This is a genomic window from Chryseobacterium sp. X308, assembly GCF_020733145.1.
GTDB classification, from domain to species: domain Bacteria; phylum Bacteroidota; class Bacteroidia; order Flavobacteriales; family Weeksellaceae; genus Chryseobacterium; species Chryseobacterium cupriresistens.
In genome coordinates this window covers 1-46,790 of sequence record NZ_JAJFZH010000026.1, presented here as the reverse complement: position 1 = coordinate 46,790, position 46,790 = coordinate 1, and the positions used below count along the sequence as shown (strand labels likewise).

Annotated in this window: 41 protein-coding genes; 29 read left to right on the top strand and 12 right to left on the bottom strand. The window is 36.7% G+C overall.

Annotation, left to right across the window (positions count from 1 at the left end):
• Positions 1-476, top strand: a 476-nt coding sequence (locus LIV57_RS20355) for a hypothetical protein (RefSeq protein WP_227944056.1), incomplete at its 5' end; no start/stop codon positions are given.
• 48 nt (positions 477-524) lie between these two features.
• Here LIV57_RS20355 and LIV57_RS20350 read toward each other — a convergent pair.
• Positions 525-1,163: a response regulator transcription factor gene (locus LIV57_RS20350; RefSeq protein ID WP_227944055.1), complete on the bottom strand. Its 639-nt coding sequence runs from the start codon at positions 1,161-1,163 to the stop codon at positions 525-527.
• Positions 1,153-3,126: a sensor histidine kinase gene (locus LIV57_RS20345; protein WP_227944054.1), complete on the bottom strand. Its 1,974-nt coding sequence runs from the start codon at positions 3,124-3,126 to the stop codon at positions 1,153-1,155. Before LIV57_RS20345 ends, LIV57_RS20350 begins: the two co-directional genes overlap by 11 nt.
• Before the next feature lie 199 nt (positions 3,127-3,325).
• On the opposite strand from LIV57_RS20345, the gene LIV57_RS20340 reads away from it, so the two are divergent.
• A complete protein-coding gene (locus tag LIV57_RS20340) occupies positions 3,326-3,745 on the top strand; it encodes a hypothetical protein (protein WP_227944053.1) in 420 nt (139 codons plus the stop codon).
• Positions 3,746-3,818: 73 nt separating this feature from the next.
• On the opposite strand, the gene tyrS is transcribed toward LIV57_RS20340, so the two are convergent.
• Entirely contained in the window at positions 3,819-5,114 is a 1,296-nt protein-coding gene (gene tyrS, locus LIV57_RS20335; RefSeq protein ID WP_227944052.1) for a tyrosine--tRNA ligase, read from the bottom strand.
• Positions 5,115-5,241: 127 nt separating this feature from the next.
• Between tyrS and LIV57_RS20330 the strand changes: the two genes are divergently transcribed.
• Entirely contained in the window at positions 5,242-5,802 is a 561-nt protein-coding gene (locus tag LIV57_RS20330) for an RNA polymerase sigma factor (RefSeq protein WP_110010746.1), read from the top strand.
• Positions 5,803-5,959: 157 nt separating this feature from the next.
• Here the strand turns inward: LIV57_RS20330 and LIV57_RS20325 are convergent, their stop codons facing one another.
• The gene (locus tag LIV57_RS20325; RefSeq protein ID WP_227944051.1) at positions 5,960-6,592 is read right to left on the bottom strand and encodes a hypothetical protein; all 633 of its coding nucleotides are present in this window, start codon (positions 6,590-6,592) and stop codon (positions 5,960-5,962) included.
• A gap of 116 nt (positions 6,593-6,708) precedes the next feature.
• Between LIV57_RS20325 and lipA the strand changes: the two genes are divergently transcribed.
• Entirely contained in the window at positions 6,709-7,575 is an 867-nt protein-coding gene (gene lipA / locus LIV57_RS20320) for a lipoyl synthase (protein WP_002981042.1), read from the top strand.
• Between the two features lie 198 nt (positions 7,576-7,773).
• Here lipA and LIV57_RS20315 read toward each other — a convergent pair whose 3' ends face one another.
• On the bottom strand, positions 7,774-8,673 hold the full coding sequence (locus LIV57_RS20315; RefSeq protein ID WP_227944050.1) for an AraC family transcriptional regulator: 900 nt from the start codon (positions 8,671-8,673) through the stop codon (positions 7,774-7,776).
• Between the two features lie 183 nt (positions 8,674-8,856).
• On the opposite strand from LIV57_RS20315, the gene LIV57_RS20310 reads away from it, so the two are divergent.
• Positions 8,857-10,056: an MFS transporter gene (locus tag LIV57_RS20310; protein WP_202839725.1), complete on the top strand. Its 1,200-nt coding sequence runs from the start codon at positions 8,857-8,859 to the stop codon at positions 10,054-10,056.
• A gap of 72 nt (positions 10,057-10,128) precedes the next feature.
• On the opposite strand, the gene LIV57_RS20305 is transcribed toward LIV57_RS20310, so the two are convergent.
• On the bottom strand, positions 10,129-10,509 hold the full coding sequence (locus tag LIV57_RS20305) for an STAS/SEC14 domain-containing protein (protein ID WP_110010742.1): 381 nt from the start codon (positions 10,507-10,509) through the stop codon (positions 10,129-10,131).
• A 115-nt stretch (positions 10,510-10,624) separates the two neighbouring features.
• On the opposite strand from LIV57_RS20305, the gene LIV57_RS20300 reads away from it, so the two are divergent.
• Positions 10,625-11,830 carry an NAD(P)/FAD-dependent oxidoreductase gene (locus tag LIV57_RS20300; protein WP_227944049.1) on the top strand — a complete coding sequence of 402 codons (1,206 nt, stop codon included), beginning with the start codon at positions 10,625-10,627 and terminating at the stop codon, positions 11,828-11,830.
• 233 nt (positions 11,831-12,063) lie between these two features.
• On the opposite strand, the gene LIV57_RS20295 is transcribed toward LIV57_RS20300, so the two are convergent.
• On the bottom strand, positions 12,064-13,254 hold the full coding sequence (locus LIV57_RS20295) for a VWA domain-containing protein (RefSeq protein WP_227944048.1): 1,191 nt from the start codon (positions 13,252-13,254) through the stop codon (positions 12,064-12,066).
• A gap of 342 nt (positions 13,255-13,596) precedes the next feature.
• The gene (locus LIV57_RS20290; protein WP_227944047.1) at positions 13,597-14,271 is read right to left on the bottom strand and encodes an SIMPL domain-containing protein; all 675 of its coding nucleotides are present in this window, start codon (positions 14,269-14,271) and stop codon (positions 13,597-13,599) included.
• 138 nt (positions 14,272-14,409) lie between these two features.
• Here LIV57_RS20290 and LIV57_RS20285 point away from each other — a divergent pair, with 138 nt between their 5' ends.
• From LIV57_RS20285 to LIV57_RS20275, 3 genes are all read left to right on the top strand, one after another.
• Positions 14,410-16,203, top strand: coding sequence for a histidine kinase (locus tag LIV57_RS20285; RefSeq protein ID WP_227944046.1), 1,794 nt, complete (start codon positions 14,410-14,412; stop codon positions 16,201-16,203).
• A gap of 102 nt (positions 16,204-16,305) precedes the next feature.
• Complete coding sequence (locus LIV57_RS20280; RefSeq protein WP_227944045.1) at positions 16,306-17,040, top strand: LytR/AlgR family response regulator transcription factor; 735 nt, start codon at positions 16,306-16,308, stop codon at positions 17,038-17,040.
• Between the two features lie 72 nt (positions 17,041-17,112).
• Positions 17,113-17,655, top strand: a complete 543-nt coding sequence (locus LIV57_RS20275) for a lipocalin family protein (protein WP_202839715.1) — start codon at positions 17,113-17,115, stop codon at positions 17,653-17,655.
• A 79-nt stretch (positions 17,656-17,734) separates the two neighbouring features.
• Here LIV57_RS20275 and LIV57_RS20270 read toward each other — a convergent pair whose 3' ends face one another.
• The gene (locus LIV57_RS20270) at positions 17,735-18,208 is read right to left on the bottom strand and encodes a hypothetical protein (protein WP_110010729.1); all 474 of its coding nucleotides are present in this window, start codon (positions 18,206-18,208) and stop codon (positions 17,735-17,737) included.
• Positions 18,209-18,322: 114 nt separating this feature from the next.
• Here LIV57_RS20270 and LIV57_RS20265 point away from each other — a divergent pair, with 114 nt between their 5' ends.
• The 4 genes from LIV57_RS20265 (at position 18,323) to LIV57_RS20250 (ending at position 27,878) form a co-directional block, all read left to right on the top strand.
• The gene (locus LIV57_RS20265; RefSeq protein ID WP_227944044.1) at positions 18,323-19,573 is read left to right on the top strand and encodes a CinA family nicotinamide mononucleotide deamidase-related protein; all 1,251 of its coding nucleotides are present in this window, start codon (positions 18,323-18,325) and stop codon (positions 19,571-19,573) included.
• 87 nt (positions 19,574-19,660) lie between these two features.
• Positions 19,661-23,059: a polysaccharide deacetylase family protein gene (locus LIV57_RS20260; protein ID WP_227944043.1), complete on the top strand. Its 3,399-nt coding sequence runs from the start codon at positions 19,661-19,663 to the stop codon at positions 23,057-23,059.
• Between the two features lie 294 nt (positions 23,060-23,353).
• Positions 23,354-25,411 (top strand): M13 family metallopeptidase, encoded by a 2,058-nt coding sequence (locus tag LIV57_RS20255; RefSeq protein ID WP_110010726.1) that lies wholly within the window; start codon positions 23,354-23,356, stop codon positions 25,409-25,411.
• A gap of 370 nt (positions 25,412-25,781) precedes the next feature.
• The gene (locus tag LIV57_RS20250) at positions 25,782-27,878 is read left to right on the top strand and encodes a M13 family metallopeptidase (RefSeq protein ID WP_227944042.1); all 2,097 of its coding nucleotides are present in this window, start codon (positions 25,782-25,784) and stop codon (positions 27,876-27,878) included.
• A 58-nt stretch (positions 27,879-27,936) separates the two neighbouring features.
• Here LIV57_RS20250 and LIV57_RS20245 read toward each other — a convergent pair whose 3' ends face one another.
• Positions 27,937-28,983 (bottom strand): hypothetical protein, encoded by a 1,047-nt coding sequence (locus LIV57_RS20245; RefSeq protein WP_227944041.1) that lies wholly within the window; start codon positions 28,981-28,983, stop codon positions 27,937-27,939.
• Positions 28,984-29,335: 352 nt separating this feature from the next.
• Between LIV57_RS20245 and LIV57_RS20240 the strand changes: the two genes are divergently transcribed.
• The 12 genes from LIV57_RS20240 to LIV57_RS20185 all read left to right on the top strand — a co-directional run bounded on the left by LIV57_RS20240 (position 29,336) and on the right by LIV57_RS20185 (position 42,293).
• The gene (locus LIV57_RS20240) at positions 29,336-29,782 is read left to right on the top strand and encodes a type VI secretion system contractile sheath small subunit (RefSeq protein ID WP_041461881.1); all 447 of its coding nucleotides are present in this window, start codon (positions 29,336-29,338) and stop codon (positions 29,780-29,782) included.
• A gap of 20 nt (positions 29,783-29,802) precedes the next feature.
• On the top strand, positions 29,803-31,164 hold the full coding sequence (locus LIV57_RS20235; RefSeq protein WP_062676366.1) for a DUF5458 family protein: 1,362 nt from the start codon (positions 29,803-29,805) through the stop codon (positions 31,162-31,164).
• 78 nt (positions 31,165-31,242) lie between these two features.
• The gene (locus tag LIV57_RS20230; protein WP_227944040.1) at positions 31,243-31,701 is read left to right on the top strand and encodes a hypothetical protein; all 459 of its coding nucleotides are present in this window, start codon (positions 31,243-31,245) and stop codon (positions 31,699-31,701) included.
• Positions 31,702-31,896: 195 nt separating this feature from the next.
• The gene (locus tag LIV57_RS20225) at positions 31,897-34,593 is read left to right on the top strand and encodes a hypothetical protein (RefSeq protein WP_227944039.1); all 2,697 of its coding nucleotides are present in this window, start codon (positions 31,897-31,899) and stop codon (positions 34,591-34,593) included.
• Complete coding sequence (locus LIV57_RS20220; protein WP_227944038.1) at positions 34,590-35,543, top strand: hypothetical protein; 954 nt, start codon at positions 34,590-34,592, stop codon at positions 35,541-35,543. The genes LIV57_RS20225 and LIV57_RS20220 overlap by 4 nt, the downstream gene beginning before the upstream one ends.
• 45 nt (positions 35,544-35,588) lie before the next feature.
• Positions 35,589-36,122, top strand: coding sequence for a hypothetical protein (locus LIV57_RS20215; RefSeq protein WP_227944037.1), 534 nt, complete (start codon positions 35,589-35,591; stop codon positions 36,120-36,122).
• Positions 36,123-36,353: 231 nt separating this feature from the next.
• Positions 36,354-37,388, top strand: a complete 1,035-nt coding sequence (gene mutY, locus LIV57_RS20210) for an A/G-specific adenine glycosylase (RefSeq protein ID WP_227944036.1) — start codon at positions 36,354-36,356, stop codon at positions 37,386-37,388.
• A gap of 44 nt (positions 37,389-37,432) precedes the next feature.
• Positions 37,433-37,990 (top strand): gliding motility lipoprotein GldD, encoded by a 558-nt coding sequence (gene gldD / locus LIV57_RS20205; RefSeq protein ID WP_110009162.1) that lies wholly within the window; start codon positions 37,433-37,435, stop codon positions 37,988-37,990.
• Positions 37,991-38,017: 27 nt separating this feature from the next.
• A complete protein-coding gene (locus LIV57_RS20200) occupies positions 38,018-38,941 on the top strand; it encodes a PfkB family carbohydrate kinase (protein WP_034692120.1) in 924 nt (307 codons plus the stop codon).
• An 86-nt stretch (positions 38,942-39,027) separates the two neighbouring features.
• The gene (locus LIV57_RS20195; protein WP_227944035.1) at positions 39,028-40,395 is read left to right on the top strand and encodes a peptidylprolyl isomerase; all 1,368 of its coding nucleotides are present in this window, start codon (positions 39,028-39,030) and stop codon (positions 40,393-40,395) included.
• A 168-nt stretch (positions 40,396-40,563) separates the two neighbouring features.
• Entirely contained in the window at positions 40,564-41,508 is a 945-nt protein-coding gene (locus LIV57_RS20190; RefSeq protein WP_227944058.1) for an NAD(P)H-dependent flavin oxidoreductase, read from the top strand.
• A gap of 14 nt (positions 41,509-41,522) precedes the next feature.
• Complete coding sequence (locus LIV57_RS20185; RefSeq protein ID WP_227944034.1) at positions 41,523-42,293, top strand: alpha/beta fold hydrolase; 771 nt, start codon at positions 41,523-41,525, stop codon at positions 42,291-42,293.
• Between the two features lie 69 nt (positions 42,294-42,362).
• Here LIV57_RS20185 and LIV57_RS20180 read toward each other — a convergent pair whose 3' ends face one another.
• Entirely contained in the window at positions 42,363-42,983 is a 621-nt protein-coding gene (locus LIV57_RS20180; protein WP_227944033.1) for a hypothetical protein, read from the bottom strand.
• A gap of 27 nt (positions 42,984-43,010) precedes the next feature.
• Entirely contained in the window at positions 43,011-43,310 is a 300-nt protein-coding gene (locus tag LIV57_RS20175) for a rhodanese-like domain-containing protein (RefSeq protein WP_047377132.1), read from the bottom strand.
• A gap of 164 nt (positions 43,311-43,474) precedes the next feature.
• Here LIV57_RS20175 and queG point away from each other — a divergent pair, with 164 nt between their 5' ends.
• The 4 genes from queG (at position 43,475) to LIV57_RS20155 (ending at position 46,612) form a co-directional block, all read left to right on the top strand.
• Complete coding sequence (queG, locus tag LIV57_RS20170) at positions 43,475-44,413, top strand: tRNA epoxyqueuosine(34) reductase QueG (RefSeq protein ID WP_227944057.1); 939 nt, start codon at positions 43,475-43,477, stop codon at positions 44,411-44,413.
• Between the two features lie 360 nt (positions 44,414-44,773).
• Positions 44,774-45,457, top strand: coding sequence for a TIGR02117 family protein (locus LIV57_RS20165; RefSeq protein ID WP_110009168.1), 684 nt, complete (start codon positions 44,774-44,776; stop codon positions 45,455-45,457).
• 3 nt (positions 45,458-45,460) lie between these two features.
• A complete protein-coding gene (locus LIV57_RS20160) occupies positions 45,461-46,108 on the top strand; it encodes a murein L,D-transpeptidase catalytic domain-containing protein (RefSeq protein WP_227944032.1) in 648 nt (215 codons plus the stop codon).
• A 51-nt stretch (positions 46,109-46,159) separates the two neighbouring features.
• The gene (locus LIV57_RS20155; RefSeq protein WP_227944031.1) at positions 46,160-46,612 is read left to right on the top strand and encodes an SRPBCC family protein; all 453 of its coding nucleotides are present in this window, start codon (positions 46,160-46,162) and stop codon (positions 46,610-46,612) included.
• Positions 46,613-46,790 lie beyond the last annotated feature (178 nt).

Sequence of the window (46,790 nt, the reverse complement as noted above, 5' to 3'; positions counted from 1 at the left end):
ATAAAAAACTTATATTTGAAACATTAAAAAATCTATTTGGAGAAATGAAGCAATTTTACAATTCAAAAAGTTTACTTAGACTTTCTTTTTTATTCGTTTTATTATTTTCTGTAATCACCGTTGTTAATTCTTGTAAAAAAGATGATGATGAAGAATTTCAGGATCATGTGGTTCAATTCGAAGTGAAGACAACTTCCGGAGGAGAAATAATAAGTGTTGTAACACAGGTAGGTACTGCTCAGAACACCATATACAATACTCCGCAGTCTCCGATCACTTCGCCCTGGACAAGTGGAGAGTTCTTTGTAAATTCCAGCCAGGCACAGCTGAACCTTGATGCCAACGCATCAATGCCGGATGATAACTCTGAATTAACAATCAATCTTTACATCGATGGAGAAGTAGTAAGAACTGTTAAGAAAAAAGGTAAAGGTGTATTGGTTGCTTCTATTGATTACAGCTTCTTAGAACCGTAAATTATTTTAAACATTATATAAAAGAAACCGCTTTCAAAGCGGTTTTTTTTATTCTTCAATCAGGCCTTGCTGTATAGCCAGGCTGATCAATTCTGTTGAGTTCTTTGCATGAAATTTCTGCAGCAGATTCTTGCGGTGGGTGTCTACGGTAAGAGGACTTAAGAAAAGTTCTTCAGCAATTACATTACTTGTTTTCCCCTGTGCTACCATCTGTAGAATTTGTTTCTCTCTTTTAGTGAGCCTCGGAACAGGAGGGATATTCTGAGAAGGAAGACTGATTATCTGCTTGGTTTCATTGCAGAAAACAATATCTCCGGAAAGCGCCCCTCTTATAGATACCACAAGATCATCAATGGAAGTATTTTTGAGAAGATAGCCGCTTGCTCCGTTTTGTATAGACTGCATAATAATACTTCTTTCCGAACGGTTGCTGAACATAATGACAGAGGTATTGGGTGATATTTTTTTTATTTCTCTGCAGAGATCTGTACCGTTGGAATCAGGGAGCGAAATGTCCAGAAGAACAATATCTGCCATTTCCGACCGGATAAAACCCAGTGTTTCCTCACCGGATGCAAAACTTCCTGCTACATGAAAGAAAGGCTGGCTTTTCAGCATCATTCTTAAGCCTTCAATGACAATAGGATGATCATCTACAATGACAATATTTATTTTTTCATTCTCCATGGATATTGAGTTCTATATTAATTGCTGTTCCCTGATAGTCAGAATTGATTTCCATTTTTCCTTTCAGATAATTGACTCTGTTTTTCAGATTACGAAGCCCCATACTTTTGGTAGTGTTTTCTATATTTTTATCAAATCCTTTTCCATTATCTTCAATCGTGATCAGAAAATTTTCGCCGGATTGTGAACATTGTAGCAGAATACTGCTGGCTTCAGCATGTTTTACAGCATTGGCCAGTAACTCCTGTACAATCCTGTAAATATTAAGCTGGATATTTAAAGGTAATGATTTGTCAATATCAATAGCCTGAAAGTCAATTTCAAGATTTTTTCTGCTGTAAAATTCACACAAATCATGTATGGCGGTTTCCAAACCAAAATTAAGCAATGATTCAGGCATTAAATTTCGGGCTACGTGGCGAAGTTCACTTACAGAACTATCAAGTTGTCCGAGAATTTTATAAAACTCCTCATCTTTTTCAGGGTTTAAATGACTGGAAGACCAGGTAGAAAAATTGATTTTCACACCGGCAAGCATTCCTCCAAGGCCATCATGAAGGTCTCTTGCAATACGTTCTCTTTCCCTTTCTTCACCATCAAGAATAGCTTTGGTTAATGATAATTCTTCCTTTTGCTTAATATCATTGAGTTTCTGCTCGTTTATTTTTTTATTTTTTCTGAAAATAATAAACAGAAAGATCAGAAGGCTTAAGGCCAGCAATAAAACCAGACCCATTCCCCATAAATAAGAATTTTTCTTGTTGACTTCCAGATCTTTTTGATTCTTTTCAGCATTTAAGGTTGCTATTTTTCTTTCTTTTTCAGCGGTATTGAATTTAGTTTCGAGTTTGTTGATTTCAAGCTTTACATTTTCTGTATTTAAACTATCATTGAGTTTGGAATATCTTTGTTCCCACAGGAGCGCTTCTTTAGTATCTCCCAGTTCTTCATTAAGCAGGGAAAGCTGCTTATAAAAAGTTTTTCTGTTATTAAGATCAATAGCCAGGGATTTTTCCGTTAAAACATCTTCCAGGGTAGTTTTAGCTTCCTTATATCTTTTAAGTTTCTTTAAAATGTCAAACTTGTTGAAATAAAACATTTGTGCCAGGAGATTCTGATTGTACTTTCTGGTATAAAAAATTCCTTTTTCTATTACAGGAAGAGCTTCCTCATTTTTCTGCCGGGTAATATACAACAGGGTTTTGCTGTAATAATAAAAAGCATTGGATGAAGATTCAGGATATGCCCTGATAAGCTTTTCGGCTTTATTCAAATACTTTTCTGCCTGGTCTCCATTGGCCTGATAACAGAAATTGTTGGCAGAATTGAGATAGGTAAAAAATAGCTCAGCAGAATTCGGATATTGTTTTTCAAGAATTTCCAGGGCTTTGTTATTATAACCTTCAGCTTTTTTAAACTGGGCATTATAAGTAAGAATCACTGCAAGCTGAGTATACAGGAACCCCAGGTTTCTGCTGTTCTTATATTTTTCAACCAACGGGATACTCTTTTCAAGCATGATTTTAACCAAAGGAATATAACCCTCTTTATCCTTTTGCGAAACTCCGTAGCTGTACCAGGCAAGAGCTTGGAGAAAATCGGATTCTTCATTTTTGAATTTTGATAAAGACCGAATAGCCTGCTGATAAGAAACAGCAGCTTTCTTCTTATTCCTGTCCAGATTATACTGTCCTTCGTAATAATAATATTTGGCTGAAATAAAAGGATGGCTTCGCGCCAGTATTTTTCCGTTGGAAAGATATTTCCTGCTCAAAACAGAATCATTGTTCCTGTAATAATTGGATAAAAGGAAAAAGGCCGTTGCTTTTGAAGTATCAGGATGATTTCCTTTTGTAATACTTTGTAAGCTGTCTATATAAGATTTCTCATTAAGCGGAATGATTTGCTGGGATTGTAACGCCAAAGACAAAAACAGGCTTAACAGGACAAGTAATCTCTTCATTATGGATCAATTCTGTAAAATATTTTTTTAAACGCTCAATTTAATTAAAAATTTTAGCATAAAAAATACCGGAATTTAGGTAGAAAAAATTACTGGTTTTTCAGGATTGATAGACGTAGGTGATGCTCATAGCTTTGCAGATATCAAATCATGGATCATAGAATATTCAATATAGTAACTAAAATTTAAACAAAAGATTATGAAAAAAATGAGTATGAATAAGCTGTTAAGAGGGGCATTCGTTGCAGTAATAGCAGCAATGCTTATTGGATTTACAGCGTCATGCAGTAACGATGATGACGACAACAATGTGAATGGAGCAGGGAAAAGTCATAAAGTGGTCTTTAAAGCAATCGCTTCTTCAGGCAGTAATATTGACGTAGCGGTATACGGAATTGATGGTAATCCTACCACTGCAACAAGTCTTAGCGGAACAACATGGAGCAGCCCTGAGGTAACATCAGAACCGGGAGCATACAATGCCACCGTTGGAGTAAACGCTGTCGGACCGGATGCTTCTGCAACTTTGAAAGTTCAGATCTGGGTAGACGGAGAACTGAAGAAAGAAGGAACTTCCAGTGGACAATATTTGTCGGCTACTACAAGCTATACATTTTAATATTAAATTTATTTAGGAAATGAAATCGGCGCTGAGATGAATCCCAGCGCCGATTTTTATATAGTGTTTCAGATTAGCTTACTTTGACAATAAAGTAGCTTTTCTTACCTTTTTGAAGCAATAAAAATTTACCATCAATAAGATCTGTTTCATTGGCTGTAAAAGTATCATTTACTTTTTGCTTGTTGACAGAAATTGAATTTCCTTTAATCTCTCTTTGTGCCTCACTTTTAGATTTCAAGAACCCTGATTTTTCAGAAAGAAGATCAACAATATTCACTCCCAGAACATCAGCTTTTGCAATTTCTTTCTGAGGAACACCATCAAAAACTTCCAGGAAAGTTTCCTCATCAAGGCTTACAAGATCTTCAGCAGTAGAACGTCCGAAAAGAATTTCAGAAGCTTTCAATGCTTTTTCATACTCTTCTCTTCCATGTACCCAAACGGTAACTTCTTCTGCAAGTTTCTTCTGTAGCTTTCTTTCGTGTGGGGCTGTTTTATGTTCTTCAATTAAAGCTTCAATTTCTTCTTTTCCTAAGAAAGTATAGAATTTGATGAATCTTTCAGCATCCTCATCCGTAGCATTCAGCCAGAACTGGTAGAACTTGTAAGGAGAAGTTTTCTTTTTATCCAGCCAGTAATTTTCCCCGCTTTCAGACTTTCCGAATTTGGAACCGTCTGCTTTCGTAATTAAAGGAACTGTTAAAGCAAAAGCTTCACCCTGAGCTTTTCTACGGATCAATTCTGTTCCTGTAGTGATGTTTCCCCACTGGTCAGAACCTCCCATTTGAAGCTTCACATTATTGTTTTGGTATAAATGAAGGAAATCATATCCCTGGATTAACTGGTATGTGAATTCTGTAAAGCTCATTCCGTCTGCACCGGATTCTCCTGAGAATCTTTTCTTTACGGAATCTTTTGCCATCATATAGTTGACCGTGATATTCTTTCCGACATTTTTAGCAAAATCAAGGAAAGAAATATTCTTCATCCAGTCGTAGTTATTTACCAGCTCAGCTTTGTTTGGCTCATTTCCTTCAAAATTAAGGAACTTTGAAAGCTGTTTCTTTAAACAGTCTACATAATGTAAAAGAGTTTCCTCATCCAGAAGATTTCTTTCAGCAGATTTCCCGGATGGATCTCCGATCATTCCTGTAGCACCTCCTACCAGAGCAATAGGTTTGTGGCCATGCAGCTGGAAGTGAGCCAGGATTTTTATCTGGATAAGACTTCCGATATGTAAAGAATCGGCGGTAGGATCAAAACCAATATATGCAGTAGTTACCTCTTTATTCAGTTGTTCGTCGGTTCCTGGCATCATATCGGCAAACAGACCACGCCATTTCAGTTCTTCTATAAAGGAATTCATTGATTTTTAACTTTAAAATTTTAAGATGCAAAGATAATAAATTCCGAAGTATTAAGGTAAAGCCTTTTTACCATTTTAGCTTTCCTATACTTTGTTTTTCAGCCCAAATAATCTATATTTGTTATTAATGAACGACGAACAGCTATTCCTGCTCATCCAGAAGGCCAAGGATAAAGACCAGAAGGCCCAGACTAAACTCATCAATGTTTTTTGGGTGGATGTTTTCTCCTTTGTTATGAAGAAAGTGAGAGATGAAAATGATGCCGATGAAATTACTGTCAATGTTTTTTCAAAAGTACTGTCAAAACTGGATATGTTCGATCCTCATTTTCAGTTTAAAACCTGGGTATTGACCATTGCCCAGAATACCGTTATTGATTTCTGGAGAAAGAAAAACCGCGACAACGAAGACGCTGTTGAAAATCTTGATGAGGTCAAAAACCAATACGCAAAATCACCGGAAGAACTGCTTATTTCTGAAGAAGAACAGAAGAAAATCATCAAAACCATAGAATCCCTGGATGCCAATTATCAGGACATTATCAGATTGAGATTTTTTGAAGAAAAAAGTATCAAAGAAATTGCTGATGAATTGGGAATTTCAGTCGCCAATACCAAAGTAAGGGTCATGCGGGCCAAAAAAGTCCTGGCAGAACTCCTGAAAAATAATGAGTTTGATGATCATTAAATTCAATAATATTATTCAATAGAAACGGACTTGTCATTCTGAACGAAATGAAATGTAGTGAAGAATCTCATAATTTGTTCATCAATAAGATTCTTCCTTCGCCAGAACAACAAGATTCACAATTGGCTTCAGCCAACTTAAATATTACGACTTTTATTTAAAAATAAACTTCCTCTTTTGTTTTGGGAAGAACTATTTTTTGCTGCTTTTCCTGGTTTCTGTTCTGCAGATTGATCTTTAGTCCTTTTTTAATATAAGTTTCCTTTAAGGATTTACCATATTCAGCTGTATTTTCTACTTCTTTGGAATAGTTCAGCTGTCCTGTTGAAAGGTTAAAATCTATATCTTTCCAGTAATCTCCCGGCCTTCCCGAAGTAGAGGAGGTTCCTATCAGTTCAAAATGTCCGTTCTGAAATCTGTATTTGTCTGTAACATCCCATTTCCAGCTGCTTCCGCCGTTTTGAGAAATGATCAGAATTCCTTTTTCTATTTTCGTTTCTCTGTAAGGGTCACCCATCATACCTCCGCCGTTGCTTTCCATAACAGCATTTCTGGATTTTTCAAGGATTGTCCATGCCCCGCCAACCTTTTTCAAGATCTGGATTTCACGGATATTTCCCATATCGGTTGTATCCTTTGTGTTGTAAATAATTACTTTTTCAGGAATTTTATCACCATCAAGATCTCCTTCTACAGTTTCAATAACCGTGGAACCTGCAGGCTGAAATTGTTTTTGGGCAAGAGAAAACGTTCCGCATATCGCGGATAAAAGGAAGAATATTTTTTTCATAAGAATATTTTGAAGAGATAAATATACAAATGATATTTTGAATGATCAGTTTCATCAATATTTCCGGTTGATGGTTTCCATTAAAAAATCCTTAACTTTGAACTTCAATTTTAGAAATGGAAAATTCAGTTCAAGACACTACCGTTCAAAAACCAAAATGGATCCGCGTAAAACTTCCTACCGGAAAGAATTACAGAGAGCTGAGAACTTTGGTTGATAAATATAAATTAAACACCATTTGCCAAAGCGGAAGCTGCCCGAACATGGGAGAATGTTGGGGTGAAGGTACAGCTACTTTCATGATTCTAGGAAATATCTGTACGAGAAGCTGTGGATTCTGTGGTGTAAAAACAGGAAAACCACTTGATGTAAACTGGGATGAGCCTGAAAAAGTAGCAAGATCCATCAAGTTAATGAAGATCAAACATGCCGTGCTTACTTCCGTAGACCGCGATGATCTGAAAGATATGGGATCTATTCTTTGGGGAGAAACAGTGAATGCCGTAAGAAGAATTTCTCCGGGAACCACAATGGAAACATTGATTCCTGACTTTCAGGGTATCACAAAACACCTTGACAGATTAGTAGAAGTAGCTCCTGAAGTAATCTCTCACAACATGGAAACGGTAAAACGTCTGACCAGAGAAGTAAGAATCCAGGCAAAATATGAAAGAAGCCTTGAAGTATTAAGATATCTGAAAGAAGCCGGACAAAGAAGAACCAAAACAGGAGTAATGCTTGGATTGGGAGAAACTAAAGATGAGGTTTTCCAGACCATCGAAGATATCAGGAATGCTAATGTAGATGTCATCACCCTTGGACAATATCTTCAGCCGACTAAAAAACATCTTCCGGTAAAGAAATTTATCACACCTGAAGAATTTGATGAGTTTGGGGATTTTGCAAGAAGCTTAGGTTTCAGACACGTTGAAAGTTCTCCTCTTGTAAGAAGTTCTTACCACGCAGAAAAACATATTCACTAAAATACAGACCGTTCAGCAATGAGCGGTTTTTTGTTTTTTTAGGTAGCAGGGATCAGATAGCAGATTATAGGTGATAGGTTGCAGATATTAGTGGTTACTAATGAAGGCGGCAATCGTTACAATAACGACTGTCATCATTCCCATCCTTTGGTAGGGTGGCAAAAATTCAAAGAATTTTTGACGGGGTGGTTTAAAAACCTACTTATTACAAACCGTTTCCCTCGTAATAGGAGCAATTCTTCCATTAATCTCAATCGGTCTGAAATGTTTCTTCTTAAACTCGGAAGGTGTTTCTCCCGTATGCTGCTTAAACAATTTATTAAAATAAGAAAGACTTTCAAAACCTACCTGAAAACAAACTTCCGTTACAGATTGATCTTTCAGCAGAAATATTTTAGCCTGATTGATCCTGTAATTGTTAACAAAATCCGTAAACGTCATATTCGTCTGCTTTTTAAAATACCGGCAGAAAGCAGGAGTACTCAAGCTGACAACTTCGGCCACTTCATTGACATTGGGCTTCCGGTCATAATTTTCGTGGATATAGTCGTAGATGGTTCCCATTCTGATTTTATCATTCAAAAACCATTTGATCCGGGTATCTTCCTTATTCAATTCTTTCACTTCTGTGGAATGGGCAAGAATTTGCAGAATTTCAATCAGTCCAACCAAAGATTCAAAAGAGTTTTTATCTTTAATAGCCTGTAGTTTTTCAACAACTGTATTTTTGGTTTCTCCGGAAAATGAAAGTCCGAGATAGGACCGTTCCAAAAGGTTCTTAATATTCTCAAATTCCGGAACAGGAAGAATAATGTCCTGAAGGAAGCTTTCCCGCATCTGTAATACAAGCTGCCTGCATTCGGTCTGAATACCATAGTCAAAATTAAGATGAGGAACGTTGGAACCAATCAGTAAAAGATCACTGTCTGTAAAGCCGGAAATGTTTTTTCCAACGTGACGGATTCCGTTCACAGCTTCTACATATACCAGCTCAATTTCCGGATGATAATGCCAGAAAAAACAGTTTTTCAGAGAAGGAGAAAATAGCTTGAATGATTTCCCTTTTTCAAACTCAATAATTTCTTTCTGGATCTTCATTTTGTTCTTATTTGATTGTTTCTGAATTTAAAATTAAGTAAAAAGGTTAATATGGAGCAAATTTTTATCATTCAAAGAGGAGTGAAATTCAAACTTTCTTGCGATTTTTGCACTTTCAAAATAAAGATACTCAGGTGATCCTTTAACTTGAAGGAAATTAATTCAGAAAAAGATTTAGAGACAATGAAGATTGATAAAAGAATAATACCACTGGCAATTGGTGGTTTAGGGATAGGAACAACGGAATTTACCGTTATGGGACTGCTGCCGGATATTGCCAAAACATTACAGATTACGATTCCGCAAGCCGGACATTTGATTTCAGCATATGCCATGGGCGTGGTTATCGGAGCTCCAATCCTGATTGGATATTCTGTAAAATTCCCTCCGAAAAAAGTCCTGATGGCTTTTATGATTCTTTTTACATTATTTAATGCGCTTTCTGCTATTGCTCCGGGATACAACAGTATGCTGGTTATCCGTTTTATGTCCGGACTTCCGCATGGAGCCTTCTTCGGTGTAGGAACAGTAGTGGCTTCAAGAATGGCAGGAAAAGGAAAAGAAGCATTTTATATATCGATGATGTTTACAGGGCTTACGGTTGCCAATCTCGCAATGGTGCCTCTGGTCACCTATATCGGGCATACCTTCCATTGGAGACTGTACTTTGCGATTGTAGCAGTGATTGGTCTTTTTGCCATTTTATTTTTAAAAATGTGGCTTCCCAATCTGGAATCCAACCAGAATACCCATTTCATGGAAGAACTGAAATTCCTTAAAAATAAACAGTCGTGGCTGGTATTGGCTATTACAGCCATTGGATTTGGAGGATTGTTCACATGGCTGAGCTATATTACTCCTTTAATGACTGTTGTTGCCGGGATCAAAAGCAGCCAGATGGCTTATGTAATGGTACTTGCCGGAGCCGGAATGGTAGTTGGAAATCTTGTGGGAGGAGTTGTTTCAGATAAATTAGGTCCTGAGAAAACCTGTGTACTCCTGATCTTCCTGATGATGATTTCTCTTGGGGGTGTTTTCTTCCTTGCAGAATATAAAAATATTGCTTTGGTACTGACGTTTATGTGTGGCGCGCTATCCATGTCTATTGCTTCACCTATCAATATTATGATGATGAAAGCAGCCCCGAAAAGTGAAATGATGGCCGCAGCTTTTATGCAGGCCGGTTTCAATATTGCCAATGCAATGGGAGCTTTCCTTGGAGGAATTCCTTTGGAATATGGGTACTCATTCAACTATCCATCGTTGGTGGGAGTGGGGATGACCTTTATCGGACTGGTTATAAGTGTAAGATATATGTACCTGTATGGTTCAAAAACTGAGAAAGAAGAAATGGCTGCAGAATGCGTATCATGTGATAAATAAAAAAGGGAGTCACCGTTAAAAATAACATCGCCTGTTTCAGTAAGAAACAGGCGATTTTTTATCAAATAAATGTTATGCCTCTACCTCATCTCCGTTTTTACACCAGTAGAGGGCATTGTATAAATTTTCTTTGGGGAAAGATTTAAACTCTCCCGGCATCAGAACACTGAAAACACTGGTGAAATTCCGTATCCCTTCTTTATCCGTAACAATGGCTGAGCGGTTCCAGTTGGTAAGATTTTTCAGTCCCAACAATAAATCTTCAAGCCATGCACCCATGGTAAAATTATCCAGATCGGTATCCAAATACAATAAATAATTCAGCTCACCGAACTGCTCTACCTTCTCTTTTACACGCGGAATTACCAGTTTTTCAAAATCCTCTTTCGTTACTTCACCCGTCGCATTGAATGCCGCAACATTCTCCGGGGCTTCTGGAATAATTGTTATCATAATAAATATTTTTATGGTGGTTCAGTTTAAAAGAATAACAATAATTACACCATAATTTAGTAGAAAATTGTTAAAAAAGGTATAAATGTTGTTAGTTTCAGTGTAAAATATTAATATGAATCTCAAATCAAATGAACCTTTCTGGCTTATAAAAAACGGATTGTTAGCATCTTATCCATCGTTAAAATCAAATGAAGAATGTGATGTTCTTGTTATAGGAGGTGGGATTACAGGAAGCGTGATTGCTCATCAGATGATAAAAGACGGGTACAAAACCATCCTGATTGATAAACGCGAACTTTGCAACGGAAGTACTTCCGCCACCACTTCAATGTTACAGTACGAAATAGATGTTCCTCTGTATGAGCTGATAGATCAGATAGGGAAAAAAGGAGCGGTCTTAAGCTATAAAGCCTGTAGCGATGCTATTGATACCCTGGAAAAAATGACAAAAACCATCAGATCCAAAGCAGGTTTCAAACGCAAAAAATCATTGTATTATGTCTCGAAAAAGAAAGATCTGGAATGGCTGACAAAAGAATATGAGGCGAGAAAGGCTGCCGGATTTGAAGTAAAGTGGCTGTCTTCAGATCGTGTTTTGAAACAGTTCGGCTTTGAAAATACGTATGGCGGAATCTTATCAAAACAAGGTGCAAGCATTGATGCTTTTCAATTCGCTCATGAGCTTTTCATGCATAATGTAAAGAAAGGATTGAAGGTATTTGATAAAACTGAAATGGTAAAAGTGGAGGAGCATAAAGGATTTAATCTGGTTACCACAGACAGCGGATATCAGATCAAAGCAAAAAAGATGATTTACTGTATAGGATATGAAAGCAAAAACCTGATCAAAGAAAACTTTGTCAACCTGAAAAGTACTTATGCAGCCGTCTCTGAAATTGATAAAGACAAGTTCAAAAACATCAGCAGCACATTAGTATGGAATACCGATACTCCTTATCTCTATATGCGGACTACCGATGACGGAAGGCTTTTGATAGGAGGCGAAGATGAGGATTTTTATAATGCAGAAAAGCGTGATGCTATTTTAGATCAAAAAGAACAAAAGATCATCAAAACATTAAAGAAAATAAAACCTGATTACCATTTCTATACAGACTTTGTCTGGGCAGGAACTTTTGGTGAAACAAAAGACGGTTTACCCTATATCAGTGAGCATAAAAAATTTAAAAATTCTTATTTTGTGTTGGGCTTCGGAGGAAACGGAATTACTTTTTCGGTAGCAGGAATGGAAATGGCCTCTTTGTTTATGAAAGGCAAAAAGCATCCTTTATCAAGGTATTTTAAATTTGGAAGATGATCTTACCACAAAAGTCACAAAGATTTTAAATCTTCTACATATTTTAAGCTTCAGGTTTGCGAATGCCAGGTGTAAAAAGGTTACTTGGATTCCTACGGAATGACATACTGACTGCATAAATCATTATTTCAATTGTGTCATTCCGTAAGAATCTAAGCTAAATTATTGTAAGATAAAGAGCACTTATCATAATGGTACCGAATAGCATAAAAGCGGGCCTTAACCCGCTTTAACTACAAACTATACCCATTCTTTTTCGCAAGTTCAAGAATTGAGCTCTCAATGGCTTTTCCCAAATCATCAGAATCATCATTTCCTCTTTTTTTCATTTCGGAATCAATATAAGCCTGGCGTTTTCTGGAAAGTTCTTCTATTTCCTTTTGAATTGTATCACGTGCTGCTGATTTGGCAGCAATCGTTTTTTGAATTTCTTCCTTACTTTTTCCTTTCAACGCTGGAGGAAGTTCACTTTCTTTTACTGTCGCAATAAATCCGGCATCTTTTTCAGCTTTATCTACCAGATCCCAGTGATCATTTTTGTAAGCGTTCTTTTTGGATTTGGCAACTGCTCTTTCCACGAGGTTGGATGCCGATTGGGCTTCTGCATTTTTATCCTGTGTGATCTGCTTAAGCCTGTATTCTGAACCATGATTTCCGTAGTAGATATAAGTATCATTTAACCTGGCATTGCATTCGGAAATTCTTTTGTCGTAAGGTGTTTCAATATACATCACTTTTCTGTCGCTGTCGATATTGAAATATTTTCCTCCTCCCAGGGATGCTCCGTTTTGCCAGAAGGTCTGGATTCCCTCTTCGCGGCTTCCACAGAAAATGGTGTTGGTGTAAATATTTTTAGCTTTTGCTTTTGAAACAACCTCTTTATAATTTATTTTTCCCTGATCAAATGCTTCATTACCGGCAATATAAATCAGTTTCATACTTTTTTCATTCCCATCCCAATTGAGGTTGGCAGAGGCATCACGGATCACTGCACCGCAATATTCACTGCCTCCATTGGTTCTTAAGGCAAATAATTTTTCAGAAACAAGATCCAGATCCTGAGTGAGAGGAGTGACCTGGCGGATGTAATTTTCATCACGGATTCCGTCGTTGCCATATTCATAAAGGGCAATTTCGATCTCGGGAGCCTTTCCGTTGTACTTAAGAGTGGTAAGTGTATTCACAATATTCCACAGCCTGGATTTTGCCTGGTCAATCAATCCGTCCATACTATTGGAAGTATCCAGCAGAAGAGCAACCTGAATTTTATTGTCTTTTACCGTTGAGGTTACCGGAATTAATGTTGTTTTTTGTACCGGTAAATGATTGTCAGTATTACTATTTGCAGAGCGGTTTTCCTGCATGTTTCCGGAGCTTAACAAAGCTGTACCGGCTGCAAGTGCTAAGATTTTTAACGTTGTCATATTGTTGTTGTTTATTGGTTATTTGTTGTAATCGAAAATTTTTAAATCCTATTATTTTAAATTCCTGAAGTAAAATTATCTTTATTTAAGGCTGGAAATCGGGAAACTTGGTGAACTGAAGGTTTCACTTGGTGGATGATAAAAACGGAAGGTTCTGATTATATGTGATCGTAAGAATCTAATGTGTCATTTCAATACTGTCAGGCTGAGCGGAGTCGAAGCCTTTACCATTCGAAAAACTTTAATAGATCGGCAGGTATTTTTCTTCAGTCAAAAACGCAATAACCCAATAGTAAAAAACAAAAAAACTGCCCAAAAGGCAGCTTTCTTACATCTGTTATTTTAAAGGATTTCGTATTTTGTTTTAATGCTGTATTTCAGCTTGATGTTTTCAATATTATCAAAAGAAAAATCGACCGGAGCATCAGCCATTTCCAACTGGATATTGCTTGCTCTTCCTTTGTAGGCTGCCGGCATAATCATATCGCTGGTGTAATCTTCTATCTCTACAATTTCAAGGGCATTTCCTGTCTTTTTACCCATACTTTCCAGTAAGTAGTCTGCTTTCTCTTTGGCTGCTTTCAAAGCGTTGATCTTCACTGCTTTTCTGAAATCTGCAATTTTGGTATTCTTTACCTCCGCGATATTCAGGCTGCTTACCCACTTTTGATTCAGGTCTTCAAAGATTTTGCTGAGGTTTGATTTTATACCTGCTTTAAAATGATAGTTTTTAGAAAACTTAGCGGTTTTAGAGTAGATATTCTGATACATGGATTTGAATTTGATATCCTCGTTCTTTACCCCTGCATTTTTTAAAATATCAAATAATTTCTTTTCATTATCTGCCAGATCGTTTTTATTATCAGCTTTTATCCCGATACTGAAGATAATTTCATCCGGTTCTACTTCCATTTCTGCCACTCCTGTTACTTCAATTGCGTTTTTCTTTACTTCCTGAGCGTTTACAAAACTACCAAGAGTTAAAATTCCGATTAATAAAAAATGTTTCAATTTCATAATTTCCTGTTTTTAAATTTTTAATTCTGATGTAAAATTACACAGATCAGTAACCGAAATCCGGGAGACTTGGTGAAATGGAACTTTCACTTGGTGAATAGTTTTTGAGCAGACTATATATATGTATATCTTTGTTTTATGAAAATGCTTAAACTCTTTACTCTATTCTTACTGGTGCTTTCGGGAAATACAATCTTTTCCCAAACCACCAATAACAGCAGTGCTGCTGTGGAAGAAGTGCAGGTAGAAACAAAGAAGCTGAAAAGAGCAATGGACACCAAAAACGAACCTGCCCAGGCAGATTCTTATTATAACATCGGTGAAACATTTTTCAATAGCGGAAACTTTCCCAAAAGTGAAGAGTATTATACAAAAGCAAAAAAACTGTATGAAAAGCTCAATGATAAACCCAATATTGAAAAAGCAACCAGAAGATTAGCCCAGTCACAGGAGAAACAGAATAAAATAACACCAGCCATCAGCAATTACAGCATGGCTGCACAGGTAAGTTACAGCGAAAAAAGTAAAGCTGTGAATTCTAATGATGCGGCAAGACTTTCTTCTCCTACACCCGAACTGAAAGCAGAAGCGATTCAGAATAATATCAATCTGACTAAAAAGGAAAATGATCAGGGAGACCTTGCAGAAAGCTACAGCCAGCTGGCAGATGTTAACCTGAAACAGAAAGATGTTTCCAGTGCTGAAGAAAACCTGAATACAGCCTATAAAATTTCTAAAAAAGAAGCTCCTCAACAGGCTCTTGCCATCAATCAGAAGCTGGCAGACCTGTATGTTGAAAACAAAAACTTCGAAAAAGCTATTGAAGCCAAGAAGAAAGTTTTGAAAGAAGACTTTGTAAAAGAAAACTCGCAGGAAAAAGTTAATCAGATTCAGGAACTGGCAGATATCTATATTAAAAAAAATGATCCGGAGGAAGCCGTAGATCTTTTAAAAAATGCCTATGGAATTGCGCTGGACAAAGGTCATACACTGGAAGCACAGAAAAGTGTAAAAAAGCTGGACAGCCTTTATGCGATCTCAGGAAATATTGATGCCTCCGTTCAGTTATACAGAGACTTTTTGGGAAAACTTCCAAATCTTGTTTCCAAAGACAGAAGCCTTGTTGATAATAAAATTCTGGAAGATACAGAACAGCGGATTTCACAGCTGGAAAAAGAAAAAGAGTTGAAAGATGAATTGATCAGAAAGAAAAATGTATTTAATTACGGTCTGATCGGAGCGTTGATTGTACTCACCGGACTTATTATTTTCATTTTCAGAATGCTGAAAAAAGTTCAGATTAAAAATAAGAAAATAGCTCTTCAGTCGCTGCGAAGAGAGATGAATCCTCATTTTATTTTTAACAGTTTAAATAGTGTCAACCATTTTATAGCCACCAATAATGAGCTTGAAGCGAATCAGTATCTTACAAAATTTTCGAAGCTGATGCGTGGTGTAATGGAAAATTCCACCGAAGATTTTATCCCTTTTCAACAGGAGCTTGACCTTTTGCAAAATTATCTGGCGCTTGAAAAGACCCGTTTTGCAGATAAATTCGATTACGAAATTGAAGTAGATGAAAATCTGAATATGCAAAACCTTCAGGTTCCGGGAATGCTGATACAGCCGTTTCTGGAAAATGCTGTCTGGCACGGACTCCGTTACAGAACCGAAAAAGGATTTTTAACAGTAAGCTTCGAAAAAAGTGACTCGCATCTTGAAATCCTTATTGAAGACAACGGAATAGGTATTGAGGAAAGTAAAAAGCAGAAAACAGAACATCAGAAAACAAGAGAGGGCAGGGGAATGAAAAATACGCTGGAAAGAATTCAGCTCCTGAACGATCTGTATAAAAAAGACATCACCTGCTCTATAAAGGATAAAGAAAATAACAGTGGAGTTTTGGTGACTATCCGGATGAATCTTGCTTAGCAGGATTAAGGCGGACTGTAAGTTTTGGACCAATTGTACGATTGGTTAAATATCACTAATTTGCATCTGCAATCTGTTACCTGCCACCTAAAATCTGCTCAAATGAAAATAAAAGCTGTCATTGTTGACGATGAACTTATAGCAAGAGAAGTTTTACGAAACTATCTTACCAAATACTGTCCGCAGGTGGAAATTCTGGGTGAAGCTGAAAATATCAAAGAAGCAGTTCCGTTAATTGCTGAAAAACAGCCTCAATTGGTCTTTCTGGATGTAGAAATGCCTTTCGGAAATGCTTTTGATGTGCTGGAAGCTACCAAAGATTTCTCCTATGAAACCATTTTCATTACTGCATTTTCACAATATTCTTTACAGGCTTTAAATAAATCAGCAAGCTATTATATTTTAAAACCTATTGATATTCAGGAACTGATTCTGGCAGTGAATAAAGTAGCGGAAAGTCTTGAGAAAAAAGAGGAACTCAACCGGAATAAGATCCTTCTTGAGAATCTGAAATTAAAACCTGAAAAACAGCAGCTGATTCTTCCTACCTTACAAGGATTCGATGTGGTAAAAACGGAAGATATTGTAAGACTCCAGGCGGATGGAAATTTTACTCAGGTATATCTTACAGATGGTTCAAAGAAGATGGTGTGCCGTTTTCTGAAACACTTTGATGATCTTCTGGAAAACCCGTTTGTCAGGGTTCACAGGTCTCATATCATTAATACAGGTTTTGTAAAATCCTATCATAAAAGCGGAACCGTGATGCTGGCGGATGATACGGAAATAGAGGTTTCAGGAAGCTTTAAAGATAATTTCCTGAAAGTATTTTCATAGAATTTATGGGTCATTAACAGACCAAAGGCATTATTTTTGACGTTCTATCATAACCACCAAAATATTCCTGTCATGAAAACCATTCATAAAATTATACTTCCCGTTTCATTGGGAGCACTGGGGCTTATTATTTTCAATTCCTGTTCTGTAAGAATTCCCAGGGGAGCATCTGCGGTAAAGAATTTTAATCTTAAAAAATATCTGGGCAAGTGGTATGAGGTCGCCCGTTTCGACTACAGGTTTGAGAAAAACATGGACAATGTTACTGCAGAGTATACAGAGAATCCGGATGGTACCATTCAGGTAAGAAATAAAGGCTATGATTACACTAAAAAAGTATGGAATGAATCTATCGGGGAAGCAAAATTCGTAAAAGATCCTGCGGAAGCCCGTTTGAAAGTTTCATTTTTTAAACCGATCTGGGCCGGTTACAACGTCATAGATATTGATGAAGACTATCAATATGCTCTTGTGGCAGGAAGCAGTTTAAAATATCTGTGGATCCTTTCCCGTACCACGAGCATTCCGGAAAGTATCCGTCAGCGTTTCCTCCAGAAAGCAAAAAAAATCGGCTATAATACCGATGAGCTGATCTGGGTAAGGCATAATCAATAAAGAATAGTCCAAATCGCAAAATTGCGAAAGGGCAAAAATGCAGATAAGTATATTATGTACAGTTTTGCCCTTTTATCTATTAGCTGTTAATATATTCTTTCCATTCTTCAAAACGGTGATCTATCACCTGTTTCATCAGATCATAATTTTCATAGGTATCCTCAATGTGATAGAAAGTTTCATATTCATAGTCATTTTCTTCTGCTTTAGCATCAAAAATATTCACGTAATCATCAGCGAATGAGCTGTATCTGTTTCCAAAATCGGTATCATCAGCATAATAATCCTTTGCAAAAAGATTTCCCAGTTCATTCAGGTCATATTCTGAGAATTTTCCGTCGCAGGAATCCATAATGAATTCAGCACCGGTTATTTCTCTTCGCTTTACTTTTTCTATTTCCTCTTCACCATCTTCCTTCAGTTCATCAGAGATCAGATCGTTATGGATACACCAGTTCAGGAACATTCCTGTGTGGGTAGCCCCGTTTTTCTGAGGAAGGCCTTCCGGAAAATCACCGCCATAATGCCATGAAGCATCATCATATTTAGACATAATTTGTATTGTAATTTTAGATAATTTCTTCAAAAATAGAAAAAATCAATTTATATTGCCGCTGCCACAGAATTTTCCGTCATTTGCATAGAATTTTTTTCAACAAAAAAATATATGGAAAAAGCTGTTCTGATTACTATCGGTGATGAAATCCTTTCTGGAAATACGGTAGATACCAATTCTAATTTTATTGCTGCTGAACTTAAAAATATAGGAATAAAAGTCATTCAGATTCTTACGATCTCAGACGAAATTGAAACCATTAAAAATGCATTGAACACCGCCTTTGAAACCGGCGATTTAGTCATTACAACAGGAGGCCTCGGGCCAACCCGTGATGATAAAACCAAAAAGGCCCTGGCTGAATATTTTGATGATAAAATTGCTTTGGATGAGGTGACATTCAATCATTTGAAAGGCTATATGGAACGACGTGGAAGAGCAGATATTCTCGAAAGAAACCGCGAACAGGCATTTGTCCCTACCAAATCCATCGTTTTTCAAAACCATTACGGAACGGCACCATGTATGATGATGGAACAGGACGGAAAATTATGCTATAGCCTTCCGGGGGTTCCTTATGAGGTGAAACCGCTTATTAAAAATCAGATTATTCCTTATTTACAGCAAAGATTCAGTCTTCATTATATCCATACCCGGATTGTTTCTGTGGTGGGAATTCCTGAAAGTATCCTGGCTGATAAAATTGAAGACTGGGAACTGGCACTTCCGGAAAATATAGTATTGTCTTATCTTCCGGTGGGAACCCGTGTAAAGCTTCGTCTGACAGCTTCCGGTGATAACGAAGAGCAGTTGAAACAAATAACAGAAGAAGAAATCCAGAAATTGCTTCCTTTGGTAGAAGGTCATGTCATTGCAGTATCTGAGGATAAAATTGAAAATATTCTGGCAGAAATGCTTACGGAAAGAAACATGACGATCTCCACAGCGGAGAGTTGTACCGGAGGTGAACTGGCAAAAATGATTACTTCAGTTTCCGGCAGCTCGAAATATTTCCTGGGTGGAGTGGTTGCCTATGCCACAGAGAAAAAGATTAAAATTTTAAATGTTTCTAAAGATACTGTAGAACAGTTTACAGTTGTAAGTGAGCAGGTGGCCCAGGAAATGGCAAAAGGCTGTCAGGAATTGTTCGACACTCATATTTCCCTTTCTACAACCGGTGTTGCGGGTCCGGGGAAAGGAGAAGACGGTAAGGATGTTGGAACAGTTTACTATACGATCAGAATCAATGATCAGGAAGTAACCTCAAAATTATACATGCCGCATCTGGAAAGGGTAGATTTTATGAATTTTGTCTCCCAAAAAGTGATTCAGGATGTGGTAAGCCTGCTTGTAAACAGCTAGATAGGGAATTATTTTTTAATTTTTTTTTAATTAATTTTTATACAGTTTTTCACGCTTTTTGACTGCCATTCAATAAATTTCAAAATCGTGGAAAATTCCAAACAGATTTTTCAGACCAGCAGCAAAAAACGCTGGAAAAGTGTACAATGGGGAAGCCGTGTTTTTATTTTTATAGGAATACTGCTTCTCCTTGCTTTAGGTCTGATGATGACCCTGGACAGAAGTCCAAAAATTCCTTTTAAAGAAGATTATAAAGCTGTCATTACAGCCAATAAACCTTACCTTCAGGAGAATAAAATTTCTAAAGAATATAAAGGTTTCAGGAGCTTTATTTCTGAAAAAACAATTCACACCAATCTCGACAAGATTGAGAAAGCAAGAGCAGAAAGATATAAAAATCAGAACAGAAACTGGGCTCAGTTTCCTGGAGGAATCCGTTCTGCATTTTATGTAGCCTGGGATCCTCAGTCTCTGATGTCTCTGAAAAGAAATATCAGACACGTGAATCTTGTTTTCCCCGAATGGTTTTTCCTTGATCCTAAAACCGGAGATCTGAAAACCAATGTGGATCCGGAAGGCTATAAAGTGATCAAAAGAACAGGTGTGGCTGCCATGCCGATGCTGAGTAATAACTTTGACAGGGAATTCCGTTCAGAAGGGCTGACAAAAGTTCTTAATGATCCTCAGAAAAGAACCCGTCTGATCCAAAAAATCACTCAGCAATGTAAAAAATACCACTTCAAAGGAATTAATATTGACTTTGAAGATATGAACCTGAATTCTGATGAAAACCTGATTGCTTTTATGAAAGAGCTTTCAGAGACTTTCAAAAAAAATCAGTTACTGGTTACCATGGATATTATGACGGACAATGATGATTACAATATTCCAAGGCTGAATCCTTATGTAGATTATTTTGTGCTGATGGCTTATGATGAATACTCTGCCGGAAGCGATGCCGGTCCGGTGTCTTCTCAGAAATGGATCGAACAGCAGACAGGAAAAATTGTAAAGCAAACTTCCCCGCAAAAAATAATTCTGGGCCTTGGAGCTTATGGCTATGACTGGAGTTCCAATCCGGATGACAATACTTCTGTTACTTATATGCAGGCAATTACGAAAGCCAGTGCCAGTAAAGCGGTTATAGATTTTAATGACAATACGTTTAATTTAAATTATTCTTATACGGATTCCAAAAATCTTACCCACACTGTATTTTTCAATGATGCGGCTTCTATCTTCAATACAATGCGTTTCTCCTCAGAATATCCTCTGGCAGGAACTGCACTCTGGAGACTGGGAAGTGAAGACAGCAGAGTGTGGAACTTCTATGATAAAGATCTTACGTTTGCAGGGCTATCCAAACTGAACTTAAAAACATTGGAAAATGTAAAAGGGCAGACCATGGTGGATTACATTGGAGACGGGGAAGTGCTGGATGTCCTGAATACGCCTCATGACGGAAAGATTTCATTGGAAGTGGATCCGAAAGAGAAAATTATCACAGACGAAAACTATGTTACCTATCCAAGTTCTTATGAAGTGAAGAAATACGGCAGTGCTCCTCAGAAAGAACTCGTGCTTACCTTTGATGATGGTCCGGATGAAACCTATACGCCGCAGGTTTTGGATGTATTGTCCAGATATCATGTTCCGGCAGCTTTCTTTCTGGTAGGATTAAATGCAGAAAAGAATCTTCCGCTTGTTAAAAGAATTTATAGAGAAGGACATGAAATAGGAAATCACACTTTTACCCATGAAAATGTCGCAAAAGTAAGTCCGGAAAGGGCTTTGCTTGAAATGAAACTTACCCGTTTGCTCATAGAGTGTGTGACGGGACACAGTACAATCCTGTTCAGAGCGCCATACAACGCAGACTCTGAACCTACCACTTCGGAAGAGATTATTCCTGTAGCTTTGGCCAGACAGCAGAATTATCTTGATATTGGAGAAAATATAGATCCTGAAGACTGGCAGCCGGGAATAAAAGCAGATGAAATTGTAAAACGTGTAATGGCCGGAATCAAACAGGAGAGAGGGAATATCATTCTTCTTCACGATGCAGGAGGAGATACCAGAGAAGAAACGGTAAAAGCTTTAAAGATTCTGATTCCGACACTTCAGAAACAGGGTTATCATTTTACGAACCTGACCAATATCTTACACAAAAGCAGAAGCGAACTGATGCCTGAAGTGCCTAAAACGAAGTCATATTACATCATGCAGCTGAACCTTGTTTTGGCTACCGTTATCTATGGAGTAAGTCATTTTCTCGTGGCATTATTTACTATTTTCATTGTATTAGGATTGATCAGATTATTGTTGATGGCATACTGGGCTTTTAAAGAAAGAAACAAAGAAAAAAAACTGGGTGAGCTTCCAGTTCTGAAATCTTATCCGAAAGTTTCCATTATTGTTCCTGCTTATAATGAAGAAGTGAATATTGTGTCTTCCCTGCAGAACTTATTGAAACAGACTTATCCCAACTTTGATATCATCATGGTAGATGATGGCAGTAAAGATTCTACTTATGAAAAAGCAAAGGCTGCATTTCCTGATCATCCGAAACTGAAAATTTTCACCAAAAGAAACGGGGGAAAAGCAACTGCTTTAAATTTCGGAATAGCTCAGACCGATGCCGAATATGTAGTATGTATTGATGCCGATACCAAACTGCAGCAGGATGCCGTGAAATATCTTATTGCAAGATTTTTAAATTCTGATCCTGAAGAAAAGATTGCAGCAGTTGCAGGAAATGTAAAAGTTGGAAACAGAGTCAACTGGCTCACCAAATGGCAGGCTATAGAATATACAACAAGTCAGAATTTTGACAGACTGGCGTATGCTCACATTAATGCCATTACTGTAATTCCGGGTGCTATCGGGGCATTTAAAAGAGCAGTGGTTATTGAAACGGGAGGCTATTCATCCGATACCCTGGCAGAAGATTGTGATATTACCGTGAAAATTTTAAAAGCCGGATATACGGTAGCTAACGAGAACAGAGCAATTGCCGTCACAGAAGCTCCGGAAACTACCAATCAGTTTTTAAAACAACGTTTCCGATGGACCTACGGAATCATGCAGATGTTCTGGAAACAGAGACAGACTTTCCTTAACCCCAGATATAAAGGATTGGGACTTTGGGCGATGCCGAATATTTTATTATTCCAATACATTATACCATTTTTCTCGCCGATGGCAGATGTGATTATGTTCTTTGGAATTCTGTCCGGAAACGGAGACAAAATATTCACCTATTATCTGATCTTCCTTTTGGTAGATGCTTCCCTGGCTTTAGTGGCATTCGTCATGCAGCGGGAAAAATTAACCAATCTGCTGTATATCATTCCACAGAGATTCGGGTATAGATGGCTGATGTATATTGTATTATTTAAAAGTTTAAGAAAAGCACTGAAAGGCGAAATGCAGTCCTGGGGAGTTCTGAAAAGAACCGGAAATGTAAAAGAGATAGCAACTTCATGATAACTAATAAAGGCAGGAAGGAAGAATGAGGCTGGAAGTTGTTTTCTCAGTTATCATTTTTACGATTCTTATAACTTCCAGCTTCTTCCTCCTATTGTCTGATTTTTCCAGTAAAGAATTGGACTAAAAAATATGATCATGTAGCTGGAGGTTGTTTTATGACTTTCATAACTTCCAGCTTCCTGCTCCCAACTTCCCACTTAAGAAGCTTTCATGTTATTTATTTAAATTTGTTTTCATATTCAAGTAACAAATTCAAAATAAATCATACATATTCTATAAATTGTTATCATAATGAAAAAAATAACGCTTTCTTTGTTTTTAATAGCAGGGATCTGTACTCAGACGACTATGAGCGCACAAGCTAAAGCTGCTAAAGTAGCAGTGAATAACACAGATAAAGGCCTAGACCTTAGCCTGATGGACACTTCTGTACGTCCTCAGGATGACTTTTACAACTATGTGAGTGGAACATGGATGAAAACAGCCAAAATTCCATCTGACAAACCAACATGGGGAAGCTTCAACAAACTGGCGGAGGATACGGATAACAATTCCATGACCATCCTGAACTCTCTTCTGAAAGATAAATTTGCTGACGGAAGTGAAGGGAAAAAGATCCAGGATCTGTATGCTACATACATGAACATGGAGAAAAGAAATGCAGACGGAATCAAGCCAATCCAGGAAAATCTGAATAAGATTGATGCTATTAAAAATATGGCTGATCTTCAGAACTACCTTACTTCTGTAACGAAAGAAGGAGAGAACATTCTTTACGGATGGGGAGTGGATGCAGATCTTAAAGATTCTAAAATGAACGCCGTTTATTTAGGAAATGCCACTTTAGGTTTAGGAAGAGACTACTATCAGAAAGTAAACGAAAAAAATACAGAAGCTATTGCTGAATATCAGAAATATGTAGCTTCAATGCTAAAAGAATTAGGATATAAAAATGCTGATGAGGCTGCAAAAGGTATTGTAAACTTTGAAAAAAGTGTTGCAAATACCTATCTGACAAATGAACAGAGCCGTGACAATACACTTCAGTACAATCCTAAAACAATGGCTGAACTTTCAGCATTGGTGAAAGGAGTAGACATCCCTGGTTACCTTAAAAAAGTAGGAGTAAATACGGATAAGGTCATTATCAGCGAATTAGGATTCTATAAGAATTTTGATAAATTGATCAATGCTCAGGACCTTCCTGTGATCAAAGATTATCTTAAATTCCACATGATCCACGGAAGTGCTTCTTACTTAAGCGAAAACTTAGGAAATATGAAGTTTGCTTTCTATGGCAAATACCTTAGAGGCCAGCAGGAACAGAGAGCTCTTAACAAGAGAGGGTTTGAATTGATCAACGGTACTTTGGGAGAAGCTTTCGGAAAACTATATGTTGAGAAATATTTCCCTGCTGAAGCAAAAGCTCAGATGGTAGAACTGATTGACTATTTAAAGAAGAGTTTCGCAGTTCATATCAATAACTTAGCATGGATGTCTTCTACCACTAAGGAAAAAGCAATGCAGAAACTGAACAAGTTCACTGTAAAAGTTGCTTATCCGGATAAATGGAAAGACTATTCAAAATTAAATATCGTTTCTGAAGCTAAGGGAGGAAACCTATATCAGAACCTTCAGAACATTACCGAATGGCAATACAATAAAGATTTAGCTAAAATAGGCAAGCCGGTGGATAAAACAGAATGGGGAATGACTCCGCAGACTGTAAATGCATATTATAACCCGGTAAATAACGAGATTGTATTCCCAGCTGCCATCCTTCAGCCGCCATTCTTTAACCCTAAAGCTGATGCTGCTGTAAACTTCGGAGGTATCGGTGCAGTTATCGGTCACGAAATGAGCCACGGATTTGATGATTCAGGTGCACAGTTCGATGCCGATGGTAACCTGGTAGACTGGTGGACTCCGGAAGATAAAGCCAACTTCGAAAAAGCAACCAAAGCTCTTGCTTCTCAGTATGACAAATACGAGCCTGTAAAAGGAACTTTTGTAAACGGTACTTTCACAAACGGTGAAAATATCGCTGACTTAGGAGGTGTAAACATCGCTTATGACGCTCTTCAGATGTATTTAAAAGACAAAGGAAACCCAGGAAAAATCAGCGGATTTACTCAGGATCAGAGATTCTTCCTAAGCTGGGCAACCGTTTGGAGAACATTATCAAGTGAGAAATATATGGTGAATCAGGTGAAAACTGACCCGCATTCTCCTGGATACTTCAGAAGCTTCGGTCCGCTAATCAACGTTGACGCTTTCTATAAAGCATTTGATGTGAAAAAAGGAGACAAATTATACAAAGCTCCGGAAGACAGAATCAAAATCTGGTAACAGTAACAACCGCTCAGCAATGGGCGGTTTTGTTTTTTTAGGTAGCAGGTAGCAGGTTTTAGGGATTAGGGAAAATAGGTGATAAATAATAAGTAATAAGTAATAAGTAATAAGTAATCGAAGGGACAATCGTTACAATAACGGCTTCCATCATTCCCCTCCCACGGAGGGGTGGCAAAAATTCAAAGAATTTTTGACGGGGTGGTTCTATACCTAATAACATTAAACATTAAACATTAAACATTAAACATTGAACATTGAACATTGAACATTGAATTTTCGCTTTTCACCATATATCAATTATCATTCACTACATATAATTAAAGTTTGTATATTTGATAAGTTTGTGTAAAATCAAAAATTATCTTTAATGAAAAAGCTAAATATTGGAATACTTGCCCTTTCAGGTATTGTATTTCTTAATTCGTGTGGTACAGCTAAGACTGCAGGGACAGAGAATAAAACTGAAACTACGGCAAAAGTAGCCGAACCGGTAAAAGAAGAAGCAAAAGAAGAGGGAATTAATTTATCGTATATGGATACGAGTGTCCGTCCACAGGATGACTTTTTTAGCTATGTGAACGGAAACTGGGTGAAAACGACTCAGATTCCTGCCGATAAAGCCAATTGGGGTTCTTTCAATGCCTTGAGAGAAAATGTAGATGATGCTTCATTAGATATTTTGAACAAAATTCTTACAGAATCATATCCTGCAGGATCAGAAGGGCAGAAAATCCAGAATCTTTACGCTTCTTTTATGGATACAAATAAGAGAAACGCTGAAGGTCTGGCACCTATCAAAGCTGATCTTGCCAAAGTAGATGCTATTAAAACTCTTGGAGATCTTCAGAAATACCTTTTGGAAGCTACAAGATTAGGAGATAACTCTTTCTACGGATGGAGAGTAGGTGCTGATATGAAGAATTCCAAGATGAATGCGGTGTATCTTGGTGGTCCGGATCTTGGTTTGGGGAGAGACTATTACCAGAAAGTAAATGAAGCCAATACTAAAACACTGGCAGAATATCAGACTTATGTTGGAAAGTTATTCGGAGTTTTAGGATATAAAAATACAACTCAGGCTGCACAGAATGTCGTAGACTTTGAAAAACAGCTTGCCAATTACTTGCTGACACTTGAGCAGAACAGAGATGCCAACTTAAGATACAACCCTAAAAATGTATCTGAATTATCGGGTCTTGTGAAAAACGTTGATCTTGCCAAATATCTGAAAGATGCAGGCGTAAACACAGACAGAGTGATCATCGGAGAACTGAAATATTACCAGAATATGGATCAGTTCATTACCCAGAAAAACCTTCCTTTACTGAAAGATTATCTGAAATACCATATCATCAACGGAAATGCAAGCAACCTGGATGACAATTTAGAGCAGATCAGATTTGATTTCTATGCCAAATATTTGCAGGGTCAGAAAGAACAGCGTCCAATGAACAAAAGAGGACTTTCCCTTGTCAATGGTGTTCTTGGAGAAGCTTTCGGAAAACTGTATGTAGACAAATACTTCACTCCAGAAGCTAAAAAGCAGATGGAAACGTATATTGATTACCTTTTAAAATCATTCAAAACACATATTGCCAATATAGACTGGATGTCTCCGGAAACCAAAGTAAAAGCTCAGGAAAAATTATCCAAGTTTACTGTAAAAATTGCTTATCCGGATAAATGGAAAGATTATACACAGTTGAAAGTAGAATCTCCAAAAGAAGGAGCTACCTTATATTCAAACCTTCAGAATGTGGCAGCATGGCAGTATCAGAGAAGTTTGGATAAAGTAGGAAAACCTGTTGACAAGACAGAATGGGGAATGTCTCCACAAACTGTAAATGCTTACTACAGCGGATCAAACAACGAAATTGTATTCCCGGCAGCTATTCTTCAGCCTCCTTTCTACAATCCTAAAGCGGATGCTGCAGTGAACTTCGGAGGAATCGGAGCCGTTATCGGTCACGAAATTTCTCACGGATTTGACGACAGCGGTTCCCGTTTCGATGGAGATGGTAACCTGAATAACTGGTGGACGGATGCAGACCGTAAAAACTTTGATGCAAAAGTAGGTCAGTTAGCTGCTCAGTACAGTGCTTATGAACCAGTAAAAGGAAGCTTCGTGAACGGTAAATTTACAAGTGGTGAAAACATTGGTGACTTAGGTGGAGTAGCAGTGGCTTACGATGCCCTTCAGATGTATTTAAAAGATAAAGGAAACCCTGGAAAGATCAGCGGATTCACTCAGGATCAGAGATTTTTCATGAGCTGGGCAACGGTTTGGAGAACGAAAGCTACCGATCAGTATATGATCAACCAGGTGAAAACCGATCCTCACTCTCCGGGAATGTTCAGAGCATTTGGTCCGTTGGTCAATCAGGACTCATTCATCAAAGCATTTGATATCAAACCGGGAGACAAAATGTATAAAGCTCCTCAGGACAGAATAAAAATCTGGTAATTTTACCTTAAATTGTTAGACAAGAAAGAATCCGCCTCACTTGAGGCGGATTCTCTTTTTAATATTCTTTCTTATAGTTCCGGAGCACAAACTTTATTCCGGTTTCCATAATATCTCCCATGGTTTTACAATACTTGAAATTGACATCGTAGGTGAGTTTTTGTAAGGCTGTCCTTAGTTCTATGACATTGGCTTCCGGCGCAATATTGTCTTTTTTCATAATAGAAATGAGCTCATAAAACCTGTTTTGGCTGCTCGTAACTCTTTTTACGATCTGCGAACGCACTTCCTTACGGTACTGTTCTATAGAACTTGGCTTTAGTTTTTCCAGAACCATATTCACCATCTGATTGTTTTCTTTAAAATACTGGGGAAGATATACTTTCAGATTTCCCTCGTAAGTCTGCTGATCAAAATCGATGGGGCGGATTCTGTAAATCACCTGGTCGAAATCATGGATGGGAATCACCACATAATTATAAGAACGCATGTCACCAAGAAGCCCGATAAGACAGCGTTCGTTGAATTTCACAAATTCCTTGGAGATCTGTGCCTTTTCTAGCTCTGTACAGTTGGGCAGATGTTTCTGAATAAAGACATCCCCGGGAATTCCTAGGATATGCTCTTCAATCAGAGTGTTTTTATACACCAGAAAGTTAATCCGGTTGGGAGAAAGCAGGTCTTCAAGTTCCAGCCCGAATATCCGGGAAGCATCAGCCTGTTTAATATAAAAATAGGTATAATTATCATTCAGTACATTTCTCACCCTTATCCGGAAGGGTTTTGAATTTCCGAAAGTACAAAAATCGATGGTATCCACTGTCAGATAAGGTAGCGTAGCGGTATCTCCATCAGAATGAAGGAGGGTGTAAATTTTATTTAAATTAGCTTCTATTTCTTTAAACTCATATTCAGAATACAATACTCCAAGCCATAAGGTATCTTTTCCTTCCTTATCCAGAATACTCACACTATCATTAAATCTCAAAAGATCTTCATACAGAAACTTAATTTTGGTGGTTCTGTTGTATTTTTCCAAATATTGCTGTAATGCTTCTGAAACTGGAAATATCGGTTTTCTGAACGCTATTTTTACATCTTTCATAACACTGTTCACTTTCTTTAAATATAAAGAATATTTTCTTGTAAAGTCTGAGGATTTCTTATTTTAACATTCATTTTACTATTTTGTACAGAGTACGGAGAACGAAAAATTATTTAATTTTTCTTGAAAGACTTTATTTATTTTTTCATAGCTTAGTGATATCGTAATACGGTGATTTTATGTTGAATAAATGCAGGAGAATTTTGATGATCCAAGAAAAATCTTAGTAAAATTTTGTATGTTACAGTTTTTTTTTAAATTTAAACATTGGATTGGTAATTTATTTGATTCATCGGTAAATTACTCAAGGACAGATCCAAACCAAAATAGTAAATCTCAAAATAACAATAATATGGCAATGTTTAATTATGGTGTTGGCGGAAACGAGGTAAAAGTAGACGCTAATGAAGCTATTCAGGAAATACAGGAAAATAAATCACTGATAGTAAGCCAGCTTACAACAGAAGAGTCTTATACCCCTGAAATCGTAACAGGATTAAAAACAGTGGAAGACGTTTTCAGACATTTCCAGCCTTCAGTATCGGTACAGCACGAAACAGAAGATGGTGGAGTGGTAGAAGAAGAATTCCGTTTTCAAAACCTTGGAGACTTTACCCCTAAAAGCCTTACTCAGAAGTCTGATTATCTGCAGCAATTGAGCATGGAACAGGAGCAGTACAATAAAATAGTACGTCAGCTGAAAACAAACAAAATTCTACGCAATATGCTGGAGAACGATCAGACAAGAGCGGCGTTCATAGAGGTATTGAAAGAAGTGGCACAAGAACTTGAAAAATAATTAAAGACTTACATTAAATCATGGATAGCAAATTACAGGCACAAGAAAGCCAGCAGCAGGGTCAGCAGCAACACGCAGGGCAGCCGAAGGGCAACCCGCTTGCAGAGCTCAATAAAATGGGAGGATTTGGCTTTGTTGAATCCGTTGTAGACGGTATTGCCAATATGAACCCAACAAGAAAGGCAAGAAAAGAAATCTTCCTGAACGACAGCAATAAAGCAGAAGAAAGAAAAGAACTTCTTCAGAAGATCAACCTTTGGGTAAACCTTTTAGAAGGTAGCGAATCTGCTGATAAAATGGCTGATACGTGCAAAAGTAAAGCACAACAGGCCGACGAGAATTTAAAGAAAAACTTAAAAAATACACTGGATGCTGTTCGTATGCTGGAAACCAACTACAGAACAGTAGCTCAATTCTATAAAAATACGGAATTGGATAAAGTGGATAACGTAAGTATCGTCAATGCAAGCCTTGAGCAGGTTTCCGATCTGGATAATCCTTTGTTCATTGATGCTATTTCAGAAGAATTCAAAAATTATTATGATCGTCTTGACCTTAGAGATAACTACTCAATCCTTGCCATACCTGGATATTTAGGATCAAACAAGGTCATCGAGAAGTGGGCAAAAATCTGTAACGAAAACAAAGTAATGATGGTTACAGACTTCGCCAACCTTGATAAGCCGGATGACGTGGTAGATTTATTCCACTCTGCAAACCTTACAGGAGGTGAGCTTCACAGAAGTAACGTTATCATGACGTGTAACTGGCTGGTAGGACGTGGTAAAGCTGAAGAAGTAGGGGAAGAAGAAAACGTGGAACTTCCGCCTTCCACTTCATTAGCAGGAAAAATCCATAAAACACTGATGTCTCAGGTAGCAGCAGGTAAAAAACATGGTAATATCAACGAAGTAGACGCTGTAAAATTCGAGCTTAAGAAAAGTGAAATTTCTCAGCTGGAAAAAATGGGTCTTGTACCAATGGTTAACGAATACGGAAAAATTATGGCTTTCTCAGCGAAGACCTTATTTACAGGAGACAATATCGGTCTTCAGACGTATTCCGTAGTTCGTGTATTCGACTATGTAACTAAAGTATTACTTGATTTCCTTAACAGAAGGGCTTTCGAAAACTGGAACGCTAAGAACGAGGATGATTTGAGAAGACAGATTGTAACGTTCCTTGACAATATCAAAGGACCGGACAAGCTGATCGAGAAATTCAAAATTGTACGTTTCGAGCAGGACAGAGTAAACAAAGACAGAGTATGGCTGGATATCCGTATGACCCCTTATTTCCCTACAAAAAGTTTCGTTATTAAATTGGACGGACACAAAGGAGATGATGGTAACGAATGGGATGCAGAATATACTCAGGAGTAACATAAACATACTTTACATAACAAAAACCGATGCAATATTACATCGGTTTTTTTTCAACCAACACCTATGAAATTGAATATGAATAAGAAACTTATCATTGGTTTACCAATGTTATCAATGGTTCTTTTGATAAGTTGTGAAAAAAAATACCAAAGTCCGGGCACTTACGAAAATGATCTTTTCGCACAGGAACGCCAGGAAGGAAAAGCATACATCATGAATGAAGATGAATGTTTTGATGGAAGTGAACTCGTACTTGCAAGTTCAGAGGTAAAACTTTCAGACAGTTCAAAAGGCCGTGGAAAATCATTCTATCTCTATAAAGTAAAATCCGGAAAAGTATTGAAAACAGTAAGAGATTCTACGGTAGATATGCCAATGCTGTTTTTATCTCAATACAAATTAAAGATTAAAAATACAGATTCTATGTATGTGTATCTGAAGAAGCTTGAAGGGTATCGTTTTATAGCCAAAGACAGAAACCTTAAGTATCAGTGGTTAAAAGCAGCTCCGGTATATTCTGTTGAGAAGAATTAACTTTAAATTCAAGTTTTTTATATCACTATATCATGATTTTTTTTACTTTTGTTTTTGAACAAACACAAAAACAAAATGAAAAAGAATGTAACCCTGTATGAGGATATAATCCTTCATCCTCTCCTACAATTTAATCTGAAAAGTAATACCTGTCTCTATAGCTTTCAGCTGGAAGCTATTTAAATTCTATCAGCCATGACAGGGAATATTGCCGGGGATCAGAATCCTCGGGTTGGAACAGTGTGTTCCTACGAAATAGAGCCTTCAGGACTTTCATTTGTACTGAATGGGGACTATGAATGGTATCTTTTTAAGAAACAAAAGAACGGAAGCTGGAAAGATATCACCGGAAAGCCAAAAACCGGTGAAAAAGTGACTTACAACTTTGGAGAAATAGCGCTGGGAGTAGAATTTCAAATGAAGGTGTATCAGATTAAAAAAGGGATTTTACCCGGCCTTTCCGTTACCAGGGAACTGGCTGGCAGTCTTATAATTGTTCCTATCAGCAACAAGGTCCCGAAGATTGATAAAGTAGTACTCTTCAACAGAGGAGCAAAAGATTTCAATACAGCCAGCTACCGTGATACTCTTATTGCGCAGGCTCACTGCATCGCGATGTTTAATAAAGAAATTGAGTTTCACCTTTGGGAAGATGACGCTCCTGGGAAAGGGCACGATGCCAGTATTAACAAAAACAATCGTCACACCCGCAGCTACAAGGCTCGCGTCAATGAAAAAGGAATTGCGGAAGTCGCTATTCCTCTGATGTCTGATGAAAAAATCCTTCGTCAGATGGCCAATCAGTTTCTGATGCAAGGAGACAGAAATGAAGGCGCCAATCATGAATATTATATTACGGCTACCTACTCCGGGAAAATTCAGGGAGCCAGCCAGGTGAATGTAGAGGTAGCCAACCCTGATTATAAGGGCCAGCCTCAACCCCAACCCAAGCCGCAGCCTGAGAAACACACACCAAAATTCTCTGTCGGACCAGAAGGTGGTCCCAAACAGCCGGATCCTAAAGGTAATATTATAGAAGCTGTTTTCATAGATGATACAGGAAAAGAGCTTTCCAAAGTAGCTTTAGGAGATAAAGTTAGGGTCAGAATTCACTCCAAAAATATGGTGGGAAAACACATCCAATATGTCATCTGGAAATATGATTCCACATCCACTCATGAAGTTTATAGAAGTGCAATGATTAAAATTCCTGCCGATATATACGATACCTCAGGATTTATCATTACAAAAGTTAGTTCTGAAAAAGGAATAGGCTTTCCTATAGGCAATTCGAATTTCTATATACAAAACTATTTTCTAGAAATTATCTCCAAAGATCTTTCCGCGGAATCTCAGAAATTTGGGGTAAATTCGGATGGACTGATGGAAGTGGAGAAGGTGAAGAGTGCGGTGGGAGTGCAGAATACGCAAAACCCAGATAAACCAGGAAGTTGTATATGTCAGGAACAGTATAAAGATTTAGTATGGGGAGGGAAAGTAAGTTGTGAGTTTAGAAAGAAAGTAGTGCAAATTGCTAAAAATTTAGAACTACCACAAGAAAATTATGAAGGGGCAAATTGGTTAATGACAATTATAGCTTTAGAATCAGCATATTCATTTAGCCCTAAATGTGGTACTTTTGAGAAAAATCCTGATGAAAATAGTAAATACAAATATATTGGATTAATACAATTTGGAAAAGCTGCAGCAGAGGAAATTGGGACAACAAGAACTCATTTGATGTCATTAACTGCAGAACAACAATTAGACTACGTTGAAAAACATTTTAAGAAAAAAATGTATAAAAATCTATTAAAAAATAGAACTGCTCTTTACTTAGCTGTAAACTATCCAAATTCAACAGCCCATGCTTCTGAAAAAAATTATGTTGTTTATGATAGTACGAAAGATGCATATGATGACAACTCAATGTTCAAAAGAGAGACACACGAATTTTGGATCGATAAAAATGGCAAAAAGCAATTTTATAAAGGTAAAGAGGGAAAATCCTATGTTTGGGAATTCGAAGAAGCTTTGAAAGAAGTAGAAGAATTAGGACGATCTAATAAAACAAAGACTTTTACATGCGGCAATAATAGTACAAAAAATGATAATATTAATGCAAAAGATATTGTAACTTATCATATATATCATGATAACAAAATCGAAAAGCATATTCCTAAAAAAATAAAGGAAGGAAATGAAACTAGATATAAATATGTTTATCATGATTCAAAAGGAAATGAGCATGAAATAACTACTGTAGATTGGCATACGACTAAAGAAAAGGGTGTTGGACAAGTTTATAACACTAAACCTACTCATTCAAAAGTTCTTTCTGATCAAAATGTTTCTGAAGGAAATACATCTAGACGGGTAAAATATGAAAATGGAGATATTGCAGAATACGGAACTCATCCTAAAAAAGGAATTATTTGGCTATTATATAAAGCAGGAAAAAATAATGTTGAATTAATTAAAATGCCAGATAGTTTAAATTATAAAAAAGATGGTGTTTCTATTGCTTATAGCTTTTCAAAAACTCAAAGAAGGTATACTGGAGCAGATTCTTTTGCTGGATTTATTGGGTATTTAGCTAAATCTGGATACAAACTAACTACAACAGGTAGTTGTTTTTCTGAAGGTTCAAGCTTTCCAAGTCAGGAACATTGTAATGGAAGAAGTGTAGATACACTTTATTTAGGTATTGTTGAGCAAGATCAAAAGGTAATAGATAGTGCAATATTTTTCCATTTTACAGAAGTTTTAAAGGGTATAAATGAGTACTGTCAGAAGCTAAAAAGAGCTGGTAATGGGGGAAGCCTTCACAATAGTCATTTGCATTCTGGAAATTTTAATAGTAGTGTTATAAAAACAATTAAAGAAAAATGAAAAATCTAATTATTTTATTATCTTTTTTAAGTATTTTTTCTTGCAAAAAAGCGCAAGAGAATGTTTCAAAACCATCTTTCTCCCAAGAAATATCCATTGATAAAAATTGGAATGGTGATAAGTTAATTTCTGATTTGAATTTTGTCAGCTCTATCAATCCTACTTGTAAATTAAAAACTACTTTTTTTGATAGATCAGAAAAACAAATTGAAGAAGATGATGCAAAATGTACCCTATCTAAAATTAAATTCAATTATGAAAAATTAAACTCAATAAATAAAAAAAACATTATTGGAAAACTGTCTTCTAATATAGAGTTATTCATTAAAAATAATATTCCTAAAAGCAATAATGTAGATTTAAGTTACCAAACGACATTGTATATTGAAAAAAATAAAACAATAACTGACTCGATTGTTATTTACCAATCTTTTAATTTTTCAGAAGCATTAACTGTAAAAACAAAATATTATTACCTTAATAAAAATGAAATTTATTTATTAGATATCGTAGAAGATGAATCTGGAGCAAATGTTGAAAAATGGGAACATTATAAAATAAATTCTTCAGGCAAAATATCTTCAGTACAACAAAAATCTTTCTCAAAAGATAATAATATTACGAAAACAAGTATTGATTTTTGGAAAGGGAAATATCATTTTGAAGCTTCAAATAGAGACGAAGCAAAAACTATTTTTAACATCATAATAAATTCCCTTGAAGATATTTCTATGGATATTACTGAAGAAGGAACAACAAATAAATATTCTAAATTAAAGGCTGAAGAAATTAATCATCAAAAAATTAAAATAAAATATAATGATTCTTCTGATGAGATGGGAGTTATTTACATTGAAAAATCAGACGACAATTACTTTATTTCAGGAAATCCTATATATTTTATCAACCCCGGAAATAATGAAATGCCATTACAAAAAATTAAAAAATAAATAATCCTTACTGTTTCCAAATATTTGAATTAAGATAAATGGATAATGATGAAACCCGTTTTAATTTTATTACCTCTCATTTTCTTTTTTAGTTGTAAAGAAAATAATACGAAAGCCAATAGTGATAAAATAAATTTAAAAGAAAATATGGATGAAGAAGATCTACCATCTTTAAATTCCACACAAACTAAAAACTATAGAGTTAACTTTAATAAAAGTGATAAAAATGATCTCATTATTATAGAAAAAAACACAAATGACTATACCTTAAAAGCGCAAGCCGATAATAAAATATTTTTTACAAAAAACATTGACTGTGATTTTATAGAAATAGAGACTAATACAAAAAACAAGCAAGTTTTCAATTTAATTTTAGGTTACACAGATCAGTATCAAAATACGTCTCGAAAAATTGTTATACCGGTTTTTTTCAAGAACAATGATTTATTTATTGAAAAATTATTCATTGCAGCTTTGGGAACGAATGCGAAAACAGGTGATGAAGAATGGATGCAAAAAGAGATCTCTGAAAAAATATCACTCAGACAGCTTGATTTGGATGAAATCCTATCAGAATAAATAAACTAATTGATGAAATCCTTTTTAACTTCATGATGTTTATATTTTTTTTGATATTCAAGTAAGTAGGAATAGATAAGAGTAAAAAAGTTATACAATAACGGATTCACAAAAAAACTCCTTCAACATCAAAAACAGGAAAAATAAAATAAACCTATCTTTGCAGCATAGAAACAATGTTCAGGATGAAGAGAAGATCATCTCTTCAATGATTTAAAATAAGATTGGTTTTTGGAAAAAAATAAAACAGGTTCAGAGTTCCTTTATATAGGAAACAAGCTTTTGGAGTGGTACAGAAATAATGCAAGAGATCTGCCTTTCAGACAGACAAAAGATCCGTACAAAATCTGGATCTGTGAAATTGTATTTCAGCAGACGAGAATCAATCAGGGATTGAATCATTATAATAATTTTATTAAAAGATTTCCTGATGTAAAAACATTGGCAGAAGCTGAAGAAAACGAAGTTTTACTCTATTGGAAAGGATTGGGATATTATTCAAGAGCCATCAATATTCATAAAGCGGCCCGGCAGATCATGAACGATTATCAGGGTGTCTTTCCTCACGAATATGAAGAAATTTTAAAACTGAAAGGAGTAGGAAAATATACTGCAGCAGCTGTTTCAAGCATTTGTTTCGGTGGAAGAATGCCTGCGGTTGACGGAAATTTCTACCGTGTTCTGAGCCGTCTTTTTGCCGATGATTTTGATATTTCAAATTCAAGAGCGTTTACCTATTTTTCTGAACTGGCCGCCCTGGTAATGCCGGAAAATGTAGGAGACTTTAATCAGGCTATGATGGATATCGGCTCGGAAATCTGTAAACCCAAAAATCCGTTGTGCGGAGAATGCCCTGTAAATGAAAATTGTCTTGCATTTTCCATGCAAAAAATTTCGGATTATCCTGTAAAAACGAAAAAAGTAAAAGCAGAAGATCTTGCTTTGACCTATTATTTTGTTCATAGAAAAGGACAGTTTCTGATCCGTCAGAGAGCAGATGACTTCATATGGAAGAAATTATTTGAATTTCCAACAGTTATTCCTTCCGATATGGAACCCTTCATTACAGGTTCAAAAACAGTTACCCATAAACTGACTCATAAGAATTTAAGCATTGAAATTTGGAATGTTGAGGTTACTTCAGAAAAACAATGGAATGATTTTATCGCTGAAAATCAATACCTGATTACAGACCTTGAAGACTCTCATGAAAAATCCTTTCCGAAGCCTTTGGAAATTTACATTCAAAACACACTGAAAGACTGAAATTTGTCTTCTGAAATCTGAAATCTAATTTGTACTTTTGCAAAATGATTAAAAAAGTCATTTTTATTTTTGTATCGCTGCTTTTAATTTCATGTGGAAAAGACCCTTCACCAAAACCTTATGGAGAACTGCGTCTTGAATATCCCGCACCGAAATACCAGAAGTTTGAAAACGATTGCGCCTATACCTTTGAGTATTCGGACTTTGCTTCCATAACGCCAGCCAAAAAACCTTGCTGGTTTTATCTGAACTATCCGAAAATGAAAGCTAAGCTTTTCGTTACTTATTATCCGATACAAAACGACTTTGCTGACCATATCAAGGAAGCTGAAAAAATGGTGTATGAACATACCATCAAAGCCAGTTCTATAGATACAAAATCCTTCGAATACCCTGAAAAGAAAGTATACGGGAACTTCTATGAACTGAAAGGGCAGAGCGCTTCTAATCTTCAGTTTTACATTACAGACAGTACGAAACACTTCGTAACTGCTTACTTATACTTTAACACGAGGCCAAAACCGGACTCTCTTGCTCCCGCAGTAAATTATATCAAAAATGATATGAAACATCTGCTGGACACTTTTGAATGGAAAAAATAATTACTTTTAATATACATTGAAAAATATATGAAACTTTTAGTTGTAGGAAGTGTTGCATTTGATGCAATTGAAACACCATTTGGTAAAACGGACAAAATTTTAGGAGGTGCAGCCACTTATATCGGGATCACTTCATCAATTTTAGGCGTTAAATCCGGAATTGTTTCTGTAGTAGGAGGAGACTTTCCACAGGAACATCTGGATATGTTCACAGACAGAGAGGTAAACATTGAAGGAATTGAAATCGTGAAAGAAGGAAAAACATTCTTCTGGTCCGGAAAATACCACAACGATCTGAATACAAGAGATACTTTGGCTACAGAAGTAAACGTGTTGGAGAACTTTGATCCGAAAATCCCGGATTCAATGCAGGATGCCGAAATTTTACTACTTGGAAACCTACACCCTGGAGTTCAGTTATCTGTACTTGAAAAAATGAACAACCGTCCTAAGCTGGTTATCCTTGATACCATGAATTTCTGGATGGATTCTGCATGGGATATTTTGATGGATATGATTGCAAAAACAGATGTAATTACCATCAATGATGAAGAGGCAAGACAGCTTTCAGGAGAATACTCTTTGGTGAAAGCAGCTAAAAAGATCCACACTATGGGTCCTGAATATGTAATTATCAAAAAAGGAGAGCATGGAGCTTTACTTTTCCATGACAATAAAGTATTTGCTATCCCGGCACTTCCTTTAGAAGATGTTTTCGACCCTACAGGAGCCGGAGATACTTTCGCAGGAGGTTTCGCGGCATATCTTGCTAAAAAAGGAAAAATTGATTTCGAAACGATGAAGTCTGCTCTTATCGTTGGATCTGCAATGGCTTCATTCACCGTAGAGAAATTCGGAACAGAAAGAATAGAGGAAGTAAACGAAGCTGATATGTTCAGCAGATTGAGACAATTCAAAGAATTGACAACATTTGATGTTGAACTGCAATAAATAAGTCTTTTTAAGAAATATTTATAATAAAAAATTGAAGGAAATTCGTTAAGAATTCTAAATTTGCAACTTGTTAAAATAGTAAAATGACAAATAAACTAAAAATCACTTTTCTTCTTGGGATTTTCATCATGATATTCTCTTCAAATATGATGAATGCCCAGCTAAAACAAGGAGATCTGGTGGATGGTATTGCAGCTGTTATCGGGGATGAGATTGTATTGGAATCTGATGTAATCGAGCAGATGAATTATGGTAAACAGCAGGGTGCTGCCAACACAGACAAATGTGAGTTCCTGGAAAATCTTATCAGCAATAAGCTTCTTGTATACGAAGCAAAAAAAGATACCTTAATTGAGAACCGTTCTGCAGCCATCAAAGAACAGGCTAATGCAAAATACCGTCAGATGCTTTCTCAGTTTCCGGATGAAAAAACAATGCTTGCAGCCTATAAGTTCAGAAATTCTTATGAACTGAAAAATGCTATCGAGAAAATAGATACAGACCAGTATTACGGACAGGCGAAGTACCAGAGAGTTACTGATAAAGCAGACGTAACTCCAAATGAGGTAACTGATTTCTACAATATGTATAAAACACAGCTGCCACAGGTAAAAGATGAAGTTACTTTAGCTCAGATTATGATCTATCCGTCACTTACAGAAGCTCACAAACAAGACCTTATCAACAGACTGAAAAAAATCAAGCAGGATATTATCGCAGGGGAAACTTTCGAAAGCCAGGCAAGAATTTATTCTGAAGATGAAGGGTCAGCTGCCAACGGAGGATTATATAAAAATATCAATAAAGGGCAGATGGTGAAGCCATTCGAAGCTGCTGCATTGAACCTTCAGGAAAATGAGATCTCAGATCCTGTTGAATCTGAATTCGGATTCCACATTATTCAGTTGGTGAAAAGATCCGGTAAAGTATATGATGCAAGACACATCTTGTTGAAAGCTGTTCCTACTGATGATGAGATCAAAACGGCAAAAGCAAAATTAGACAGTATCAGAGGTCTTATTGTCGATGGTAAAATGACATTCAAAGATGCCGCTTTTAAATTCTCAGATGATAAAAGAACAAAATTCAACGCAGGGATCATTCCTGGAGCTGATGGTTCTGATAAAATTGAAAGAGAAAGTATCCCGGGAACAATCAGCTACGAATTGGCAGGTTTAAACAAAGGTGATATCACTACTGCTTTTGAAGATGAAGAGAACAAAAGAAAACAAATCAAGATCATCAAAGTGGAAGATGTGATTCCTTCACACCAGATTACGCTGGAGACAGACTTCAGTAGAATCAAGCAGATGGCACTGAATAAAAAGAAAAGTGAAATGGTTGAAAAGTTTGTCAACTCCAAGTTACCTACAACCTTTATTTCAATTGACGGACGTTACGACAGCTGTAACTTTAAGTCTAACTGGAAGAAACAATCCTTAACAAAGTAAAATCAAAACCTTCAGAATTTCTGAAGGTTTTTTTTATCATCGAACTTTATAAAGACGAAAATCCACGATGGAAAATATGGACAGATATTTCCCGGAAAACCATTGTTTTTAGTATTTTTACGCATGAGCAATTTTATAGATTTTAACGCTGCAAAAAAACTTCATGACATGGAGGCTACACACAATAGAATTTCACACCTTTTTACTATTAAATATCCCATTATCCAGGCTGGTATGATCTGGCATTCAGGATGGAGACTTGCTTCTGCCGTTTCCAACTGTGGAGGATTGGGAATAATAGGAGCAGGAAGTATGTATCCTGATATCCTGAGAGAAAATATCCGGAAATGTAAACTCGCAACAGATAAGCCATTCGGGGTAAATGTACCGATGTTATATCCTAATATTGAGGAAATCATTCAGATCATCCTTGAAGAAGGAGTGAAAATCGTATTTACATCAGCCGGTAATCCGAAAACCTATACGGAAACCCTTCAGAAAGAAGGAATAAAAGTAGCTCACGTTGTTTCTTCCACCAAATTCGCTGTAAAATGTGAAGATGCCGGAGTAGATGCCATTGTTGCAGAAGGTTTCGAAGCAGGAGGCCACAACGGAAGAGATGAAACCACCACATTCTGTCTTATTCCGAATGTAAAGAAACATATTTCTAAACCGTTAATCGCTGCCGGAGGAATTGCTTTAGGTTCACAAATTAAGGCTGCAATGATTCTCGGTGCAGACGGTGTACAGATCGGTTCCCGTTTTGCTGCTACCCACGAAGCAAGTGCCCATGAAAACTGGAAAAAGAAAATTACAGAACTCCAGGAAGGAGATACACACCTTACGTTGAAAGAACTGGCTCCTGTAAGAATGGTTAAAAATAAATTCTTCAATGAGCTGGAAGATATTTATATGAACGGAAGAAACAAAGATGCTTTAATCGCATCGCTGGGAAGAGCCAGAGCAAAAAAAGGAATGTTTGAAGGAGATATGGAAGACGGAGAACTGGAAATAGGCCAGGTTTCTGCTTTAATTGATGAAATTCTTCCGGTGGAAACTGTTTTCAGCCATCTTTTAAAAGAATTTGAAGAAACGAAAATGCCGGTTTTTTAATATGATTTTATTCGATGGAAGGAAGAATAATTGATGTAAAGGAACAAAAATTATATATCGAACACAATAATCAATTTCAAGACAGGCCTACGATTGTTTTTCTGCATGACTCATTAGGTTCAGTGCAGCTTTGGAGAGATTTTCCGGCTAAATTATCCAAAGCGGCACAATGCAATACCCTTGCTTATGACCGGTTAGGATACGGAAAATCATTCCCCATGCCTACTCATGAAAGACCTGTAAATTATATGGAGCTGGAAGCAGATCTGTTGAATGATGTATTGACTGAAATGAATATTGATAACGCGATTCTCTTCGGGCATAGTGACGGTGGAACAATTGCTTTGATCACCGCTGCAAAATATCCCGAAAGAATAAAAGCCGTTATCTGTGAAGCTGGTCATATTTTTGTAGAAGAAACAACTTTAAAAGGTGTTTACGATGCCTGGGAAGCTTACAAAACGACCAATCTTCCGGAACGTTTACAGAAATATCATGGTAATAAAGTAGAAATGCTTTTCAGGGCCTGGACAGAAACCTGGACACGGGATGATTACAGAACCTGGAATATAGAGTATTTCCTGAAAGATATTACAGCTCCGTTATTATTTATTCAGGGAGAGGCTGATGAATACGGGACATTGGATCAGGTAGAAAAAACAGTGACTCAGGTCAGTGGAAGGTCGGAAAAATATATCATTCCCGGTATAGGCCATACACCGCATAAAGAAGTACCTGAGCTTGTATTGGAGAAAGCGGCCGGATTTATCAGCAAATATTTATAATATACAATATCAACAAGGCACCTGTTAACGGGTGTCTTTGTTTTGTTAAATAAACAGATTGATCTATTTTTATTTCAATAACTGAAGTTCGGCCGCAATATTTTCCTTTGCCCGGGCTTCATATCTTTCCTTAAAATATTCTGTTTTAAAAATACTTTCAAGCTCAAGGAAATGTTTGAGCACTTTTTTTCGTCCCGGTTTATACAGAAAATCAGGGTAAATGGAATACTCTTTTCTTATATTCTGAGTGTATTCCAGATAAGTTTTAAAATCTTTGCCCAATACAGAAAGATCAGCATCGAGCAGATAATTGGTGTCTTCATCATCACAACGTTGATGTGATTTTGTTGCCAGAATCTGCGCAGAAATGAGTGAAATTCTGTCTTTGTTCAAATGAAGTTCTCCAAGCCTTTTTTCTGCTTTGGCCGCACTTTTTTCCTCATTAGACTTAGAAGAAGCATCGTAGATAACGTCATGGTAAAACACGGAGAAAGAAATGGCTGTAAAATCTGAAATCTCGCTTTTCACAGCTTCAAGTTCACTGAACATATTTTCAAGATGAAGAAGATTGTGGTAGTGTCTGCCTTTTTCAGAATATCTGGTTTCAAGTTCGTTCCACAGGCTGTCGATCAGCTGTTTGTTTTCGGAGAATGAAGAACAAAGTGTTTCAAAATAGTTTTTCAGATTCATAGAAATAAGATATAAAAAAAGGAACTTTTAAAAAGTTCCCTGATTTGCTTCCAGAACAGCCTTCAGCTCAGCCCAGCCTCCGCCGTTGTAACCGTCCTTTAATCCTTGAGCGTTAAGATAATCCAATGCTTTTCCGCTTCTGTTTCCACTTCTGCAGAATAAGATAACAGGCTTTTCAATAGATAGGATCTCATCCTGTCTGTCTTCTACTTCACCTAAAGGAATATTCTTAGCACCATCTATATTACCGTCCATTTCAAGCTCCATTGGCTCACGAACATCGATTAATTCATAGTTTCCTGATTGTATTACTTCTATTAAAGACATAGTTGTTGGTTTAAACATTAAATTAGAAACGAAATTACGTATTTTTTTTTTGAAAAAAATCCTAATTAAAACATAATTTTTTCAGAAAAGAACCATCAATGGGATGTACTTTGGCAGAAATCTGAAGATTGATAAAATAATCTTAATTTTGCAGTGTGAAATTAATGAATGCAGACGCTGAAAAATATTCCCAACTCATAAAATCCAGGGCAAAAAGTTTTGGATTCCAGAGTTGTGGCATTTCCAAAGCTGATTTTCTCGAGGAAGAAGCTCCTCATCTTGAAAAATGGCTGAAGAATAATTATAACGGCGAAATGAAGTATATGGAAAATCATTTCGACAAAAGACTTGATCCGAGACTTTTGGTAGAAGGTTCAAAATCTGTGATTTCACTTTCTTACAATTACTTTCCTGAAGAAAAAATTTCAACGCTGGAGAACTTTAAAATCTCAAAATATGCTTATGCAGAAGACTATCATGAAGTAATCAAAGAAATACTCCGTGAAATGGTTGCTGGGCTGCAGGAAGAAATAGGGGAATTTGGATTTCGTATCTTTGTAGATTCTGCGCCGGTTCTGGAAAGAGCCTGGGCTAAGAAGTCAGGAATAGGCTGGGTAGGGAAAAATGCCAACCTCATTACCAAACAAAGCGGTTCTTTTTATTTTCTGGCCGAAATCATCTGCGATCTGGAGCTAATTCCTGACCATGCCACTACAGATCATTGCGGAAGCTGCAGAAAGTGTATCGATGCATGTCCCACAGATGCCATTGTTTCTGAAAAGATTATAGATGGAAGCCGATGCATTTCTTATGCTACCATAGAACTCAAAAATGAAATTCCGGATTATTTTAAAGATAAAATGGAAGACTGGATGTTTGGCTGCGATATCTGCCAGGATGTCTGCCCCTGGAACAGATTCTCTGCACCCAATAAACAGAGCCGTTTCCAGCCCAATGAAGCCTTGAAAAACTTTAAAAAAGGAGAGTGGAAAGAACTTACCCAGGAAATTTTCTCGGAAATATTCAGAAAATCTCCCGTAAAACGAACCAAGTTTGCTGGTCTCAAGAGAAATATTGAGTTTTTACAGAAGACTTCCGACTGATTTTTTTCTGAACTTTCGGTGACAATTCCTCTTTTGGAATTTTTTGAAGTTCCAAACCAGAGCTGATAATTGACCATTCCTTAAATTTTTCGCTTTAAGGAGGTGAAGATTTACATCAATAAGTTTCTTAAAAAGCCTTTCCTATAAAGAAAAATTGATTTTCAGGAGATCAAAATCTCACCGAAAATCAACGTCTTTTCTGTATTCTTTTAGGAGCAGTTTTTACTCTTATTTTAAATCTTTTTTGGGATTTAGTATTTTTACGCATATTTATGAATATTTCGTAACTAAATATAGCCATTTTTTCGATTAAAACAAATACTTTTACTAAAAATTAAAGATTAAATTTTGTTAAAAAACATGACTGTGAAAACGATATTAATGTATATCCTGAAAGTGCTAGGAATTATTTTAGGAATTGTAATTATTTACGTAATCCTTGGGCTGCTGATTCCCTATATTCCCGTTTCAGCAAAAGATGACGGACAGAAGAAAGAAATCCCAATCTATATTTACACCAATGGAGTGCATACCGATATCGTAATGCCTGTAAAAAATGACCTTCAGGACTGGAGCCGGAAAATTCCTTTTGCCAATACAAAATCAAAAAAAACAGATTATCAGTATATAGGAATAGGATGGGGAGACAAAGGGTTTTATCTTGATACTCCCACATGGGCAGATCTGAAATTTTCAACAGCCATAAAAGCTGCATTCTGGCTAAGTGATTCCGCAATGCACTGTACCTATTATAATACGATGAAAGAAGGCGACGACTGTAAAATGATCATGATCAGCAGAAATCAATACCAGAATCTGGTAAAATTTGTAGAAGATAAATTTGACAGAGACCAGAACGGAAACTTCATGTTGATTCCAACAGATGCCGTATACGGTGATAATGATGCCTTTTACGATGCAAAAGGAACGTACAGCTTTCTTTATACCTGCAATACCTGGAGCAATAACGCTTTAAAAGCTGCAGGACAAAAAGCCGCACTTTGGACCCCTTCAGATTTCGGAATTTTTCAACACTATAAATAATACATGAAGAGGATTTATCTGTTGTTCATTATCATCTTTTGGATGGGTTCATGTTCCCAGGAAAGGAAAAGCAATACAATAATAACCAATAGACCTCTGGCGGCAGAAAAGAAGCCTGAAGCCGATCTTTCGAAAATAAAAAGTAAAGCGGAAGAAGCATTGGAATTCTGTGATTCAAAGAATCTCAGCAAAGACTTCTGCATTCTTATTGATATGAGCCTTCATTCCGGTGTTAACCGTTTTTTTATCTGGGATTTTAAAAATAATAAAATATCAAAGAAATATCTGGTAGGACATGGCTGCGGTTCCAATTCATGGAGTAAAGATGATTCTAAAGCCAATCCGGGTTTCAGCAATGAAGATGGAAGCCACCTTTCATCTTTAGGAAAGTATAAATTGGAAGGAAGAGGCTACAGCGATTGGGGAATCAATATCAAATACCTGATGCACGGTCTCGAAGAAACCAACAGTAATGCTTTAAAAAGATATATTGTCTTTCATTCCTGGAATCTTATGAGCGATGAGGAAGTGTTTCCTGACGGATCTCCCGAAGGGTGGGGCTGCCCGACTGTTTCCAACAACGCGATGAAAGAAATTGATCCGATGATTCAGAAATCGGGAAAACCAGTACTGATGTGGATCTATAATTAAATCTTTGTCATACATTTGTTTCACAACAATCAGATAAACTGATCCGGTCTTATGAAGCATACTCTTTTCCGTGAACAACAGCTCAATTGTGATATAGAAACCGCCTGGAAGTTCTTTTCCTCAGCCAACAATCTTTCAGAAATTACTCCGAAGGATATGGGCTTCGTCGTATTAACGGAAATGGAAGATGATGAAATCTTTGAAGGAATGCTCATCGATTATTATGTTTCTCCGTTATTCGGTATTAAAATGAAGTGGCAGACTGAGATTACCCATGTAGACTTCCGGAAAAGCTTTATTGATTTTCAGAAAAAAGGACCGTACAAATTATGGAATCATCATCATGAATTTATTCCCAATGCCGAAGGTGTTCTGATGAGAGACACTATAGATTATGAACTTCCCATGGGATTTTTAGGTGAAATTGCCCACGGTCTTTTCGTGAAAAAGAAGCTGGAACATATCTTTGATTATCGTTTTAGGGTATTGAGGAAATTGTTTTAATTATTCAATAGGAACGAGCTTTAGCCCGTTAAAAATAAGCCAAAATTCATCTGGCTTTAGATTCTGTGTTAACTTCCAAATATTTTTTATACATTTATATTTATAAAAGCGACCTTGAGTTAGCTTGCGTAGGGTGAACGTCTTTGATTTTTACCCTACTTTCTTCAAAATCTATCTG

Coding starts and splice junctions, on each gene's coding strand:
- LIV57_RS20350 (WP_227944055.1), bottom strand. CDS start 1,163: ATGGAGAATGAAAAAATAAATATTGTCATTGTAGATGATCATCCTATT.
- LIV57_RS20345 (WP_227944054.1), bottom strand. CDS start 3,126: ATGAAGAGATTACTTGTCCTGTTAAGCCTGTTTTTGTCTTTGGCGTTA.
- LIV57_RS20340 (WP_227944053.1), top strand. CDS start 3,326: ATGAAAAAAATGAGTATGAATAAGCTGTTAAGAGGGGCATTCGTTGCA.
- tyrS (WP_227944052.1), bottom strand. CDS start 5,114: ATGAATTCCTTTATAGAAGAACTGAAATGGCGTGGTCTGTTTGCCGAT.
- LIV57_RS20330 (WP_110010746.1), top strand. CDS start 5,242: ATGAACGACGAACAGCTATTCCTGCTCATCCAGAAGGCCAAGGATAAA.
- LIV57_RS20325 (WP_227944051.1), bottom strand. CDS start 6,592: ATGAAAAAAATATTCTTCCTTTTATCCGCGATATGCGGAACGTTTTCT.
- lipA (WP_002981042.1), top strand. CDS start 6,709: ATGGAAAATTCAGTTCAAGACACTACCGTTCAAAAACCAAAATGGATC.
- LIV57_RS20315 (WP_227944050.1), bottom strand. CDS start 8,673: ATGAAGATCCAGAAAGAAATTATTGAGTTTGAAAAAGGGAAATCATTC.
- LIV57_RS20310 (WP_202839725.1), top strand. CDS start 8,857: ATGAAGATTGATAAAAGAATAATACCACTGGCAATTGGTGGTTTAGGG.
- LIV57_RS20305 (WP_110010742.1), bottom strand. CDS start 10,509: ATGATAACAATTATTCCAGAAGCCCCGGAGAATGTTGCGGCATTCAAT.
- LIV57_RS20300 (WP_227944049.1), top strand. CDS start 10,625: ATGAATCTCAAATCAAATGAACCTTTCTGGCTTATAAAAAACGGATTG.
- LIV57_RS20295 (WP_227944048.1), bottom strand. CDS start 13,254: ATGACAACGTTAAAAATCTTAGCACTTGCAGCCGGTACAGCTTTGTTA.
- LIV57_RS20290 (WP_227944047.1), bottom strand. CDS start 14,271: ATGAAATTGAAACATTTTTTATTAATCGGAATTTTAACTCTTGGTAGT.
- LIV57_RS20285 (WP_227944046.1), top strand. CDS start 14,410: ATGAAAATGCTTAAACTCTTTACTCTATTCTTACTGGTGCTTTCGGGA.
- LIV57_RS20280 (WP_227944045.1), top strand. CDS start 16,306: ATGAAAATAAAAGCTGTCATTGTTGACGATGAACTTATAGCAAGAGAA.
- LIV57_RS20275 (WP_202839715.1), top strand. CDS start 17,113: ATGAAAACCATTCATAAAATTATACTTCCCGTTTCATTGGGAGCACTG.
- LIV57_RS20270 (WP_110010729.1), bottom strand. CDS start 18,208: ATGTCTAAATATGATGATGCTTCATGGCATTATGGCGGTGATTTTCCG.
- LIV57_RS20265 (WP_227944044.1), top strand. CDS start 18,323: ATGGAAAAAGCTGTTCTGATTACTATCGGTGATGAAATCCTTTCTGGA.
- LIV57_RS20255 (WP_110010726.1), top strand. CDS start 23,354: ATGAAAAAAATAACGCTTTCTTTGTTTTTAATAGCAGGGATCTGTACT.
- LIV57_RS20250 (WP_227944042.1), top strand. CDS start 25,782: ATGAAAAAGCTAAATATTGGAATACTTGCCCTTTCAGGTATTGTATTT.
- LIV57_RS20245 (WP_227944041.1), bottom strand. CDS start 28,983: ATGAAAGATGTAAAAATAGCGTTCAGAAAACCGATATTTCCAGTTTCA.
- LIV57_RS20240 (WP_041461881.1), top strand. CDS start 29,336: ATGGCAATGTTTAATTATGGTGTTGGCGGAAACGAGGTAAAAGTAGAC.
- LIV57_RS20235 (WP_062676366.1), top strand. CDS start 29,803: ATGGATAGCAAATTACAGGCACAAGAAAGCCAGCAGCAGGGTCAGCAG.
- LIV57_RS20230 (WP_227944040.1), top strand. CDS start 31,243: ATGAATAAGAAACTTATCATTGGTTTACCAATGTTATCAATGGTTCTT.
- LIV57_RS20225 (WP_227944039.1), top strand. CDS start 31,897: ATGACAGGGAATATTGCCGGGGATCAGAATCCTCGGGTTGGAACAGTG.
- LIV57_RS20220 (WP_227944038.1), top strand. CDS start 34,590: ATGAAAAATCTAATTATTTTATTATCTTTTTTAAGTATTTTTTCTTGC.
- LIV57_RS20215 (WP_227944037.1), top strand. CDS start 35,589: ATGATGAAACCCGTTTTAATTTTATTACCTCTCATTTTCTTTTTTAGT.
- gldD (WP_110009162.1), top strand. CDS start 37,433: ATGATTAAAAAAGTCATTTTTATTTTTGTATCGCTGCTTTTAATTTCA.
- LIV57_RS20200 (WP_034692120.1), top strand. CDS start 38,018: ATGAAACTTTTAGTTGTAGGAAGTGTTGCATTTGATGCAATTGAAACA.
- LIV57_RS20195 (WP_227944035.1), top strand. CDS start 39,028: ATGACAAATAAACTAAAAATCACTTTTCTTCTTGGGATTTTCATCATG.
- LIV57_RS20190 (WP_227944058.1), top strand. CDS start 40,564: ATGGAGGCTACACACAATAGAATTTCACACCTTTTTACTATTAAATAT.
- LIV57_RS20185 (WP_227944034.1), top strand. CDS start 41,523: ATGGAAGGAAGAATAATTGATGTAAAGGAACAAAAATTATATATCGAA.
- LIV57_RS20180 (WP_227944033.1), bottom strand. CDS start 42,983: ATGAATCTGAAAAACTATTTTGAAACACTTTGTTCTTCATTCTCCGAA.
- LIV57_RS20175 (WP_047377132.1), bottom strand. CDS start 43,310: ATGTCTTTAATAGAAGTAATACAATCAGGAAACTATGAATTAATCGAT.
- queG (WP_227944057.1), top strand. CDS start 43,475: ATGAATGCAGACGCTGAAAAATATTCCCAACTCATAAAATCCAGGGCA.
- LIV57_RS20165 (WP_110009168.1), top strand. CDS start 44,774: ATGACTGTGAAAACGATATTAATGTATATCCTGAAAGTGCTAGGAATT.
- LIV57_RS20160 (WP_227944032.1), top strand. CDS start 45,461: ATGAAGAGGATTTATCTGTTGTTCATTATCATCTTTTGGATGGGTTCA.
- LIV57_RS20155 (WP_227944031.1), top strand. CDS start 46,160: ATGAAGCATACTCTTTTCCGTGAACAACAGCTCAATTGTGATATAGAA.